The following is a 44,044-nucleotide window of genomic DNA, read 5'->3' as shown; positions in this document are numbered from 1 at the left end:
CGGCGTTGTCGTCGGGCGCGATACCGCCGGTATCCCTTCCTCCTCCGCCTTGCAGCTCACCGCACCGGCACCCGCGCGGGCGCCGGGACGGCGATCTGCGGCGTTGTCGTCGGGCGCGATACCGCCGGTATCCCTTCCTCCTCCGCCTTGCAGCTCACCGCACCGGCACCCGCGCTGACGCCGGCACGGCGATCTGTGGCGTTGTCGTCGGGCGCGATACCGCCGGTATCGCATCCTCCTCCGCCTTGCAGCTCACCGCACCGGCACCCGCGCTGACGCCGGGGGAGGGGCAGGGGGCGCCGCCTTCGGCGAGCGGCGGCGGAGAAACGCCGACTTCGGCGAGCTGACGGGCGGGCGAGCATGCTGATCGAGGAGGCCGCGCAGCGGGCGTACGAGATCTGCGTCAGCACATGCCGCGGACGACGGAGGGCTCGTGCCGGATCCAGGATCCGCACGAGCCCTTCTGCGGGCCGGGGTCAGACGTTCTTCATCCAGTCGACGTCCGCGTCCTCGTCGGTCAGCTCGGCGTCGCCCGCCTCGTCGAGCACGAGGTTCGGCAGCGTGATCGCCTCGGTCGGCGGTGCGATGACCGTCGCCTCGTCGCGGCGGTGCCGCAGGATGTCGTTCACGTACGCGGTGACCGCCTCGGCCAGCGGCACGTCGCGCGCCTGCTGCTGCGACATGAACCAGCGGTGCTCGAGCAGCTGGTGGAACATCTCCGCCGGCTCGAGGCGCCCCTTCAGATCGCGCGGGATCGACCGGATGACCGGCTCGAACACCTGCGCGAGCCACTCGTGCGCGACCATCTCCTCGTCCAGCCCCTGCTTGTCGTAGGTGGCGGTGTACGAGTCGAGGTCGTTCAGCAGCCGGCGCGCCTGGTTCTCCTGCGCGTCCAGTCCGGTGAGCCGCAGCAGCCGGCGCTGGTGGTGACCCGCGTCGACGACCTTCGGCTGGATCCGCACGGTCGAGCCCGACTCGTCGGTCTTGATCGCGAGCTCCTCGATGTCGAAGCCGAGGTCGTTGAGCCGGTTCACCCGGTCGTTGATCCGCCAGCGCTCCGAGGTCGAGAACGACTCCGCTCCGGTCAGCTCCTTCCAGAGGCTGCGGTAGGCGGCGACGATGCCGTCCGAGACCGTGATCGGATCGAGGTCGTCGTCGACGCGTCCGCCCGCCTCGAGGTCGAGCAGCTCGCCGGCGATGTTGACGCGGGCGATCTCGAGGTCGTTCTCGCGCTGGCCGTTGGAGAGGCCGCCCGAGTAGAGCTGCCCCGTCTCGGCGTCGACGAGGTACGCCGCGAACGCCCCGGCGTCGCGACGGAACAGCGTGTTCGAGAGCGAGACGTCGCCCCAGAAGAAGCCGATGACGTGCAGGCGCACGAGCAGCAGCGCCAGCGCGTCGACGAGGCGCGTGGCCGTGTCCGGCCGCAGCGTCTGCGAGAACAGGGCGCGGTAGGGGAGCGAGAACTTCAGGTGCCGAGTGACCAGCACGGCGGGCAGCTCGTCGCCCTCGTCGTCGCTGCGGTTCGTGATGACGGCGCCCGGCACGACGCACGGGACGTCGAGGCGCTGCAGCGTCTTGAGCATCTCGTACTCGCGGCGCGACATCTCCGCGGTCGTCTCCTTGACGGCGACGACGTGACCGGAGAGGTGCGCGAAGCGGACCGTGTGCCGCGAGATGCCCTTGGGCAGTGCGGCGATGTACTCGTCGGGCCAGTCGTTCAGCCGCAGGTTCCACGGCAGGTCGAGGAGGGCGGGGTCGACCGTGGCCGAGGTGATGTTCAGGGAGCCGGACATGGCACGCCGTTCGTGTCGTGAGTCGGACGGTGGAGGGGCCCGGACGAACGCTGCCGCCGCCTCGGAGGAGACGGCGGCAGCGTGTGCGCGGGGGCGGAGCCTAGGAGAGGCGCAGTCCCGACTCGCCGTCGAAGATGTGCACACGGTGGTTCGCGGTCACGTAGACGCGGTCGCCCGCGGTCGGGTGCACGCGGCCGTCGACGCGCGCGACGATGTCGGTGCGGCGTCCCTCGACCTCGGTGTGGCCGTAGAGGTAGCCGTCCGAGCCGAGCTCCTCGATCAGGTCGACCTCGATCGGCAGGCCGCCGGGCTGGGTCGAGACGGTGACGTCCTCGGGGCGCACGCCGAGCGTGACGACCTTCTGGGTGGTCTTCGCGAGCGCCTCGCGGGCGATCGGGAGGACGGTGTCGCCGAACTTGACGCCGCCGTCGGTGACGTCCGCGTGGAACAGGTTCATCGCGGGCGAGCCGATGAAGCCGGCCACGAAGACGTTGTTCGGGTTCTCGTAGAGGTCGCGGGGCGTTCCGACCTGCTGGAGCAGTCCGTCCTTGAGGACCGCGATGCGGTCGCCCATGGTGAGCGCCTCGGTCTGGTCGTGGGTGACGTAGACCGTGGTGATGCCCAGGCGGCGCTGGAGCGTGCCGATCTGCGTGCGGGTCTGGACGCGGAGCTTGGCGTCGAGGTTCGACAGCGGCTCGTCCATGAGGAACACCTGCGGCTTGCGGACGATGGCGCGACCCATCGCGACGCGCTGACGCTGACCACCCGAGAGGGCCTTCGGCTTGCGGTTGAGGTAGGGCTCGAGGTCGAGCATCTTCGCGGCCTCGAGGACCCGCGCGGCGCGCTCGTCCTTGTTGATGCCGGCGATCTTGAGCGCGAAGCCCATGTTCTCGGCCACCGACATGTGCGGGTAGAGCGCGTAGTTCTGGAACACCATCGCGATGTCGCGGTCCTTCGGCGGAACGTCCGTGACGTTGCGGTCGCCGATCAGGATGCGGCCCTCGTTGACCTCTTCGAGGCCGGCGAGCATGCGCAGGGAGGTGGACTTGCCGCAGCCGGAGGGACCGACGAGGACGAGGAACTCGCCGTCTCCGACCTCGAGGTTCAGCTTGTCGACCGAGGCACGCGTGGCCCCGGGGTAGACGCGGGACGCGTTGTCATAGGTTACGGACGCCATTGTTCTTGCTCCTTCACCGGCAGGTACGTGCCGGACGATCCGAGTGAATGGAAGTGACGGTCGTCGTCGCGTGGGCGACTCCGACCAACCGTCACAGTATGCCACGCGGTGCCGGGACGGGGAGTCGGTGCCCGATGCCGGCCGCCGGAAGCGGGCGGTATCCGTCGTTTGGAGGTTTCCCAGGGCTCGCGCGTAGGATTCCGGCGAGTCGCAGCCCGGCGGCACTTCCTCCTCTCTCATTCGGAGCGTTCTTGTCATGACCATCGGCGGAGCCAACGACCGTCTCTCGAAGAACCAGCGTCGAGAGGCCGCGCGCGAGAAGGCCCGCCGACTCCGCGAGCAGCAGAAGCGCCGCGATCGCGTCGGCCGCTTCGCCCTGCAGGGCGGTCTCGCGATCGTCGTGATCGCGATCGTGGCGGTCGTGGTCTTCGCCGTCACGTCGAGCATCCGCCCGGCCGGCCCCGGCCCCGCCAACATGGCGAGCGACGGCGTCCTCGTCACCGAGGGCCTGGTCGCCTCGACCACCCCGGCGATCCCGGCCGACGGCAGCCCCACCCCGAGCGTCCTCGACACCTCCACGGGCACCGTCGACATCCGGGTCTACCTCGACTACCTCTGCCCCTACTGCGGCCAGTTCGAGCAGACCAACGGCGATCAGATCAAGGAGTGGGTCACCAGCGGTGCCGCCACGGTCGAGATCCACCCGATCGCCATCCTGACCACCCGCTCCAACGGCACCAAGTACTCCGAGCGCGCGGCCAACGCCGCCGCCTGCGTCGCCGACGAGTCACCGGACTCCTTCTTCGACTTCAACGCCGCGCTCTTCGCCGAGCAGCCGGCCGAGGGCACCGACGGCCTCTCGGACGACGAGCTCAAGCAGGCCGCCGCGGACGCGGGCGTGGAGGACACCGCCGCCGTGAACACCTGCATCGACGAGCAGTCCTTCGTCAGCTGGGTGCGGGCGGCCACGGAGCGCGCGACGTCGGGCCCGCTGCCCGGCACCGAGGTCGCCTCCGTCTCGGGCACGCCGACGGTCCTCGTCAACGGCGAGGCCTACACCGGCTCGCTCACCGACGCCGACGCCTTCAGCTCGTTCGTGCTCTCGGCCGCCGCCGACACCTACTCGTCGGCCACGCCGACCCCGACGCCCGCCGCGGGCTGATCCGCGACCCCGCCGAGACGGGACGGAACACACGAGGGGCCCCGGGAGACCGGGGCCCCTCGTCGTGCACAGCCGGGCGCCGGACGTCGTCGCCGCAGGAGGACGCGCGGCGGGTCCGAGGTCCCGCGCGCGATCCACGACAGGTCGTTCCGCGCCTCAGCGCCGGCCGACCGCGGGCGTGGATAGGCTCACCCGATCTCACCGGAGGGCCCCCTATGACCACGACACCGATCGGCATGCGGACGACCGCCGACCGACCGCTCTTCGAGGGCGTCCAGGTCCTCCGCTTCGTCGCAGCCCTCCTCGTCGTGTTCACGCACAGCAGGTTCTACGCGAGCGAGCACCTGGACGCCTCCATCGGCGTCTGGGGCGGCGGTGCCGCGGGCGTCGACCTCTTCTTCGTCGTCTCCGGCTTCGTGATGGCGGTGACCGCCGCTCCCTTCGAGGTGGCGGGCGGCTGGCGGTTCTTCGCCGTCCGCCGTCTGATCCGCATCGTCCCGATGTACTGGATCGCCACCACGCTCACCGTCGTCGCGATCCTCGCGCAACCTGGCGCCGCCCAGCAGGCCGGCCTCACGCCGTGGTCCGCCGTCGCCTCCTACCTCTTCCTGCCGACCCGGGATCCGGACGGTCAGATCGCGCCGCTCCTCGGCGTCGGGTGGACCCTCACCTTCGAGGCGGCGTTCTACGCCGTCTTCGCCCTCGGGCTCCTTCTGCGGCGCGCCGTCCTGGTCTTCGCGTCGACGGTCATGATCCTCGTCGCGTCGGGTCAGCTCCTCCGCGGCGGCGGGGACGACTGGCCCGCCTGGGCGTTCTACTTCGACCAGATCGTGCTCTACTTCGTCATCGGCATGGTGATCGGCGGGATCGTCCTCCGGCCCGACGCGCGCCGACGGCTGCTCGTCGCGCTCGGAGTCGCCCTCGCCGTGGCCGTCCTCGGCACCGTCGCCTCGGACGGGCCCGCCTGGCAGCACGACGGGCTCACGCGCAAGGGGATCATCGCCGCCGTCTTCCTCGCCGTGCTCCTGGCCGAGCCGCTCCTCCGAGGGCTACGACGGAGGCCCGCGGTCCACCGCTTCCTTCTGCGTCCCCTCCTCTACCTGGGTGACGCCTCGTACAGCCTCTACCTCTTCCACCCGCTGGTGGGGCCCGCCGTGCCCGCTCTCCTCGCCGTCCTCGGTCTGCGCTCCGGCGCGGTCTCCGTCGTCGGCTCCGTGCTGCTGGCGGTCACCGCGGGCGCGCTGATCCACCGCTTCGTCGAGAAGCCGATCACCCGCCGGCTGCGGGGGATGCGCTACGCCGGACTGCCGTCGAGTCCGCGCCGCTAGGGGAGGAGCCCACCATGACGAGACCGCCGCTCTTCGAGGGCGTCCAGGTCCTGCGCTTCGTCGCGGCTCTGCTCGTCGTCGTCACGCACGCCACGTTCTACGCACGGGAGCGCCTCGACGGCTCGATCGCCGTCTGGGACGGGGGCACCGCGGGCGTCGACGTCTTCTTCGTCGTCTCCGGCTTCGTCATGGCGGTCACCGCGGGTCCCTTCGAGGTGAGGGGCGGATGGCGGTTCTTCGCCGTCCGCCGCGTGATCCGGATCGTCCCGCTGTACTGGATCGCCACCACCCTCAAGATCGCGTCGATCCTCGTCCTGCCCGGGGCCGTCCTGCACGCCGCCCTCACTCCGTGGTCGGGAGTCGCGTCCTACTTCTTCCTCCCCAGCCGCAACCCGGACGGCGCGGTGGAGCCGCTCCTCGGCGTCGGGTGGACCCTCACGTTCGAGGCGGCCTTCTACGCGGTCTTCGCCCTCGGACTGCTCCTGCGGCGGAACGTCCTCGTCTTCGCCTCGGCGATCGTGCTGCTCGTCGCGTCGGGCCACGCGTTCCGGCCCGCGGAGGACTGGCCCACCTGGGCGGTCTACTTCGATCCGATCGTGCTGTACTTCGCGATCGGCATGGCGATCGGGAGGATCGTCGCTCTGCCGAACGCGCGCCGAGCCCTGCTCGTCGCGCTGGGCCTCGCCGCAGCGATCGCCGTCGTCGCGAGCGTCACGCCGGGCGGCGTCTCCTGGCAGCGCGACGCGCTCTTCCGGAAGGGAGTCGTCACCGCCGCGTTCATCGCCGTGGTCCTCGCCGAACCGCTCCTGCGGCGGCTCGCGCGGCGGCCCGGCGCCGACCGCGTCGTCCGGAGACCGCTGCTCGCCCTGGGTGACGCGTCCTACAGCCTGTACCTCTTCCACCCCATGATCGGGCCGGCCGTGCCCGCCGTCCTCGCGCTGGTCGGACTGCGATCGGGAGTGCTCTCCGTGGCGGGCACGATCGCCGTCTCGCTCGTCGCCGCGACCCTGATCCACCGCCTCGTCGAGAGGCCGATCACGCGGAGGCTGCGCGGGCTGCCGTACGCGGGCCTGCCGCCGGACGGCTGGGAGCGCCGCAGTGCACCGGCGGAGGGAGCGGTCGATCGAGGGCGCGAGAGACCGAGACGGAGCCGACGACGGGACTTGAACCCGTAACCGCCCGATTACAAGTCGGGTGCGCTACCAATTGCGCCACGTCGGCAGGTGCGTCGCCGCACCGGGCCACCCTATCGCGGGGCCGAGAGCCGCTCCGGCCCCGGCCCGCGCCGCGGGATCACGGCTCGAGGATGCTCAGATGCCGCTCGGCCGGCGTCGGCCGCTTCGGGCCGCCGATCTTGCCGTCGGGCCGCCCGACGTAGAGCCAGCCGAGGAGCTCCTCGCCCTTCTCGAGGCGGTGCGCCTTCCGCACGGCCTTGGCGCGGGTGTAGGAGCCGGTGCGCCAGAAGACGCCCCAGCCCGCCTCGTCGAGCAGCAGGCTGAGCAGGTGCGCGACACCCGACGCGACGGCCTCCTGCTCCCAGGCCGGCACCTTGGACTTCTTGACGCTCACGACGACCGCGAGCAGGAGGGACGCGCGGTGGGTCTTCTCGACGTGCTTGCGCGCGTCCCTCTTCTCTCCGGACGCGGCGGCGAAGCTGCGGCCGATGCGGTCGCGGGCCGCCCCGCGGATCTCGATGACCCGCCAGGGCCGGAGCGAGCTGTGATCGGCGAGCCGCGAGGCGGCCGAGACGTACGCCGCGATCTCCTCGTGCCCCGGCGCCTCCGCGGTCACCTTCGAGCGGGAGCGCCGAGCCAGGACGGCCTCGAGCACGGGAGTCGCGGACACGGTCACTCGCCCTCGGTGGTGAAGTTCATCGCGATCGAGTTCATGCAGTACCGGTCTCCGGTCGGCGTGCCGAAGCCGTCGGGGAAGACGTGGCCCAGGTGCGAGCCGCAGTTGGCGCAGCGCACCTCGGTGCGGACCATGCCGAGGGTGCTGTCCTCGATCAGCTGCACCGCGTCCGGGCGGATGGACTCGTAGAAGCTCGGCCAGCCGCAGCCGGAGTCGAACTTGGTGCCGCTCTTGAACAGCTCGGCGTGGCACGCCGCACAGGTGTAGAGCCCCTCGCGGTGCTCGTCGAGCAGCTCGCCGGTCCACGGGCGCTCGGTGGCGGCCTGGCGCAGCACGGAGTACTGCTCGCGGTCGAGCTCCTCGCGCCACTCGGCGTCGGTCTTGTTGACGGAATACGACGACATGGGTCTCCCTAGGAATCCTGGTCAGTGTACGGGGGAGGATCCTCCCCTCTGCTCTCGTAAACTCTCCGCCGTGCAGCTGAATTCCGTGATCTCGAAGGTGTGGAGCGAACTCACGACCGAGGAGGTCTACGGCATCGCGCGGCTGCGGACCGACGTGTTCCTCCGCGAGCAGCGGGTCGACGACGAGGAGCTCGACGGCCGCGACCTCGAGCCCGCGACGCGGCACTGGTGGATCGCGGACGAGCGGGGCGTCGCCGCCTACCTCCGCACCCTCCTGGACGAGCGCGCCGAGCACCGCGACGCGCACCGCGTCATCGGACGCGTGGTGACGCGTGCCGACCGCCGCGGAGAGGGCCTCGCCGACCGCCTCGTGCGCGCGGTCGTGGAGCGGCACGGCGACGAGGCCCTCCTCCTGCACGCGCAGACCTACGTCGCCGGTCTGTACGCGCGCTCGGGCTTCGAGACGTTCGGCGACGAGTTCGAGGAGGCGGGCATCCCGCACATCGGGATGCACCGGAGCGCCTCACCGGCGCCCGGGGCGGCCCTGCCTACTCTGGAGGCATGAGCGGCACCACGGGCTTCGAGCGGACGACCGGCTCCGCCCTGTCCGAGCGGGACCGCCGCGTCCTCGAGTTCGAGGGCGAGTGGACGGCCCGCTCCGGAGACAAGGACGACGCGATCCGCGAGCGGTTCGGCCTCTCGGTCGCCCGCTACTATCAGGTGCTCAGCGCGGTTCTGGCCTCACCGGCCGCCCTCGCTCACGACCCGATGCTCGTCAAGCGGCTGCAGCGCATCCGCGACGGGCGCGCCGACGCCCGCGCCGCGCGCCGCCTCGGGCGTCCCGAGTAGACGAGCTGCTCGGGCCCACGAACGGAAGGCCGGCCGTACCGACGATGACCACCACCGCTCCGAAGGACCGCTTCGACGAGATCCCGGCCACCGAGGGGCGCGTGGGCGCCCATCGCCGGCCGCCGGCCCCGCACGCTCGAGCGATCGCTCTGGCCTGGGCGGCGCTCGCCACCGGAGTGATCGTGCTGCTCGGGTTCATCGGACTGCTCGTGATCGACAACCGGGTGCAGTTCAACGACGTCTTCACGGCGCCGACCGGCATCGTCGACACGGAGGCGACCCCCGCGGTCACCCCGACCGTCGACCCGACCCTCGCACTCGCGGTCCTGAACGGGACGGCGACGGAGGGCCTCGCCGCGAGCGCGGGGGACGCGCTCGCCGCAGCGGGCTGGAGCGTGCCCACGGTCGCCAACGCGAACACCGAGGACGAGGCGGCCACGACCGTCTACTACACCGACCCGCGGCTCGAGGGCGCGGCGCTCGGCGTCGTCCAGTCGCTCGGCGTCGGGACGATCGTGCTGACCGCCGACTTCGTCGAGACCGGCGCCGTGGTCGTCGTGCTCGGATCGGACTACCCGACGCAGTAGCTCGGGACCCCGGAGGGCCCTCGGAGCGCGGCAGTCGAGCCGCTCCCCGGGGGCGCTCTGTTTCCGGCACGTTTAATTCATGTTGAATCCCGGACAACTCTTTCCCACGGGCGCATTCCGCCCCATTCCGGGCCGAAACGCTGGCTTATGCTCCCTAATCAGGCACCTGCGCATCGCTCGTGTCGCAGGCAGCACAGCACTTTGGGAGTGAGAGATGGCGAACGGAACCGTCAAGTGGTTCAACTCTGAGAAGGGCTACGGCTTCATCACGGTCGACGGCGGCGGACAGGACGTGTTCGTCCACTACTCCGCCATCGACATGTCGGGATACAAGGTCCTCGAAGAGGGCCAGCACGTCGCGTTCGAGGTCGGCACCGGGTCCAAGGGCCCGCAGGCCGAATCGGTGCGCGTGGTCTGAGGCCCCCGCCCTGCACTGGAGCCGTCGTCCGCCTCGCGCGGGCGGCGGCTCCTCGCGTTGCGCCAGGCGCCGACGTCACTTGCACTCCTCCCGGGTGAGTGCCAGAATCGCTGTTGGCACTCGCTCCAGTCGAGTGCCAACGACGGAATTCCCCTGACGTCCGGGAGGGACGAAGAACACACATGGCCAAGATCATTGCTTTTGACGAAGAAGCCCGCCGCGGCCTCGAGCGTGGACTCAACACCCTGGCCGATGCGGTCAAGGTGACCCTCGGCCCGCGCGGTCGCAACGTCGTGCTCGAGAAGAAGTGGGGCGCCCCCACCATCACGAACGACGGCGTCTCCATCGCCAAGGAGATCGAGCTCGACGAGCCGTACGAGAAGATCGGCGCCGAGCTCGTCAAGGAGGTCGCCAAGAAGACCGACGACGTCGCCGGCGACGGAACCACCACCGCGACCGTCCTCGCCCAGGCGCTCGTCCGCGAGGGCCTGCGCAACGTCGCAGCCGGCGCCGACCCGATCAGCCTGAAGAAGGGCATCGAGAAGGCCGTCAAGGCCGTCACCGCCGAGCTCGTCGCCGGCGCGAAGGCGATCGAGACCAAGGAGGAGATCGCGGCCACGGCCTCCATCTCCGCCGCGGACACCGAGATCGGCGCGATCATCGCCGAGGCGATCGACAAGGTCGGCAAGGAGGGCGTCGTCACCGTCGAGGAGTCGAACACCTTCGGCACCGAGCTCGAGCTGACCGAGGGCATGCGCTTCGACAAGGGCTACCTGTCGCAGTACTTCGTCACGGACCCCGACCGCCAGGAGGCCGTGTTCGAGGACCCGTACATCCTGATCGTCAACTCCAAGGTCTCGAACATCAAGGACCTCCTCCCCGTCGTCGACAAGGTGATCCAGGCGGGCAAGCAGCTGCTGATCATCGCCGAGGACGTCGACGGCGAGGCGCTGGCGACCCTGGTCGTCAACAAGATCCGCGGCATCTTCAAGTCGGTCGCCGTCAAGGCCCCCGGCTTCGGCGACCGTCGCAAGGCGCAGCTCCAGGACATCGCGATCCTCACCGGCGGCCAGGTCATCTCCGAGGAGGTCGGCCTCAAGCTCGAGAACGTCACCCTCGACCTGCTCGGCTCGGCCCGCAAGGTCGTCATCACCAAGGACGAGACCACGATCGTCGAGGGTGCCGGCGACGCCGAGGCCATCGCCGGTCGCGTCGCGCAGATCCGCGGCGAGATCGAGAACACCGACAGCGACTACGACCGCGAGAAGCTCCAGGAGCGCCTCGCGAAGCTCGCCGGTGGTGTCGCGGTCATCAAGGCCGGAGCCGCGACCGAGGTCGAGCTCAAGGAGCGCAAGCACCGCATCGAGGACGCCGTCCGCAACGCGAAGGCCGCCGTCGAGGAGGGCATCGTCGCCGGTGGTGGCGTCGCCCTCATCCAGGCCGGCAAGCTGGCCTTCGAGAAGCTCGAGCTCGTCGGCGACGAGGCGACCGGAGCGAACATCGTCCGCGTCGCCATCGACGCCCCGCTCAAGCAGATCGCGCTGAACGCGGGCCTCGAGCCCGGCGTCGTCGCCGCCAAGGTCCGCGAGCTGCAGACCGGTTGGGGCCTCAACGCCGCGACCGGCGAGTACGTCGACCTGATCGCCGCCGGCATCATCGACCCGGTCAAGGTCACGCGCTCCGCTCTGCAGAACGCCGCCTCGATCGCCGGTCTGTTCCTCACCACGGAGGCCGTCGTCGCCGACAAGCCCGAGCGGAACCCCGTCGCCGCAGGCGGAGACCCCACGGGTGGCATGGACTTCTAGTCCGACCCGAACGACGCAGAAGGCGGTTCCCCTCCGGGGGAGCCGCCTTCGGCGTTCCACGGGTCGGCGTCGGCGTCGGACCGGCGGCACCGGGGGAGCCGTCGTAGGCCTGCCGGGCGTGATCCCGGCCGTCGGCGGAGGGCCGGCCGGGATCACCTCCGCCGGGTCAGAACGCGAACAGCCGCGCGTTGGCCTCCTCGGTCTCGGCGTACTGCTGGCCTGCCGTGGCGAGCGCGAGCGCGATCGACTCGAGGCCGTCGTCGACCTGCCCCTGCGTGGTCCGCCAGAGGCCGACCACCCCCTGGAACGCGGTCGAGGCCTGGCCCGTCCACGAGCTCTCGAGACTGGTCAGCAGGCCGAGGAGGCCGGCGACCTCGGCGCGGATGCGGTCCGCGTAGCCGTGCATGGATCCGCTCGCGGTGCTGATCGCGTCGATGTCGGTCTGGAAGTGGGTCACTGCAGGTCCTCTCGCTGAGTGCGCCGGTCGGCGCGTGCGAGAGAACCTACGGCGGACCGGGAGGGCCGCGGGGGCCGTCAGACCGAAGCTGGGGAGGACTCGCCGTTCTGGTCGACGGTGAGGAGAGGCAGCGCGACGCGGAAGGTGGCGCCGCCGCCCGGGGTCTCGACGACGTCGACGCGGCCCTTGTGCGCGGCGACGATGGACGACACGATCGCCAGCCCCAGACCGCTGCCGCCCGTCTCGCGCGTGCGCGAGGTGTCGGCGCGCCAGAAGCGCTGGAAGATCTTCTCGCGGATCTGCGGCGGGATCCCCTCGCCGTGGTCGATGACCTCGAGGAACGCGAGGCGCCGCGCGCGGTCGACGGCCACGCCGACCTCGATCGGCGTGTCCTCGGGGGTGTACCGGACGGCGTTGCCGATCAGGTTGGTCAGCACCTGGCGGATCTTGTTCTCCTCCGCCATGACGAGCGCGGGGACGCCGACCTGCTCGGGCTCGGGCGCGGTGCCGGCGGCGATGTCCTCGGCCATCACGCGGCGCGGGCGGCGGCGGAAGCGCGCCAGTCGCGCGCCGGCGGCCGCGATCGGTCCGGTGAGGCCGGCGGGAGCGATCTCCATCGTCTGGGTCGGCGTGCCCGTCGGGTCGTCCATCTCGAGGGCCGGGGTCTCGACCGGGGTGTCGTCGCGGGTCTCGACGCCGAAGTCTCGATCGGGCCAGGAGGCCATCGCGTCCATCGCGGCGTCGCGGGCGAGCGGCATCAGGTCGACGGGGGAGAGCGCGAGCGGCTTGGTCTCGTCGAGGCGGGCGAGCTCGAGGAGGTCCTCGACGAGGCCGCCCATCCGGATCGCCTCCTTCTCGATGCGCTCCATCGCTTGGCCGACGGCCTCGGGGGTCTGCAGCGCGCCCATCCGGTAGAGCTCGGCGTAGCCCCGGACGGAGACGAGGGGAGTGCGCAGCTCGTGGCTGGCGTCTCCGACGAAGCGGCGCATCTGGTCGATCGTGCGCGCGCGGTCGCGGAAGGCGCTGTCGATCCGCACGAGCATCGCGTTGAGCGAGCGGTTGAGCCGGCCGACCTCGGTGTTGGGGGTGGTGCCGTCGAGCCGCTGGCTGAAGTCGCCGTCGGCGATGGCGGCGGCGGTCTGCTCCACCTGGCGCAGCGGTGCGAAGGTGGTGGTGACCAGCAGCCGTGTCAGCATCGCGCCGATGACCACGATCGCGACGCCGAACCCGAGGAAGATCGTCAGGTAGATCGTCATGATGTTGTCGATGTCGCGCGTCGACGTGGCGAGCAGCAGCGTCGTGATCTTGTTGCCGTCGGAGTACGTCGTCGCCACGTAGTGGTACTCGATCTTGCCGCTCGCGCTGTAGAGCGTCGCGCTGTCGTCGCCCAGCTTCAAGGCCTCGTCGATGGAGAAGGTGCCGGGGAAGACGGGGTCGCTGGGATCGATCGCGGTCGAGGCGAACTGCCTTCCGACGGCGTTGTACAGGGCGCCGACGTACTCCTTGTCCGAGTCGTCCATCGCCGCCTCACCCTCGTTGACGAGGATGTTCGCGGTCTCCTGCGCCTTCGCGCGCAGATCCACGTCGAGCTGAGTGACCAGCTGCGGTTTCAGCAGCGTCATCGTGCCGATGCCGGAGACCAGCAGGCCGAGCGTCAGCAGGAGGACGGTGACGGCGGTGATCTTCGTGCGCAACGAGATGGAGTTCCACCGCTCAGCCAGACCCTGGTGCATGACGGTGGAACTCCCTCGAAGTCGTGCGGGCGCCCGCCCCCTCGCGGGGCCGGCACCGGGGCGGCGGAGGTCAGACCTTCGCGACCTTCAGCATGTATCCGAATCCTCGCTTGGTCTGGATGAGCGATTCCTCCGAATGCGTGTCGAGCTTACGTCGGAGGTACGAGATGTAGGACTCGACGATGCCCGCATCGCCGTTGAAGTCGTACTCCCAGACGTGATCGAGGATCTGCGCCTTGCTGAGCACCCGGTTGGGGTTGAGCATCAGGTAGCGCAGCAGCTTGAACTCGGTCGGGCTGAGCTCGACGGGCTCGTCGCCGACGAGGACCTCGTGGGTGTCCTGGTCCATCGTGAGCTCGCCGGCCCGGATGACCGCGTCCTCCTCGGCGTGCATCGTGCGGCGGAGGATCGCCTTGATGCGCGCGACGATCTCGTCCAGGCTGAACGGCTTGGTGACGTAGTCGTCGCCGCCGACGGTGAGGCCGGTGATCTTGTCCTCGGTGTCGTCCTTCGCCGTGAGGAAGAGGATGGGCGAGGTGTAACCGGCCGAGCGCAGGCGCTTGGTGACCCCGAAGCCGTTCATGTCCGGCAGCATCACGTCAAGGATGATGAGGTCCGGCTCCTCCTCGAGGACTGCGGAGATGGCCTGAGCGCCGTTGCCGACCGCGCGCACGGCGAAGCCGGCGAAGCGGAGGCTCGTGGTGAGCAGGTCGCGGATGTTGGGCTCGTCGTCGACGATGAGAATGCGGGGTCCGTCCATGCGGACAGTATCTGCGCGTGGCCTGGGTGGAGTCTGGGAGTCGCGTGACCGGCCGCTCGTCGCGGCCTCGGTGCCGCCGGAGAGGCCGGTGCGGGTCCGCGCTACGAGGCGCGGCGGCGGCGGACGCCGACCACGAGCATCGCGATCATCATCAGGAAGGCGATCGGCAGACCGACCAGCGGCAGGGCGATGACGAACTGCCAGAGGCCGCCGCTGTAGTCGCGGACGCCCATCATGGGCGCCACCAGGACGGCGATGAACGCGAGCACCGTCACGACGATGATCGCGACGAACATGTAGGCGAGCGTGCGCTCCGCGCGTCCGATGCCCGCAGGCTGCTGTGGCTTCACGGGTCAAGGATAGGGCGGGCGCCGTCCACTAAACTGATGGCTGCTTCATTTCCAGGAGGGGTTCCGCATGCCTACCGGCAAGGTCAAGTTCTACGACGAGGAGAAGGGCTTCGGCTTCATCAGCACTGATGACGGCCAGGAGGTCTTCCTGCACGCTTCCGCGCTGCCCTCCGGGACCGCGGTCAAGGCCGGCACCCGCCTCGAGTTCGGCATCGCCGACGGCAAGCGCGGTGCGCAGGCGCTCTCGGCCCGGATCATCGACACTCCTCCCAGCATGGTCAAGCTCAATCGCAAGTCCGCCGACGACATGTCGGTCATCGTCGAGGACACGGTGAAGCTGCTGGACGGGATCGGCACGGGCCTCAAGCGCGGCCGCTACCCCGACAAGGCGCACGGGCGCACGATCGCGACGCTGCTGCGCCGGGTTGCGGACGAGCTGGATGCCTGACGCCGACGAGACGACCGGCGACCCGTCGCCACGGAACGACGCTCCCGCTCCCGAGTCCGAGTGGACGGCACCCGCGAGGGGCGCTGCCGACGACGTCCTGTTCCAGGACGGCACCGCCGAGGAGCCCGCCGTTGAGGAGACCGCCGCCGCGGACGCGCCGGCCGCCGACGCTGCGGCGGAGCGCGACACCGAGCCGTCGAAGCCGGTCTCGTCGCCGGTCTGGAGCGACGAGATCGACGAGGACGACGAGTCGGACGACGACGAGGCCGCCGAGGCGGGCGTGGATCCGGAGGCGGGGCCCGCAGCGGACGCCGGAGAGCCGGAGCCCCAGCCGGTCTACGAGCTCGACCCCGTGCTCGCAGGCTCCGAGGACCGTGCGCGCGAGGCGCTCCTCGACATCACGACCGCCGACACGATCGGCACCCTGGTCGCGACGATCGCCCAGGGCGAGCACGTCGTCTCGCTGCAGTTCACGAATCTGATGCGCGGCTACCCCGGGTGGCTCTGGACGGCGACGCTGTCGAGGATCGACGAGTCCGAGGGCGTCAACGTGCTCGAGGTCGAGCTGCTGCCGGGCGAGGGCTCCGTGCTCGCGCCCGACTGGGTCCCGTGGTCGGTCCGGCTCGCGGACTACCGCGCGGCGCAGGACGCCAGCGGTGAGCGCGACGAGACCGAGGACGACGAGTACGACGACGACATCGTCGTCGACGGCGACGCGGTGGCGGACGAGGACGAGATCCTCGACGACGACGACGAGGCGGACGACGACGACGTCTCCGACGAGGACGCCGACGACGACTCGGACGAGGACGACACCGACTCCGACACCGACTCCGACGAGGACGACTCCGAGGACGACGACTCCGAGGGCGAGGACGCCGTCGCCGGCGCCTCGGACGACGGACGACGGGGCGGCAGCGGCCGCGGACGTCGGCGCCGCCGCCGCTGACGGCACTCGGCCGAGCGGGAACGCCCTCGCTCGGCCCGGGCGCTGAGGCGACGACGCTCCGCGCGGTGACGGATGTGGAGGCTCAGCGGCGGTTGCGGCTGTAGAAGAGGCCGATCGTCCCGAGGACGAGGCCGATCACGACGGTCGACAGGACGAGCGGCGCCACCGACGCGCCCGCCGCCGCGGCGATCAGCACGCCGATCAGGGCGAGCAGCCACACGACGCACCCCACGAGGAGCGCCGTCGCGTCGTCGGAGGCGTACGGCGGGGGAGCGGGGCGGCGCTCGTCCGGACGGAGCCAGAGCCTCACCGCGCGCCTCCCCGATCCGCCCGGTCGATCAGTCGGCCAGGCGCTCGACGACGTAGTCGATGCAGCGGAGCAGCGAGCGGACGTCGTCCGGGTCGATCGCGACGAAGGTCGCGACCCGCAGCTGGTTGCGGCCGAGCTTGCGGTACGGCTCCGTGTCGACGATGCCGTTGGCGCGCAGGATCTTCGCGATCAGCGCAGCGTCGACCGAAGCGTCGAAGTCGACGGTGGCGACGACCTGCGAGCGGTGCTCGGGCACCTCGACGAACGGGGTCGCGATCGGCGAGGCCTCGGCCCAGTCGTAGATCGCCGACGAGGACTCGAGCGTGCGCGCCGACGCCCAGGCCAGGCCGCCGCTCGTGTTCATCCACTCGAGCTGCGACTCCATCAGCAGCAGCGTCGAGAGGGCGGGGGTGTTCAGCGTCTGGTTCAGCCGGGAGTTGTCGACCGCGTTCTGCAGGCTGAGGAACTCGGGGATGTAGCGGCCGCTCGCCGCGATCCGCTCGATCCGCTCGATCGCGGCCGGCGAGAAGAGGCCGAACCAGAGGCCGCCGTCCGAGGCGAAGTTCTTCTGCGGGGCGAAGTAGTAGACGTCGGCCTCCGTGGCGTCGAAGTCGATCCCGCCCGCGGCGCTGGTCGCGTCGATCACCGTGAGGGCGCCCTGGTCGCCGTGCACGCGCCGCACCGGTGCCATGACCCCGGTGGAGGTCTCGTTGTGCGGCCAGGCGTAGACGTCGACGCCCTCGAGGATCTCGACCTCGCTGCGCGAGCCGGCCGGGGCCGACACGACGTGCGCGGGTTCGAGGAACGGCGCCGAGGCGGCCTTGGCGAACTTCTGGCCGAACTCGCCGAACGTCAGGTTTTCGGCGCGGCGGTCGATCAGCGAGAAGGCGGCGGCGTCCCAGAAGGCGGTCGAGCCGCCGTTGCCGAGCAGGACCTCGTAGCCCTCGGGGATGCGGAACAGCGTCGCGAGGTGCTCGCGCACGGAGCCGACCAGGTTCTTCACCGGGGCCTGCCGGTGCGAGGTGCCGAGGAGGTGCGCGCCCTGCGTCGCGAGGTGCGCGAGCTGGTCGTGCCGCACCTTGGACGGGCCGCAGCCGAACCGCCCGTCGTGGGGGAGGAGCTCGCGAGGAATGGTGACGTCCGGCATGCGTTAATACTAGGGTTCCCGGCCCGCCCCGCCTTCGACCATCGGAGGCCCTGCGCCCTGCCCCGTCGCCGATGACGGGACACGGTGCCCAGTAAGGTTGTGCGCGCTGAGACCGGAAGGCTGAGATGACGGATCTGATCGACACGACCGAGATGTACCTGCGCACCATCCTGGAGCTGGAGGAGGAGAACATCATCCCGCTCCGGGCCCGCATCTCCGAGCGGCTCAGCCACTCGGGCCCCACCGTCTCGCAGACCGTCGGCCGGATGGAGCGCGACGGCCTCGTCGTCGTCTCCGGCGACCGCCACCTCGAGCTCACCGGCGACGGGCGCCGCAAGGCGATCCACGTCATGCGCAAGCACCGCCTCGCCGAGCGCCTCCTCCACGACGTCATCAAGCTCGACTGGGAGTTCGTGCACGAGGAGGCCTGCCGCTGGGAGCACGTGATGAGCGAGCAGGTGGAGCGCCGCCTCCTCGAGATGCTCGACCACCCCACCGAGTCGCCCTACGGCAACCCGATCCCGGGGCTCGACGAGCTGGGGGACACCCCCGCCTCGCGCTTCGCGGACGGCGTCATCAGCATCCCCCGCTTCGTCGCCGGCTCGGCCGAGCCTCAGCGCGGCGTCGTGCGCCGACTGGGCGAGCCCGCGCAGGTGGACCCGGAGCTGCTGCTGCAGCTCAAGCAGGCGGGCGTCGTCCCCGGAGCCGAGGGCGAGTTCTCGGCGCTCAACGGCTACGTGCTCGTGCGCATCGACGGCGTGGAGGCGGGCATCGAGCTCCCCAACGAGGTCGCTGCGCACATCTTCCTCGTCAGCTGAACGTCCGCTCCACGCGTACTACTGCATCCGCGGGGTGGGTCGGGACACGATCCGGTCTCCGAATGGTGACAAATCGGTAACGGTCGCTTACGCTCTGTGGAGCCCTGCGGCCGAACCCCGGTCGTGAGGCGCGGAGTCCGACGTCCCTTCCCGTCTCGGGCCCCGTGAACACCGATGCTTCGCGCACGTGAGACGGGACAGCTGCCTGGGCTGACGGGACGTCGGAGGTCCTCCCCCTTGCCCCAGAACCCCGCCGGCCCCGCCGGTTCCCCCGATCGGTTCCGCTCCACCCACCCGGACAGCCCCCGCAACAGGTCCTCCTTCGAGAACCGCCCGCCGGTCGTCCGCGCCCGCTACACCGACGAGGCGCCCGTCGCCCGCCGGGCCGTGCCGACGGCGCCGTCGCGCCAGGCCGATGTCACCGACTTCGTCCCGACGCCCGCGGGCTCGCCCCGCCGACGCAGCCGCGGTCGCACGATCGGCAAGGTCGCCATCGTCGGATTCGCCGGTGCCCTCGTCGCCACCATGGCGCTCCCCGCCTACGCCTTCTCGCCCGGCACCGAGAGCGACGGGCTCTTCGCCGCCTCGCAGGCCGACCTCCTCCGGCAGGGCGACGCGCAGACCGTCGCCGTCGCCGGGGGAGTGGTCCAGGCCGCGATCGCGCGCGACGGCTTCACCGCCGAGGCCGCGCCGCCGCCCCCGCCGCCCGAGCCTGAGCCGGTGGTCGAGCCCGTCGTCGACACCACCGACGTCGCCGAGGCCCGCGCGGAGACCGCGGAGAGCTTCAACTCCTACGAGGGCGCCTCGGCCAGCGAGCTCGCGGCCACCGCGCCGAGCACGAGCTACAGCCTCTCGGCCGTCTTCAACACGGCGCTGCAGTACCAGGGCGTGCCTTACGTCTTCGGCGGCGCCGACCCGAGCGGCTTCGACTGCTCCGGCCTCGTCATGTACGTCTTCGCGCAGTACGGCATCTCGATGCCGCACTCGGCCGCGGGTCAGGCGGCCATGGGCACGCAGATCCCGCTGTCCGAGGCGCAGCCCGGCGACCTGGTGATCATGCCCGGCCACGACGGCTTCTACGCGGGCAACGGCAACATCCTGCACGCGCCGTACGAGGGCGCGAGCGTCCGCGTGCAGCCGATCTGGACGAGCAACTACACGATCGTCCGCATCTCCGGCTGACGCCTGCGCGTCCGCTCCGCGAGAGCCCGTCCCGAGCAGGGGGCGGGCTCTTCCGCGTCCCGCGTGCGTCGTTCCGCGGCTGCGCGTGTGAAATGGTGATGACGAATAGCCGCCATCCCCTGGTGTTCCGGGCGCGAAGGGTTAATCTGAACCTCAGTCCGCTCGCGTGGCGAGCGGAGGATTCGTCGAGGGACGGAGTGCCGGAATGGCCGAGCGGAACGGGCACCACTGCGTGGGGCTGCGTTCGCGCGTGCGGCGCACCGACGCGATCCGGGCGGGGATCCTCCTCGCCGCACTCCACTCCGCCGACACTCGGATACGGCACCACGTCACCGTGCGGCTCCACGCCGCGGCCTCGAAGGGCGCCGTCATGACGACGGCGCCCTTTCGCGTGGTCGCGGCGTCTCCGCACGGCGGCGTGCGACAGCACGGAGGTCACTGATGCGCACACTCGTCCTCAACGCCGGCTACGAGCCGCTCGCGGTGGTGTCCTTCAAGCGGGCGCTGGTGCTGCTGATGTCCGAGAAGGCGATGATCATCGTCGCCGACGAGGAGCACCCGGTGCACGGCGCGACCGGCGACTACGTCCGGCCCTCGGTGATCGTGCTCACGCGCTACGTCCGCATCCCGAGCTCGCGCAGCGTGCCGGTCTCGCGCCGCGGGGTGCTGCGGCGCGACAACCACCGCTGCGGCTACTGCGGTCAGCACGCCAACACGATCGACCACATCCAGCCGAAGTCGCGGGGCGGGCGGGACACCTGGGAGAACCTCGTCGCCTGCTGCCACCGCTGCAACAACCTCAAGAGCGACCGGACGCCGCTCGAGATGGGCTGGCAGCTGCGCTCGGTGCCGCGGATGCCGCGCGCCGGCTCCTGGCTCGTGCGCGGCGCCGAGCGCACCCAGCCCGAGTGGGACGACTACCTGACCGCTGCGGCGGCCTGACCCCTGCCGCGAGATGCCACTTGTGCACGCTCGACACGGCGTGTCGCGTGCACAAGTGGCATCTCGCGGGGTGCGGGGCTACTCGTTGTCGCCGCCCGTGGCCTCCGAGGCGTTGCCCGAGCGGGAGCCGGACCAGGTCCAGTTCGCGACCTCGGGGATGTCCTCGCCGTGCTCGCGGGTGTACGCGCGGGCACGGATCCGGGCGTCCTGCATCTCCTGGCGGAGGCCCGCCGCCTTCGCGCCGAGGCCGGGAGTGCGGTCGATGACGTCCATCACCAGCGAGTAGCGGTCGAGATCGTTCAGCATCACCATGTCGAACGGCGTGGTCGTCGTGCCGTTCTCCTTGTAGCCGCGGACGTGCAGGTTGCCGTGACCGGTGCGCTTGTAGGTCAGGCGGTGGATCAGCCACGGGTAGCCGTGGTACGCGAAGATCACCGGGCGGTCGGGCGTGAAGACCGCGTCGAACTCGCGGTCGGACAGGCCGTGCGGGTGCTCGGACTCCGACATCAGCCGCATCAGGTCGACGACGTTGACGGTGCGGATCGCGAGGTCGGGCAGCGCCTCGCGGAGGATGCTGACGGCCGCGAGGGTCTCGAGGGTCGGGACGTCGCCGGCGCAGGCCAGCACGACGTCCGGCGACTCGCCGCGGCGCTCGCTGCTCGCCCACTCCAGGATGCCGAGGCCGCGGGTGCAGTGCGCCACCGCCTCCGCCATGGTGAGCCAGGCGGGGGCGGGCTGCTTGCCGGCGACGACGACGTTGACGTAGTCGACGCTGCGGAGGCAGTGGTCGTAGACCGAGAGCAGCGTGTTGGCGTCGAACGGCAGGTAGACCCGCACCACCTCCGGTTTCTTGTTGACCACGTGGTCGATGAAGCCGGGGTCCTGGTGGCTGAAGCCGTTGTGGTCCTGGCGCCAGACGTGGCTGGAGAGCAGGTAGTTGAGGCTCGCGATCGGGCGGCGCCACTCGATGTCGCGGGTGCCGTCGAGCCACTTCGCGTGCTGGTTGAACATCGAGTCGATGATGTGGATGAACGCCTCGTAGCAGGTGAAGAGCCCGTGGCGGCCGGTGAGCAGGTAGCCCTCCAGCCAGCCCTGGCACTGGTGCTCGGAGAGCACCTCCATCACGCGGCCGGCGCGGGCGAGGTGGTCGTCGAGCGGGCTGAGCTCGGCGTTCCACTGCTTGTCGGTCGCGGCGTAGACGCTCTGCAGGCGGTTGCTCGCGACCTCGTCGGGGCCGAAGATCCGGAAGTTCGTCGGGTTCTCGCGGATGACGTCGGCGAGCCACTCGCCGAGCACCTTCGTCGCCTCGGCGATGGTGCCGCCCGGCTCGTGCACGACGACCTCGTAGCGGCGGAAGTCCGGCAGCCGGAGGGTCTGGCGGAGCAGGCCGCCGTTGGCGTGCGGGGTCGCGCTCATCCGCAGCTCGCCCTCGGGCGCGAGCGAGCGGACGCGGTCGGCGATGCCGCCCTCCTCGGTGAAGAGCTCCTCGGGGCGGTAGGACCGGAGCCACTCCTCGAGCAGGCGGGTGTGCGCCTCGGTGTCGCGCGCGTTCGCGAGCGGCACCTGGTGGGCGCGGTAGGTGCCCTCGACCTGCACGCCGTCGATCTCCGCGGGGCAGGTCCAGCCCTTCGGGGTCTTCAGGATGATCATCGGCCAGGCGGGGCGGGAGAGGTCGCCCTCCGCGGCGCGCGCCTTGATCGCGGCGATGCGGTCGAGCACGGTGTCGAGCACCGCGGCGAAGCGCTCGTGCACCCGCATCGGGTCCTCGCCGTCGAAGCCGCCCTCGACGGTGAACGGCTCGTGGCCGTAGCCGCGCATCAGGCTCTCGAGCTCCGCGTGCGGGATGCGGGCGAGGACGGTCGGGTTGGCGATCTTGAAGCCGTTGAGGTGCAGGATCGGCAGGACGACGCCGTCGGTCGCGGGGTTCACGAACTTGTTCGAGTGCCAACTGGTGGCGAGCGGGCCCGTCTCGGCCTCGCCGTCGCCGACCACGGCGGCGACCAGGAGGTCCGGGTTGTCGAAGGCGGCGCCGTAGGCGTGGCTGAGCGAGTAGCCGAGCTCGCCGCCCTCGTGGATGCTGCCGGGGGTCTCGGGGGCGGCGTGGCTCGGGATGCCGCCGGGGAAGCTGAACTGGCGGAAGAGGCGGCGCAGGCCGTCCTCGGTCTCGTCGATGTGCGAGTAGATCTCGCTGTAAATGCCGTCGAGGTAGGCGTTGGCGACCATGCCCGGTCCGCCGTGGCCGGGGCCGGTGATGTAGAGGGTCGGCTGCGCGCGCTCGGCGATGGCGCGGTTGAGGTGCGCGTAGATCAGGTTGAGGCCGGGGGTCGTGCCCCAGTGGCCGAGCAGGCGCGGCTTGATGTGCTCCTTCGCGAGGGGCTCGCGCAGCAGCGGATTGGCGAGCAGGTAGATCTGACCGACCGCGAGGTAGTTCGCGGCGCGCCACCAGGCGTCGATGGTGTCGAGGGTGGCGGTGTCGAGCGGACTGTCGTCCCTGGCGGCCCAGACGTGCTGAGCGGCGGGGGAGGTGAGGGATGCGACCATGCTGCAACGCTTCCAGGCGAGCGCGCGGGGCGGAAGGGCCTTGCGGGCGGCGGGGCGTCGTCCGGACGGGGCTCCTCGCCGCAGAACATCAGCTGAGAAGGGTGGGCATCGCTCCTCAGCGGATGCCCCCCTCTCTCAGCTGATGGTGCGCGGCCGGATCAGCCGCGCGGGGTGGCTCGGCGGAGGATCAGGGCGCCGAGGACCGCGGACAGGGCTGTCGGGACGAGCAGCAGGGCGAAGGCGCCCGTGAAGCCGATCGCCTCGAAGGCGAGCCAGACGGAGTCCCAGCTCTCGGTGAGGGTGAACAGGGCGATCAGGCCGACGATCAGCGCGCCGAGGGCGAGGAAGAAGACGGTCATCCCCGTGGCCCGCCAGCGGACGTAGACCGCGGCGACGGCCGAGCCGGCGAAGAAGAAGAAGAGGAAGAGGCTGAAGACCGCGAAGGTCTGGGCGAGCCAGGAGACGTCGCTGTAGGCGGCGGCGCGGAACATGTAGCCGCCGAGCCCCCAGCCGTTCGTCGCCTGCTCGAGCGCGGACATCGTGGAGTAGAGGACGGTCCAGGCGGCGGACAGGCCGACGAAGGTCATCGCCGTGCCGAGGGAGTAGTCGCGGCGGGTCGAGCCGTAGCCCAGCGCGAGGGCGAAGGTGACATTGGTGGCCTGGACGGCGACGACCAGCATGTAGATGAAGATGAAGGTCGTGCCGCCGGTGATCTGCACGCCGGAGTCGCCGCCGGCGGCCGGGACGCCGACCATCCGCAGCACGAGCAGCCAGATGATCAGGCTGCCGACGAAGATCGCGCCGAGGATCGCGAGCGGAGTGACGAGCAGCGTCGCCGGGTTCGCGAGGTGCAGGCGGACGATGATGAGCAGGCGGTGGCGCGCGACGGAGCGCTGCGGGGCGAGGGCGGTCATGAGGCGGCCTTTCCGGTGGTCAGCTGGACGACGAGCTGCTGGAGCGAGACGGGCTCGAGCTCGAGGCCGCGGTGGCGGGCCTCGTCGCGGTCGGCGGTGCCGAGGTGGGGGAGCGTCGCGGTGGCGAGGCCGCCGACTCCGCTGCGGGAGAGGACCTCACGGCCCTCGGTGAAGGAGTCGACCGCGGCACGGCTGCCGGTGACGGTCGCGGCGGCTCCGCGGAGCTCCTCGGTGTCGCTGTCGACGAGGAGGCGGCCGTCGTCGATGACGAGGACGTGCTCGAGGAGGCTGCTGACCTCGTCGATCAGGTGGGTGGAGAGGACGACGGTGCGCGGGTGCTCGCCGAAGTCGGCGAGCAGGCGGTCGTAGAAGAGCTGCCGGGCGACGGCGTCGAGGCCGAGGTACGGCTCGTCGAAGAAGGTCAGCGGGGCGCGGGAGGCGAGGCCGACGATGACGCCGATCGCGGAGAGCTGGCCGCGGCTGAGCTTCTTGACGCGGCGATCGAGCGGGAGTCGGAAGTCGACGACGAGCTCCTGGGCGAACTCCTCGTCCCAGCCCTCGAAGAACCAGCGGGCGCTGCGGAGCACGTGCTTCACCTTGAAGTCCTCCGGGTACTTCTGGCTCTCCTTGATGAAGCAGGTGCGGGAGAGGACGGCGGCGTTCTCGACGGGCGTCTCGCCGAAGACGCGGATGCTGCCTGTGCTGGCGAACTCCTGGCCGGTGAGCAGCGACATCAGGGTGGTCTTGCCGGCGCCGTTGCGGCCGAGGAGGCCGTGGATCCGGTTCTCCTCGAGGGTGAAGCTGACGTCGGAGACGGCGTGCATGCTGCCGTAGTGCTTGCTGAGGTCGGCGACCTCGATGACCGCGCTCATCGCGATCCTCCTTCGATGTCGGTGATCATGGCGGTGAGCTGCTCGCGGGTGAGGCCGAGCTTGGCGGCCTCCGCGAGGAGCGGTGCGACGAACTGGTCGCGGAACTGCGTGCGGCGCTTCTCGACCAGGCGGTCGCGCGCTCCCTCGGCGACGAACATGCCGATCCCCCTCTTCTTGTACAGGACGCCCTCGTCGACGAGCAGGTTCACGCCCTTGCCCGCCGTGGCCGGGTTGATGCGGTGGAACGCGGCGAACTCGTTCGTGGACGGGACCTGGTCCTCCTCGGGCAGCGCGCCCGCGATGATGTCGTTCTCGATCTGCTCGGCGATCTGCAGGAAGATCGGGCGGGAGTCGTCCATGGGGCTCCTTCCCTCGGTGTCGGGGTTCGTGGTGTGTTGGTTCGTTGGTGCAGTAACTAACCAATCATGCAGCTCGTGCCGTGTCAAGAGCGACGGCTCCGGGCGATCGGTACACTGGACGGCACCGGCCTCTGTAGCTCAATGGAAGAGCGACTCCGTCCTAAGGAGCAGGTTGGGGGTTCGAGTCCCTCCAGGGGCACCACTGCTAAATGCGTTTCGATCAGGAAAAACCACTGATTGACGCGTCTCCCAATCTGGGCGGTGTGCCTAAGCGCCCGCCATGATGGCCGGAAGCCGGTCGACGGCGTCTCTCTGCATTGTCTCGGTGACGTGAGAGTAGACGGACATCGTGATCGAGTTGTCGCTGTGGCCGAGGCGCTCCTGCACCACCTTCGGGTGGATACCCGCGCCGAGGAGCGGCGTTGCGTGAGTGTGCCGCAGCCCGTGAAGCCCCATCACGGGAAGCGCGTCAACGCCCAAGCGGCGTCGAGCTGCGGCCACCCTCACCGACCACCGCATCGTTGCGCGATTCGGGTTGATTACCTCTCCCCAATCGTTGCCGAAAATGAAGGCGTCTCCTTTGGCCAGATCTAGAGAGATGGACCCGCGCAGTCCCTTCCAGGCGCGAAGGGCATCGGTGACGGACGAGTCGACGTCGACGACCCTCGCGCTGCCGCTCTTCGTGCTCTAGACCGTGCCGATGTTGACCGTGTCCGCGGCTCGACAGATCGAGATGCGGTTGCGTGCCTGGTCGACGTCTGCCCACTTGAGAGCGAGCGCCTCGCTGCGCCTCATCCCTGTCTGAGCGAGCATGAGCCAGTAGGTGAAGTGCTCATCGCCGTAGACGTCGCGGTCCCTCTCGAGGAACCGCTTGAGCTGCTCGGCTGACCAGGTCACCATCTCGGGTGCCTGCTCGCGGACTTGCTTCCCGGTGGGCGCCTTCACCAATCGGGTTCTCCGCGCCGGGTTCGACGCGAGCAGGCCGTCGTCGCGGACGAAGCTGCGACTCAGTTCTGGGCGATCGCTGACGCCGCGGAAGCGAAGGGCATTCCCACTCAGAAGCTGATGGAAGAGCTGCTTCCCGGTTGCGCGGAGGCTCTGCAGGGCGCCACCGTCGCATCGGAGGGCAGCGCGGCCGTCACTGAGGAGAACGCAGCGAAGCTTGAGGAGCTGTCGGGTAAGGCGCAGTCGGCCGAGACGGACATCGACGCACTCGCCGAGACCATCCGCGGCTTCGGGTCCGCACAGCTCGACGTCAACTCTGCGACGCGTGAGTTCGAGGCATCCATCGATGAGCTGTCCGCGGCGGTGGAGAAGAACGGGACATCGCTCGATGTCACCACCGAGCAGGGGCGGGCCAACCAGGCCAGCCTGGATGCGCTTGCTCAGGCGTCGATCGGCGTCGCTTCAGCCACCGCAGTCCGCACTGGCAGCGAGGGCGAAGCCCGGGCGGCCCTTCAGCGGGGCCGCGAGGAGCTGATTCGTCAGCTCGGACAGTTCGGGATCACTGGGGCGGCTACGGAGTCCTACGCGGACGACCTGGGGCTCATCCCCGACAACATCACCACCGCGGTCGGCCTCACCGGGGATGCGGCAGTCGCAGCCCGCCTCGACTACCTCACGCGAAATCGGACGATCTCGATCACCACCGTGGTCGACTCGCCCAACGGTGCCGCGTTCTCGGACGCGCGCTCGTCGGTCGGCTCCGCCAACGGGAACCTGTTCGACTATCCCTCGACGAGGGTCGCCGCCGCATCCAATGCGCTCGCCTTCGCCAACGGAGGATTCGCACCGGGCATCTACGCTGGCCGGACTGAATCGATCCACAAGTTCGCAGAGCCGGAGACGCGGTGGGAGGCATACATCTTTGGCAAGCCTGGGCAGGAAGCACGGAACCTCGCCATCTGGGAAGAGGCGGGAGAGCGTCTCGGAGCGTTCGACAGCACGCGGTACAGCAGCGACTACATCGATCCCCGCAGCCTCGCGCCGATGCCGGCGAACTACTCGACGTCGAACGTCAACAACAGCAAGACGATCACGCCGACCGTCTCGCTCGGGTCGGGCAACACGTTCTACAGCTACGACCCGACCGAGATCGCGAAGCAGCAGAGGCGCGAGCTGAACCGCGCGATGGCGCTGGTCGGTCCGTTCCGCTGACGGGTGGGGCGGGTCCCCCTCGTGAGGACCCGTCCCGACCTCCGGGTATTGCCCGTTTTCACATACGGAGAAGCGCGGGAGTGCGACCCGAGTTGGGAGGGCCGAGGGCGACAGTTTCGTGGTTGTATTTGCAGATGACCAGCGCAGCGACGACGAGCACCACGCTGGCCGTCTCGCACATAGTTCCGGATGGGTCGATGCCGGAGTCCGGCATGAAAGAGGAGTTGAGCAAGGCGTTCGTGCACATGCTTGCGAGCGCGGCGGGCCTCGACGTGGGCACTTGGGGCCAGGACTTTGACGTTCGCGACGTCACGCTGAAGTCGCGCGTGCCCTACGACGAGCTCGAGGACGCCGGAATCGACGTGCAGTTGAAGTGCACGGGCCAGGAGTCAGTCGTCCACGAGGAATTCATTTCTTGGAAGCTGACGCCAACTCACGTTGAGAAGCTACGACGAACCCACCGGGCGACGCCATATCTTCTCTGTGTACTCGTCACTGAGCATGAGGTTGGCCATTGGCTGCACCACAGTGTCGAGGGTTTGTTAGCTCGAAGCCACATGTATTACATCTGGGGACGTAACCTTCCCGAGCCCGTATCCGGCCAAGACAAGCAAACGATCAGGCTCCCTAAGGCCAATGTTCTAACGCCGGCAAGCTTGCTAGAATTGATGGAGGAGGCGAGCAAATGGCGACCGGTTCAAAGAACCTAGGCAAGATATACGGCGAATACGCGCCGGTCCTCGATGGTCGCCGCATAGCTCAATTTCTGGCTACCCAAAGCTGGACTATTCAGTCAGACCGCGGATATGCGGAGGTTTGGACTGCACCAGGTCGGGCTGGCAGCGAGATCGCGCGAGTATTGCTGCCGATAGACAAGACCCTGGATGATTACTCGCTCCGTCTTGAGCAGGCCGTCGATCGCATAGCGCGGTCCTTCTCCTGGGATCTCACTGATCTAGTGGAGCAAATTGCTGCCGCGCGCGCCGACCTTTTCTTCATTCGAGTTGACCAAGAGATGAGTGACGGCACGATTCCTCTGCGGCAGGCCACCGCCCTGCTGGAGAACATCGACGACATGATTCGTTCTGCGGCGCTCACAGCGAATAACCCACACGCGTCTGGCCGGGGGCGTGTACCCAAGGCTGTGAATGAATTTCTAAACGAAGACGTCCGGATGGGACACACCAAGCAGGGCAGCTTCATCATCACCGTCGCGGCTCGGCTCGACGACGCCATCGATGTTGCTGGGCAAGCTGTGCCGAGCTTTACAAGGCAGGTCATGACGACCCTTGCCCGCGGCCTCGAAGTGACAAAGCAGGTTGCGGAGAATGATCCGCAAGCGCCCAACTTCGATTCCGCCATGGATCAGGGTATGCGATTACCAATGGTGCGGGCTCTCCAAGCGATGGGGGCTGGTGAAGGCACTCGGTCTCTTGACCTCTCGTTCGAGTGGGCGCCTATCGAGCCTATGCGCTCAGCTGTACCGAAGAAAATTGAGCTCTCCCGGGACACGATTGAACTACTACCCGACGTAGCGAGCCGCTTGACGATCAAGGAGTCTCCTCAGAAGGTCACCCTCACTGGCCCCGTTGTCGAACTCAAGCGTTCGGATGACGGCGACCCAGACGGCGATTCCGGTGAAATCGTCGTTCGGGCTGACGTCGAAGGGTCGTGGAGACGCGTATCAGTCGCTCTTCTCGGCTCAGACCATGATGTGGCAATTGTTGCGTATAGGCAGAAGCTGCCCTTCACCGTCAGCGGCGTCCTTGACAAAGTCGGACGAAGTTGGAGACTTACCGATCAAATCGAAGTCGATCGATCCTTTATCGATTTCCAGCAAGCGAGACTTGTCGACCAAGCGCTCGTGCCGGTAGTAGACGGGCCGAAACCGCGAGCTAGCGAGCCTCACGCGATCACCGACGGCTCCGCCTGAGGTGTCCACCGACGGGCATGCCAGCCAAGCGCCGAGCTGGAACACCGGCGCCGCGCGTGAGCACGCGGCCAGCTAGCCTCGCCCTATGGCGTCACTCAACGAAGCTGCCGACCCGGCCCCGCTCCTAGGAGCACCCTCTTTCGTCTGCCCCCGGTGCAACGTTCTCGCCGCGCAATCGTGGTACGGGCTGTCCTACGATGGCGAAGACGGCGACTTCTACTCCGCGACTGACCAACCTGGAACGAATCACGGTACGACCTTCGTGCCAGCACCAAGTTGGATGATGAGCGATTGCTTTGCGTGTCAACGCAAGTCTGTATGGAGGGGCTCAACGCTCGTCTTTCCACGATCGTCTTCGCTTCCGACCCCTCACCCCGCAATGCCGCCGGCAGCTCTCGAGTTGTACGACGAGGCTCGGGCCGTCGCTGACATCTCGCGGCGGGCCGCCGCGGCACTGGCACGCGCCTCCTTGGAGAGGCTCCTCAGAACAGTCCGACCCGACTTCCGGGGTCAGCTAGACGACAGGATTGCGGACGTCGCACCACTACTGAGCACAGCCACCGGGCGGCTCCTGACGGCGCTCAGACACGTAGGCAACAAATCACTGCATGTCGAGGACGAGGCAGACGAGATCGTCTCCTTGTACCTCGGTGACGTTGCAGCCGGCGTAATCGAGCTCTTTTTTGCTGCCATCAACGACGTGACCGAGGAACTCGTCGCCAAGCCCGCTGAAGCGGACCGTATCTGGAGCATGCTCCCGGAAGGTGTGCGCGCAGAGGCCGAGAGGAAGGCGGCGGCGGAGTCGAAGTGAGGTGTCGCTCGTCGACGCTCGCCGCCCGGACCCCCGCCCTGCTGCCCGTAGCGGGCGTTGGCCGACGGCGCGCATGTCAGAGCTCGGCTGCGTGAACCCACATGGTGCCGGGACCTGAGTGCCCAGCAAAGAGCGAAACGTGAGTCCCGCCTACCCCACGCTCATCCGGGTTGACGACGCGCCCCAGAAGACGGCTACGAAGGCCAATCACGGCGAGCGTTACCTCCTCGATTTCGGCTGTAATTGCTCGAATTTCGCCGGGGTCGAGAGTTGTCATCACAGGGCTGAGCAAGTTGCCGAGGTTCTCGTAGGCACCAGACGCCGTTGAGGCGGGAACGAGATGAGTGAACGCGTTTCGTCGCTTGGCTACCGCTGCTGCTGTTGTCGTCCAGGCGGATAGCTCGGTGGCGACATCGCCGTGGAGCTCGAGAACGAATGGGAGATTGCTGATCGCCTTCAACTTCTTCAGCACCTCGCCAAATGGAATCCGCGCCAGTGCAATTTGAACGACCGCTCGGTCGGAATCTCGCAAGAACACAACCAGCGCGGTCAATGCATTCGCCTCAAGCTCCGCAAAATTGAGCAGCATGCGGCCGAGTTCGCTGGTGATCTCGTCCAAAGACGAGGGCTGTTCGACGGTAGGCACGGCTTGCACCCTACCGCGCGTGTCGGACGTCTCGGCGATCCTCGCCCCATGTCGCACCACTGGACGCCGCTCTCGAATGCCTCGAGGTCCGTCGTCCCATACGAGTGGCGGATGGCAGACAAGCGCGAGGATCTCGGCTGGATCAGACTCGTGCAGTACCAGGGCCGTCCGACTTACGTCTGCGTCACGCGCAGCAGTGGGTCGTCGGCGGCGGGGACACGCTCCGTGAGGCGGCTGAAGCGTTCCTCGCGTGGTCTCGTGCGCGCTAACCCTACTGGCCTCCGGATCGACCTTCGCCGAGGTCGATGTGGCTGGTCGCTCTGTCACTGAGCAGGCCCAAACCGATGACGAACAGGATGCCGGCGCCGTACCCATCGACAGGGTACTGCGTGACGATCGAACGCACCAGGAGCACGATGGCGACCGAGACGATGAGGTCGCCGGCCGCGAGGGTCAGCGCGTCGATACGCCCGCTCGTCTTGCTCACCGAACGATGGTAGTTCGACCTTCGAGGCCTCCGGTTGGTGACCCCTCGCCGTGTAGCAAGCTGTCCACTTACCGGCGGTAAGTCTGCTCGGCCGGTCCGCAGCAAGCTGTCGACTTAGGTCTCCTAAGTCTGGATCGTCTGCGCGGAGCAAGCTATAGACATACCCGGGGTAAGTCAGCTCGGTCCCCTTCGACGTCCGTCGTCGGGTTCGGTTGCACCTGGGCTAAGGGGCCTCGGGGCGGCGGCGTCGGCGGTGATGCGTTGACGGTCATCGAGGTGGTTCGATTGCGTCATGCTTCCCCAGCAGCGCGCAGGACAACGTTGGGTCTACCGCGAGGCCGCGGGCAGGCCAACCACCGAGGTCGAAGTCCTCGCCACGGGTGTCGATCCGCAGAAACCGCGAGTCAAGGTCGCGTTTCAGAATGACGCCCACGAGGGGCGCGTCGAGTGGGTGCCCGCGGGACGCCTCAAGGTCCCGTGGAGCGATCGGGAGCGGTTCATCGAAGAGGAGCGCCGGTGGGATGACGTGCAGGCAGACGGTCGCCCGATCTACGAAGAGCGCGAAGCGGCGTGGACCGTCTTCTTCACCGTCTGCCCCCAATCTGATGGACCTCTACTACAACGGTGCGATGGGTATCGGCGTCATCACCGACGTTGACAGGCTCGCAGCCATAGCCGGCATCAGTGCCGACGAGATCCGGACCAGCGAGGGCAGCTTCGTCGAAGGTGGGCGCACGCACATCCGATGGTTCCTTACCCGCGACATCGCCCGACGCCTCGCGCACCGCCACCCGACAGCCGTTCTCGATCTCGTGCAGCGGGATGACCGGGGCGACGAGTCCAAGTACCTCAAGTGGGCGGAGGACGCTGAGGCGTACTGGCAGCCACTGGAGGAGACAGTCCAGATCTATCGGGACCGCGTTGCTGACCTGAAGAAGGACCGCGAGATCCTGAAACTCTGGACTGGGGAGAGTGAAAACTACGAGCACCAGGCCCACGCGCAGCTCGAAGCGGACTTCCTCCACCTGGCCCAGCTCGCACAGCAGGCCGCCACCTCGCTCCGTTACCAGCGGACCAAGAAGGCAGCCAAGCTCGCTGACGACATCGAACGAGCGATCCGCCGCGAGCGCACTGACTGAGTGGCAGCGATCCCAGAAGGCGCATCTCATGATGTGCTGAACCGTGTGCTGCCGACAGAGCTCGTAGGGGTAGCGGGACGTTGCTCGAGGTTAGATCGACCGAGCGATCAGCCCTAGATCACGCTCCTCCGGGTATCGCGGCGCGTGGTGGTGTCAATGGGAACGAGAGAGTTCGAGTCCCTCCAGGGGCACCAAAGCTTTTTCTTTTCGCGGGTAGCGTCCGGTCCTTCGTCGGGACCTCTCAATCGGCACTTCGGCTGAGTCCGCAGTGCTCGGGCAGCCACGTTCCATCCGGCATGATGAGGCGGCGTCGTGCGCCGGTCGCCCATTGCTGAGGGAAGCTCGTCTATCATCCTTCGCAGAGACAGCGGGTTCCTCGGTCAGTGGTGCGCCGTCCGCCGTCGGCGGAGGTGCGGATGCGCTGGACAGGGCGCGGCGGGAGTCGGCCGGTGTGCGGTGGGCGTCTCGCGTGGCTGCGCTCGCTGATCGTCCCGCTCGCGCTCCTGACATTCGCGGTCTACTCGGTCTACTCGATCTCCCGGGCCGACCAGCTGCTCACGGCGGGGTACGACCTCGGCATCTTCGACCAGGCGGTGCGGGCGTACTCGCAGTTCCGACCGCCGCTCTCGCCGTTGAAAGGCGACGACTTCGACCTGCTCGGTGATCACTTCCATCCGATCCTCGTCGTCCTCGCTCCGCTGTACTGGATCTGGGACGACGCGCGGGTGCTGCTCGTGGCGCAGGCCGCGCTGGTCGCCGGCTCCTCCGTCTTCGTCTGGCGCGTCGCGCGCCGGCGCGTGGGAGTGGGAGCGAGCTGCCTGCTGGCCGTCGGGTATCTCCTCGGCCGGCCGCTGCAATCGCTGGCCGACTTCGACTTCCACGAGGTCGCGTTCGCGGTGCCGGTCCTCGCCTGGGCGGTCGACGCCTTCGACATCAGGAGCGATCGCCAGCTCGTCGCAGCGTCGGCGGTCCTCCTCCTGATCCGGGAGGACATGGGGGCGGTGGTGCTGATCCTCGGACTGCTGCGAGCGGCCAGGAGACCGAGGATCGTCGGGGTGCTGCTGGCGTGCTCGGGGGCAGCGGCGTTCGCGGTCGTCGTCGGGGTGGTGATCCCCTCGATCGGCGGACGCGGGTACGCCTACTGGGACTACGGAGCGCTCGGAGCCGACGGGGGCGAGGTGGCCCGGACGATGCTCGAGCGGCCGTGGATCGCGATCGGGCTCTTCTTCACGCCGATCGTGAAGACGATGACGCTTCTGGGGCTGCTCTCACCCCTCCTCCTGCTTCCGCTGCTCTCGCCGGTGTCGCTGCTCGCGCTGCCGGTCCTGGCCGAGAGATTCCTCTCCGACCGGCCGGCCCTCTGGACGAGCGGATTCCACTACGACGCGCCTGTCTGGGTCGTGCTGGTCCTGGGCGCTGTCGACGGCGGAGGGCGGCTCCTGCGGCGTCTTCCGTCCTCCGTGGGGAGAGCTCGGGTGGCGCTGGTCGTCGGCGCGGTCGTCTGCGCCGTGCCGGTGATCGGGACGATCGTGTGCCACGACGACGAGGCCTTCCCGTTGGCGCGGATGGCGACCGGCGAGGCGTGGACGCGGTCGCCGCATCGGAGAGATCAGGTCGCTGCGGTCGAGAGGGTGCCGGCGAGCGCGTGCGTCGCGGCCGACGACCGGCTCGTGCCGCTGCTGACGCGGAGCAACCGGGTGTCGCTGCCTGGCGTCCTCAGCCGGCCGCCCGACTTCGTCCTCCTGGACCTGACTCAGGAGAATGCGGGGTCGGTGCGCGGACTGGACCTGCGGACGACCGCGATCCGCGACCACGCGCTGGCGGACGGGTATCGCGTCGTCGCGAGGTTCGGCGACGTGGAAGTCCTCGAATCGGCCGAGTACCGCGGGCCGTCCGTCGAGTGCGCACGCTGACCGGACCGGCTCGGTGGCCGGGCTCAGCGCAGCGCCTCGCCGTGGAACTCGGCGCGGTACTCCGAGGGGCTCGTGCCGTTGATGGCGCGGAACTGGCGGGAGAAGTAGAAGGCGTCGGAGTAGCCGACGGCTCGGGCGATGTCGGCGATCGGGGCGTCGGTGGTGATCAGGAGCTCGCGGGCGCGGGCGCTGCGCAGGCGCTTGACGTACTCGACGGCGCTCATGCCGGCGGCCTTCTTGAAGAGGGCGGAGAAGTGCGAGGTGCTCATGCCGGCCAGCGTCGCCAGCTCGGTGATGCTGGTGGGGGAGTCCAGGTGCTCGCGGAGGTGGTCCTGGGCCATGCGGATCCGGTCGCCCGACTCGAGGGTGCCGCGGGCGCGGTCGGAGGCGAGCTGGGCCAGGAGGTTCCAAGCGGCGCCGCTCGCGGCGTAGAGGCTCGAATCGGTCTCGTCGCGCTCGAGGGCGGCGACGGCGTGCTCGATCAGGGCCTTCGCCGAGAAGGCGTCCCGCGCGGTGACGACGGGGGACGTCCGCTCCTCGATGACGGCCGACACCAGGGCAGCGGCGTCGGCTCCAGCGACGTGCAGCCACCAGATCGTCCACGGGTCGTCGAAGTCGGCCCAGTACCGGTGCGGGACGCCCGGGGCGATGATCGCGACCTCGCCGGTGCCGACCGGGGCCGTCGAATCGCCCGTGTCCACCCAGCCCCGGCCGGCGGTGCAGAGGATCACCACGGCCTCCCGCGTGCCCTCGGGGCGGCTGCGGCCGTGAGCGGCAGCGTGCGGGAAGTGTCCAGCATCCGTCACCAGCAGGCGCTCGGTGATCGGGGCCGCGAGCGCCTCGGCGACCCGCGGTTTCGGGAGGACATGCAGGCGCTGGCCGAGGAAGCCGTCGGGGATCAGCATGCCGACGAGTGTAGGTCAGAGCAGAGAATCGTCCAGCTAATGGCGTCCAACGCTTCATTGGTCGGCGCTGGGTGCGTGCCTAGGCTGGCGCCATGCTCACAGCGGAGTACCCCTCGTCCCCCTACCAGCCGGTGCCGCTCGCGGACCACCTCCCCGAGCGCCTCACCATCACCCTCTGGGACTTCTCCTGGTACGTCCGCACCGGACCGGGCGAGCCCTTCGAGGATCTCGACGCGGCCTTCGCCGGCGCCGTCGAACGGGGGTACAACACCATCCGGATCTGCGCGATGCCGTTCCTGCTGTTCGAGTCCGGTCTCGATACCCGGGAGCTCCGGCTCGGACCGCTCGGCAGCTCCTACGCGCAGCGGGTGCGCTGGTACGACGTGGCCGAGCCGACCGTCATCGACGGCCGCGCCCACCTGCTCGCGCTGTTCGCGGCGGCGAAGCGGCACGGGGTGTTCGTCATCGTCTCGTCCTGGGAGTACCAGCAGTCCTCCTCCTTCGCGCTCGAGCGGGACTGGTTCGACGCGCTGATGGCGGTACCGCCGGAGGACCGCGCCGAGCGCCTCGCGGACGCCCAGGCCGCTCTCGTCGACTTCCTCGCCGAGCACGACCTCGACGACCGGATCGCGTTCGTCGAGCTGCACAACGAGGTGCAGGCGGGGCACCTCACCGAGGGGCTCGACTACGACCGCGCCGACCTCGATGCGGCGACGCTCGCTCTCACGCCGCGGCTCACCCGCGGCATCGACCGGTTCCACGAGCTGACCGACGGCGTCCCGTGCTCCGTCAACTACGCGCACGTGCCCGTCGGCGGGATGCGCGGGATTCCGTGGAACTCGGACGTGCTCGTCCTGCACCCCTACATCTACGGGGTGCTCAACGAGTTCATCGCCGAGTTCGCGCTCCGCAGCCCGGTCGAGGAGTTCGAGCAGGACCTCGCCGCCGAGGCCTTTCTGCTCGAGGGCGCGCCGCCCATCGCGGAGTGGACGCTCCCGGCGGAGGACCAGTGGAAGCTGACCGCGACGATCGTCGGCAAGGGCGAGATCTACGCGCACGACTGGGGCGACGCCGAGCAGATCGACCGCTGGCTGTACGAGCGCTACGGCGCTCACCACCTCGAGATGCGCTCGACGCTGAAGATCTGGATCGCCGTCGCCGCCGACCACGCCGCCCTGCGCGGGGTGCCGCTCGTCTTCGGCGAGGGTTGGGTCGGCTACACGCCACTCGAGGGCCGCTTCGAGGAGGGGCCGATCGGCGCCGAGTACTGCCGGCTCGCGATGCGCGAGTCGCGGCGGGTCGGCGCCCGGGGATCGATCGTCTGCTCGAACGGCGCACCCCAGCACCCGATGTGGGACGACATCGCCCTGCAGCGCGAGTGCAACGCGATCTTCGCCGCGCCCGCCTAGGCGGACCCGGCGACGGCACCACCGGCACGATCCACGACCAGCACGATTCACGACCAGCACGACGGCACGACCAGCACCGCAGCACGACCGGCCCCGCAGCACAGCACGGCCCCCCGGTTTCACGGAGTCAAGGAGGACACCATGACCACTGATCAGCGATTCCCGAACCTCACCCGACGAGGCTTCCTGTACGGCGCGACCGCGCTCGGCAGCACTGCGCTCCTCACCGGCTGCATGGGCGGCGGCGGGGGCGGCGGCGGAGCGGGCGGCGGCGGCGGGATCGTCCTGCAGTCCTCCCTCTCCGACCCGGCCCCGAAAGCGGCGCTGGAGGCGCTGGTGAAGAACTACTCGAGCGGCTCCGTCACCCTCAACACCGTGGCGATCGAGCAGTTCCGCGCGCAGCTCTCCACCTACCTCACCTCGGGCAACCCGCCGGACGTGCTCACCTGGTACGCCGGCTCGGTGGCCCGCGACTACGCCGCGCAGGACCTGCTGCTCGACCTCTCCGACCTCTGGACCGGCGACGGTGCCGCGGCCGGCTACTCCCCGGCGCTCAAGGACCTCTCGACGGATGCGAGCGGCAAGCAGATCTTCCTGCCGACGAACTACTACTGGTGGGGCGTCTTCTACCGCAAGTCGGCCTTCGAGGAGTGGGGCGTCGAGGTGCCGACCACCTGGGACGAGTTCATGGCCCTCTGCGAGACGCTGCAGGGCCAGGGGCTCGTGCCGCTCTCCAACGGCATCGGCTCGACGCCGTGGATGGCGTCCGGCTGGTTCGACATCCTCAACCTCCGCGTGAACGGCGCGGACTACCACAAGGAGCTCCTGGCCGGGAAGTCGTCGTTCGACTCGACCGAGGTGAAGAACGTGATGAAGTACTACGCCGACATCGTGCCGTTCATGGATCCGAACGCCCCCTCCTACGCCTGGCAGGACGCCGTCACGCCGCTGGTGCAGAAGAAGAACGCGATGTACCTCGTCGGCGCCTTCATCAGCCAGAACATGCCGGAGGGCGAGGGCGACGACCTCGACTTCTTCTCCGTCCCGGTCATCGACGCGAGCATCCCGACCGCGGAGGAGGCGCCGACCGACGGCTACTTCGCCAGCGCGAAGACCAAGGACGCGGACGCGACCAAGGCATTCCTCGCCTACCTCGCGGGGGCCGAGAGCCAGTCCGCCTACATCGAGGCCTCGCAGTCGTCGAACCTGCCGACCTCGCCCGACGTCGACACCTCGGTGTTCTCGCCGCTGGTGCAGAGGGGCGTCGCGCTGCTGGCCGGCACCGAGCAGATCACGCAGTTCTTCAACCGCGACTCCTCCGACGACCTGCAGACCACGGCCGATGCGGCGCTCACCAAGTTCATCGCCCAGCCGGGCGAGGTCGACAGCATCCTGAAGGAGTGGCAGACGGCGGCCGACAAGGTCTTCAACCCGTGACCGGGACGACCAGGGCGGCCGCTGTGGAGCGGCCGCCCGCTCCGGCGCCGGGGACTCCACCGGTGCCGCCGGCCCGCCCGCTGGTCCGCTCGGGGAAGGGGCGCCGGATCACCCGGGTGCCCGCGGTGGTCTGGCTCTTCCTGCTCGTCCCGCTCGCGGTCGAGCTGGCCTGGGTCTTCTGGCCCGCGATCAACTCCTTCTACCTCTCGCTCACCCGGTGGAACGGGATCGGCGAGCCGGAGTTCATCGGCCTCGACAACTTCGTCGACCTCGGCTCCGACCCGATCTTCGCGACCGCGCTGGTCAACAACGTCATCTGGGTGATCGGCTTCGGCGGTCTCTCCGTGGCGATCGGGCTGGCGCTCGCCGTCGCGCTGAACAAGCCGCGGCGCGGCGTCGGGATCTACCGCAGTGCGATCTACCTGCCGATGGTCTTCTCGCTCGCGGTGACCGGCCTCTTCTGGCGGGTGATCTACCAGCCGGACGGCGTGGTCAACAGCTTCCTCGGCGGGATCGGCCTGGGCGACCTCGAGCGGCAGTGGCTCGCGGATCCGACGCTCGCGCTCTACGCGGTGCTGGTCGCCGCGGTCTGGCGGCAGTGCGGCTACATCATGGTGCTCTACCTGGCCGGTCTGAAGGGCGCGGACCCGAGTCTCGAAGAGGCCGCCCAGGTCGACGGCGCCTCGCGGACGCAGCGCTTCTGGCGGATCGTGATGCCGCAGCTGAAGGGCGTGAACGGCGTCGTCTTCGCGGTCACCGTGATCGACTCGCTGCGCACCTTCGACATCGTCTGGGCGATGACCCGCGGCGGGCCGTACAACTCGACGCAGCTGCTCTCGACCTACATGTTCCAGGAGAGCTTCACCGTGCTGAACCTCGGCTACGGCTCGGCGATCGCGGTCGTCATCTTCCTGCTCGCGATCGTCTTCATCATCAGCTACCTCGTGCGCGCCACGAAGGAGGAGGACTGACATGGCCGTCATCGCTCCGGTCGCGCCCGGTCTCGCCGCGCCGACCCTCCCGCGCCGCCGGGTGAAGGGCTCGTGGATCTTCCACGCGATCATGGCGCCGGTCGCGCTGCTCTGGGTGCTGCCGATGCTGTTCGTGCTCTTCGTGGCCGTCCGCAGCTTCGACGACATCACCGGCAACGGGCTCGGCGCCCTGCCGGCGAGCTTCAGCCTCGACGGCTTCGTCACGGTGTTCACGGCCGGGCTGGTCGGCGAGGCGCTGGTGAACAGCCTGATCGTCACGGTCTTCACCGTGTTCCTCTCGCTGCTGCTCGCCTCGTGGGCGGCGTTCGCGCTCAGCCGGTTCCACATCCCGTTCCGCCGGGGGATCCTGCTGCTGATGCTGGCGGGAAACCTGCTGCCGCCGCAGATCCTTCTGATCCCGGTCTCGCGGATCACCGAGAGCCTCGGCATCTACGACACGCTCTTCGCGCTGATCGTGGTGCAGGTCGGCTTCGGGCTGGGCTTCTACACCTTCGTGCTGCACGGCTTCATGCGGTCGATCCCGGCCGAGATCTTCGAGGCGGCGCAGGTCGACGGCGCGGGGGTCCTCCGCACCTACTGGCGGATCCTCCTGCCGCTGTGCCGGCCGTCGCTCGCGGCGCTCGGCGCTCTGGCGACGACCTGGATCTGGAACGACCTGATCTGGGCGGTGACGGTGCTGCGGACCGAGACGAACTTCCCGATCACGGCCGCGCTGCTCAACATCCAGGGCGGCTACGTGAGCCAGTGGAACGTGGTCGCCTCGGGGGCCGTGGTGGCGGCGATCCCGACCGCGATCGTGTTCTTCGCGTTTCAGAAGCAGTTCGTCTCGGGGCTGATGGTGGGCTCGAGCAAGTAGGGGGACGCACGAGGAGAGGGCCGGCTGTTCGCAGCCGGCCCTCGTTCGTGTGCGCGGGGTGCGCGCTGCCCGCCGTCAGTCGCGGTGGAAGAGCAGCAGCGCGGGCAGGCTCGTGGCGAAGTAGTCGGTGGAGCCGTCGTCGAGCGTCGCCTGCGGGGCGTCGAAGCGGGGACGCGCCTCGCCGAGCGTCGACGGCGGCGTCGCCGACTCGAGGCCGAGCGCGGCACGGGCCGCGTCCCAGGCGGCGAGGGTGCGGCCCTCGCCGCCCTCCCAGGGCTGGAAGCGGCGCGACTCGAGGAGCGACAGCGCCTCCTGCGCGCGTCCCGCCTCGATCAGCAGACCGGCGTACTCGACGGTCAGGTCGTCGCGGCAGAGCAGGAGCTCGCGGTCGCCCTCGAGGCGGGCGAGGCGGTCGGCGGCCGAGTGGCCGAGGCGCGCGGCGAGCTGGTCGAGCTCGTACAGCAAACGGGCGTCGCGCGGGGCGAGCTCGCGGGCGCGGAGGTAGTGCGCCCAGGCGGCGTCGTCGTCCGCTTCGTCGTTGTAGGCGGCGAGGCCGGCGTTGCGGTGCGTCACCGCGTCGGCGCCGCCGTCCGCGATCGCGCGGCGCCAGTGCTCGGCGGCCTCATCGCGTCGGCCGGCGTCGTAGAGGAGCAGGCCGAGAAGCGACCGGGCGGTGCTGTCGGCCGGGTCGGCGGCGACCGCGGCGGTCAGCGCGTCGTGTGCGTCGAGGCCGGCGGGGAAGGCGCGGGTGAGATCGAGCGCGCGGGTGTCGACGGGCTCGCCGAGCCGGGCCAGGAGGTAGGCGGCGATCGGCGCGGCGTTGCCCGCTCCGGCGGCGCCGCCGTCACCGTGCGCGACGGCGCCGAGCAGCCGACGGGCCTCGCCGGTCTCGCCGAACGAGGCGAGGTCGAGCGCGACGTCGATGCTCTCGTGCGCGTCGGCCGGATCGGTGCCGGTGAGCGTGCGGGCCAGCTGGTCGAGCGGATCGAGGCGCAGGGTCTCGTGGAGGACCCGCTCGGCCTCGCCGGTGTGGCCGAGCGCGCGCAGGCAGACCGCCTGCAGGGCGCGGGCGCGGAGGTCGTCGGTGTCGAGGCGGAGCGAGGTGGCGAGATCCTCCAGGGCCGCGGCGTGGTCGCCGGCGGCGGCCGAGAGGCGTGCGCTCTCGAAGAGCGCGGCGTGCGCCCACTTCCCGTCCCAGGCGGCCTTGCCGAAGGCGGCGGCGGCCTCGGTCGCGCGGCCGAGGCGGCGCAGGATCAGCCCGCGCAGGTAGAAGGCCTCGGTGTCGGCCGGGTTGCCGTTGCGGGCGGTGAGGCGCCGGATCGCGGCGTCGGCGTGCGCGAGGGCATCGGCGTACTCGCCGCGGCGATAGGCGTGGTCGGCGAGGGCGAGGTGCACGCGGGCGTCGCTGGGATCGCGGCGCAGCGCCTCCTCCCAGTAGGGCAGCGGCGAGCGGGTGGGGTGCCGGTACTGCGCGAGGTGGACACCGACGAGGTAGAGCTCGTCGACCGACGCGGTCTCGGCGGGCGGGAGCGGCTCCGTCGCGACCTCGGGCTCGGTGTCGTCGAACTCCGTCGGCACCTCGTAGGCGAGGACGGTCGAGCCCTGGGCGACGACGGTGACGCCGAGTCCCTCCGGGCCGGTGCGGGTGGTCGGCAGGTCGACGAGCAGCGGCTGCCCGGGCTCGAGGTCGGCGATCCACTCGTGCAGGACGGTGCCGTCGACGCGCAGCGTCACGGTCGCCCCCGGGAAACGGCGCGTCGTCGCGACGCCCAAGCGGATGCTGCCGGCCTCGACGTCGAGGTGGAGGGCCGCGTCGCGGGTCGCCTGGTGCGCCACTCCGATGCCGCTGATCGGGTACCAGTACTGCGAGAAGGTCTTGGTCTCGCCGGGCATCAGCCAGGAGAAGTCGGGCTGGTTGTCGGTGTAGACGCCTGCCATCAGCTCGACGTAGGGGCCGTCGGCGTCGGTCAGCTGCGCGTCCCAAGCGTGGCCGAACGGGGCGTCGCCCCAGGTCCACTGCTTCTTGCCGGGAGCGAAGCGGCGGTCGGCCCAGTGCACGAAGCCGGCGCCGGCGCGGTGGTCGTAGCCGCCGAAGAAGGAGTCGTCGGTGCGGACGACCATGTACGAGGTGGGGACCGGGATGTTGCGGTACCAGTCGATCCGGTCGGCGGGCGGGCCGTCCTGCGTCGATCCGGCGCCGTGCTCGGCCGCGAGGGCCGGGTAGTCGACGCCGTAGTAGGGTCGGTCGGCCGCCGGGAAGGCGGTGATCGCGCGGCGCGCGTGGTCGGCGACGTAGCGGACGTCGCGCGGGAAGAAGGACTGGTAGTCGTCGTGCACTCGCGCCGCGACGTTCGCCCACCACAGGAAGGTGTGCCGCTCGCTGGTGCGGTTGTGCAGGCGCACGTCGAGCTCGACGAGGCTCGAGCCCGGGCGCAGGCGCACGCCGTGCAGGCCCTTCATCCGGCAGAACGGGTCGTGGTCGCTGCACCAGACGACGACCGAGCCGTCATCGGCGCGCTCGAGGCTCCAGGCGGTGGGCAGGTAGGTGCCGGGGCGGTGGTGCTGCGGCCAGTTGAACTCGACGCCGCCGCTGATCCACGGGCCGGCCAGGCCGACGAGCGCCGGCTTGATGACGGTGTTGCGGTAGAAGAAGTCGTAGCCGGTGGTCTTGTCGTAGCCGGAGTAGATCCGGCCGCCGAGCTCGGGCAGGACGACGACCTGGACGAACTCGTTCTCGAGCACGACGACGCGCCACTCCTGGTCGACGGCGTCGGAGGCGATCCGGTCGATGAAGGGCAGCGGATACACCCGCCCGCTCGAGCCCTGGTAGACCCGGCGGTCGAGGAACATCGGCAGCTGCACCGGCTCCTCGGGGGTGTAGGTCGGGAGGGTGATCGTCGTCTCCCACACGGCCGCCGCGCCCCGCGCGAGGAGGTCGGCCGCCGCCGGCGGGGGCGCGATGAGCTGCGAGGCTTCTGCGATGACTGCCATGGGTCGAGGGTAGAGAGCGAGGCGAGGGCGGAGGAATGGGCGATCGGCCGGGTCCCCTGGACGATTCGCGGGCGACACCTCTTCTCGCTGACCGCTCCACCGGGTGTTGCGCGCGCAGGCCTGAACGAACCTGCTCAGCCGGAGTCGATACCCCAGCGGAACTCGGCGCGCTCGCCCGGCTCCATCCAGCGGAGCCCCTCGCCCGAGTTCAGGGCGTCGGGCGGGGCGGTCATCGGCTCGATCGCGATCGCCGGCGGGCGCCGGTCGCGGTCGATGTAGAGCTGCAGGGCGGTGAAGGACGCGTCGGCCCAGAGCGTGGTGCGGCCGTGGCCCGGAGCGCTGAGGTCGGCGCGGACGGTGCCGTCGGGGTCGCGCTCGAGGGCGGTGTAGCTCGCGTGCCAAGGGGCGCTGCGCTGCGGGACTCGCGCGCGGAGGTCGAAGGGCGTGCCCGCGACCGAGCGGCGCTCGCCGGTGGGCAGGTGGCGCTCGTCGAGGACGAGGCGCTCGCGGGCGGGGAGACGGATGCGCGGCTCGTCCGCGTCGCCGGCGCGGAGGTAGGGGTGCACGCCGAGCGCGACCGGGGCGCGGCGGTCCGACTCGTTGACGAGGACGTGCAGGGCGTCGAGCCCGGCCGGGTGCAGCCGGTAGCGGACGCTGGTGGCGAGCACGAACGGGTAGCCGGGCGGGGAGTCGAGGCGGGCGTGCACCGTGACGCTGTCGGCGGTGCGCTCGCCGATGCGGTACCGGGTGGTCGCGAGGAGGCCGTGGTTGGCCGAGTTCGTGGCGGGGTCGGTGATCGCGAGCTGCTGCACGGCGCCGCCGAGGAGCCAGCGGCCGTCGCGGACGCGGTTCGGCCAGGGGACGAGCACCGCCCCGGCTGCTCCGGGCGGCTGGTCGCCCTCGTAGGGCTCGACGAGGGCGCGGCCGCCGACGTCGAGGACGCGGATGCTCGCGGCGACGGGGTTGATCGAGGCGCGGACGCAGCCGTCGGCGCTGACGAGCTCGATGTCGGGCATTCAGACGGCTCCGATCACGGACTCGCCGGTGAGCGCGGGAGGCATGCTCGCGAGTGTACGGGCGGCTTGTTCAGCGGGGTGGCTCCCGGTACGCCGAGCGCCTACGCCTTTCGAGGGTCCGGGACGTGCCCTCCGGTCGGCTCGGTGCGGAGAACCTCCGTCACGCGCACGATCTCGCGCCAGAGCGGCGCAATCA

At 69.7% G+C, this 44,044-nt stretch carries 44 protein-coding genes, 2 tRNA genes and 1 pseudogene; 25 read left to right on the top strand and 22 right to left on the bottom strand.

What is annotated here, in order from left to right:
• Nucleotides 1-476: 476 nt before the first annotated feature.
• The gene (locus HRK28_RS04400) at nt 477-1,793 is read right to left on the bottom strand and encodes a DUF4032 domain-containing protein (protein WP_160087804.1); all 1,317 of its coding nucleotides are present in this window, start codon (nt 1,791-1,793) and stop codon (nt 477-479) included.
• A gap of 100 nt (nt 1,794-1,893) precedes the next feature.
• Nucleotides 1,894-2,970: an ABC transporter ATP-binding protein gene (locus HRK28_RS04395; RefSeq protein ID WP_123702257.1), complete on the bottom strand. Its 1,077-nt coding sequence runs from the start codon at nt 2,968-2,970 to the stop codon at nt 1,894-1,896.
• Between the two features lie 256 nt (nt 2,971-3,226).
• Between HRK28_RS04395 and HRK28_RS04390 the strand changes: the two genes are divergently transcribed.
• The 3 genes from HRK28_RS04390 to HRK28_RS04380 all read left to right on the top strand — a co-directional run bounded on the left by HRK28_RS04390 (nt 3,227) and on the right by HRK28_RS04380 (nt 6,635).
• Nucleotides 3,227-4,132, top strand: a complete 906-nt coding sequence (locus tag HRK28_RS04390) for a thioredoxin domain-containing protein (protein ID WP_160087806.1) — start codon at nt 3,227-3,229, stop codon at nt 4,130-4,132.
• 215 nt (nt 4,133-4,347) lie between these two features.
• The gene (locus HRK28_RS04385) at nt 4,348-5,460 is read left to right on the top strand and encodes an acyltransferase (protein WP_173250528.1); all 1,113 of its coding nucleotides are present in this window, start codon (nt 4,348-4,350) and stop codon (nt 5,458-5,460) included.
• Nucleotides 5,461-5,474: 14 nt separating this feature from the next.
• Nucleotides 5,475-6,635 carry an acyltransferase gene (locus HRK28_RS04380; RefSeq protein ID WP_173250527.1) on the top strand — a complete coding sequence of 387 codons (1,161 nt, stop codon included), beginning with the start codon at nt 5,475-5,477 and terminating at the stop codon, nt 6,633-6,635.
• Here HRK28_RS04380 and HRK28_RS04375 read toward each other — a convergent pair.
• The 3 genes from HRK28_RS04375 to msrB all read right to left on the bottom strand — a co-directional run bounded on the left by HRK28_RS04375 (nt 6,609) and on the right by msrB (nt 7,715).
• Nucleotides 6,609-6,681 (bottom strand) — tRNA-Thr (locus HRK28_RS04375). The genes HRK28_RS04380 and HRK28_RS04375 overlap by 27 nt on opposite strands.
• Before the next feature lie 72 nt (nt 6,682-6,753).
• A complete protein-coding gene (locus HRK28_RS04370) occupies nt 6,754-7,311 on the bottom strand; it encodes a nitroreductase family protein (protein WP_173250526.1) in 558 nt (185 codons plus the stop codon).
• Nucleotides 7,308-7,715: a peptide-methionine (R)-S-oxide reductase MsrB gene (gene msrB, locus HRK28_RS04365; protein WP_123445164.1), complete on the bottom strand. Its 408-nt coding sequence runs from the start codon at nt 7,713-7,715 to the stop codon at nt 7,308-7,310. The genes HRK28_RS04370 and msrB overlap by 4 nt, the downstream gene beginning before the upstream one ends.
• A gap of 70 nt (nt 7,716-7,785) precedes the next feature.
• On the opposite strand from msrB, the gene HRK28_RS04360 reads away from it, so the two are divergent.
• The 5 genes from HRK28_RS04360 (at nt 7,786) to groL (ending at nt 11,374) form a co-directional block, all read left to right on the top strand.
• Nucleotides 7,786-8,280, top strand: coding sequence for a GNAT family N-acetyltransferase (locus HRK28_RS04360; protein ID WP_244231789.1), 495 nt, complete (start codon nt 7,786-7,788; stop codon nt 8,278-8,280).
• Nucleotides 8,277-8,564, top strand: a complete 288-nt coding sequence (locus HRK28_RS04355) for a DUF3263 domain-containing protein (RefSeq protein WP_160087814.1) — start codon at nt 8,277-8,279, stop codon at nt 8,562-8,564. Before HRK28_RS04360 ends, HRK28_RS04355 begins: the two co-directional genes overlap by 4 nt.
• A 44-nt stretch (nt 8,565-8,608) precedes the next feature.
• The gene (locus HRK28_RS04350) at nt 8,609-9,151 is read left to right on the top strand and encodes a LytR C-terminal domain-containing protein (RefSeq protein ID WP_160087816.1); all 543 of its coding nucleotides are present in this window, start codon (nt 8,609-8,611) and stop codon (nt 9,149-9,151) included.
• Nucleotides 9,152-9,365: 214 nt separating this feature from the next.
• Nucleotides 9,366-9,569, top strand: coding sequence for a cold-shock protein (locus HRK28_RS04345; RefSeq protein ID WP_123445168.1), 204 nt, complete (start codon nt 9,366-9,368; stop codon nt 9,567-9,569).
• Between the two features lie 182 nt (nt 9,570-9,751).
• Nucleotides 9,752-11,374: a chaperonin GroEL gene (gene groL / locus HRK28_RS04340; protein WP_173250525.1), complete on the top strand. Its 1,623-nt coding sequence runs from the start codon at nt 9,752-9,754 to the stop codon at nt 11,372-11,374.
• Between the two features lie 166 nt (nt 11,375-11,540).
• On the opposite strand, the gene HRK28_RS04335 is transcribed toward groL, so the two are convergent.
• From HRK28_RS04335 to HRK28_RS04320, 4 genes are all read right to left on the bottom strand, one after another.
• Nucleotides 11,541-11,831 (bottom strand): WXG100 family type VII secretion target, encoded by a 291-nt coding sequence (locus HRK28_RS04335; RefSeq protein WP_160087818.1) that lies wholly within the window; start codon nt 11,829-11,831, stop codon nt 11,541-11,543.
• A gap of 77 nt (nt 11,832-11,908) precedes the next feature.
• A complete protein-coding gene (locus tag HRK28_RS04330; RefSeq protein ID WP_367948338.1) occupies nt 11,909-13,525 on the bottom strand; it encodes an ATP-binding protein in 1,617 nt (538 codons plus the stop codon).
• 109 nt (nt 13,526-13,634) lie between these two features.
• Complete coding sequence (locus HRK28_RS04325; protein WP_085475163.1) at nt 13,635-14,324, bottom strand: response regulator transcription factor; 690 nt, start codon at nt 14,322-14,324, stop codon at nt 13,635-13,637.
• Nucleotides 14,325-14,425: 101 nt separating this feature from the next.
• Nucleotides 14,426-14,674 carry a hypothetical protein gene (locus HRK28_RS04320; protein ID WP_244231790.1) on the bottom strand — a complete coding sequence of 83 codons (249 nt, stop codon included), beginning with the start codon at nt 14,672-14,674 and terminating at the stop codon, nt 14,426-14,428.
• Nucleotides 14,675-14,741: 67 nt separating this feature from the next.
• On the opposite strand from HRK28_RS04320, the gene HRK28_RS04315 reads away from it, so the two are divergent.
• Nucleotides 14,742-15,122 (top strand): cold-shock protein, encoded by a 381-nt coding sequence (locus HRK28_RS04315; protein ID WP_160087822.1) that lies wholly within the window; start codon nt 14,742-14,744, stop codon nt 15,120-15,122.
• Entirely contained in the window at nt 15,115-16,071 is a 957-nt protein-coding gene (locus HRK28_RS04310) for a DUF3027 domain-containing protein (RefSeq protein WP_173250524.1), read from the top strand. The genes HRK28_RS04315 and HRK28_RS04310 overlap by 8 nt, the downstream gene beginning before the upstream one ends.
• 82 nt (nt 16,072-16,153) lie before the next feature.
• On the opposite strand, the gene HRK28_RS04305 is transcribed toward HRK28_RS04310, so the two are convergent.
• Nucleotides 16,154-16,381 (bottom strand): DUF2530 domain-containing protein, encoded by a 228-nt coding sequence (locus tag HRK28_RS04305; protein ID WP_173250523.1) that lies wholly within the window; start codon nt 16,379-16,381, stop codon nt 16,154-16,156.
• Between the two features lie 28 nt (nt 16,382-16,409).
• Nucleotides 16,410-17,528 carry a phosphoserine transaminase gene (gene serC, locus HRK28_RS04300; RefSeq protein WP_173250522.1) on the bottom strand — a complete coding sequence of 373 codons (1,119 nt, stop codon included), beginning with the start codon at nt 17,526-17,528 and terminating at the stop codon, nt 16,410-16,412.
• A 125-nt stretch (nt 17,529-17,653) separates the two neighbouring features.
• Between serC and HRK28_RS04295 the strand changes: the two genes are divergently transcribed.
• From HRK28_RS04295 to HRK28_RS04285, 3 genes are all read left to right on the top strand, one after another.
• Nucleotides 17,654-18,346, top strand: coding sequence for a metal-dependent transcriptional regulator (locus HRK28_RS04295; RefSeq protein ID WP_160087830.1), 693 nt, complete (start codon nt 17,654-17,656; stop codon nt 18,344-18,346).
• 237 nt (nt 18,347-18,583) lie between these two features.
• Nucleotides 18,584-19,528, top strand: a complete 945-nt coding sequence (locus HRK28_RS04290; RefSeq protein WP_254304495.1) for a C40 family peptidase — start codon at nt 18,584-18,586, stop codon at nt 19,526-19,528.
• A gap of 441 nt (nt 19,529-19,969) precedes the next feature.
• Nucleotides 19,970-20,470, top strand: a complete 501-nt coding sequence (locus tag HRK28_RS04285; RefSeq protein WP_160087832.1) for an HNH endonuclease — start codon at nt 19,970-19,972, stop codon at nt 20,468-20,470.
• Between the two features lie 78 nt (nt 20,471-20,548).
• On the opposite strand, the gene HRK28_RS04280 is transcribed toward HRK28_RS04285, so the two are convergent.
• The 4 genes from HRK28_RS04280 to HRK28_RS04265 form a co-directional block, all read right to left on the bottom strand.
• Nucleotides 20,549-23,011 carry a phosphoketolase gene (locus HRK28_RS04280; RefSeq protein ID WP_173250521.1) on the bottom strand — a complete coding sequence of 821 codons (2,463 nt, stop codon included), beginning with the start codon at nt 23,009-23,011 and terminating at the stop codon, nt 20,549-20,551.
• Between the two features lie 158 nt (nt 23,012-23,169).
• The gene (locus tag HRK28_RS04275) at nt 23,170-23,925 is read right to left on the bottom strand and encodes an ABC transporter permease (protein ID WP_173250520.1); all 756 of its coding nucleotides are present in this window, start codon (nt 23,923-23,925) and stop codon (nt 23,170-23,172) included.
• Entirely contained in the window at nt 23,922-24,797 is an 876-nt protein-coding gene (locus tag HRK28_RS04270) for an ABC transporter ATP-binding protein (protein ID WP_173250519.1), read from the bottom strand. The genes HRK28_RS04275 and HRK28_RS04270 overlap by 4 nt, the downstream gene beginning before the upstream one ends.
• On the bottom strand, nt 24,794-25,156 hold the full coding sequence (locus tag HRK28_RS04265) for a GntR family transcriptional regulator (RefSeq protein ID WP_123445182.1): 363 nt from the start codon (nt 25,154-25,156) through the stop codon (nt 24,794-24,796). The genes HRK28_RS04270 and HRK28_RS04265 overlap by 4 nt, the downstream gene beginning before the upstream one ends.
• Before the next feature lie 127 nt (nt 25,157-25,283).
• On the opposite strand from HRK28_RS04265, the gene HRK28_RS04260 reads away from it, so the two are divergent.
• A tRNA-Arg gene (locus HRK28_RS04260) sits at nt 25,284-25,358 on the top strand.
• A gap of 65 nt (nt 25,359-25,423) precedes the next feature.
• Here the strand turns inward: HRK28_RS04260 and HRK28_RS04255 are convergent.
• Together HRK28_RS04255 and HRK28_RS04250 are read right to left on the bottom strand one after the other, a co-directional pair.
• A pseudogene (locus HRK28_RS04255) lies at nt 25,424-25,828 on the bottom strand (tyrosine-type recombinase/integrase); the annotation flags it as partial.
• A 15-nt stretch (nt 25,829-25,843) separates the two neighbouring features.
• Nucleotides 25,844-26,056 (bottom strand): hypothetical protein, encoded by a 213-nt coding sequence (locus HRK28_RS04250; protein ID WP_173250518.1) that lies wholly within the window; start codon nt 26,054-26,056, stop codon nt 25,844-25,846.
• 165 nt (nt 26,057-26,221) lie between these two features.
• Between HRK28_RS04250 and HRK28_RS04245 the strand changes: the two genes are divergently transcribed.
• The 4 genes from HRK28_RS04245 (at nt 26,222) to HRK28_RS04230 (ending at nt 30,057) form a co-directional block, all read left to right on the top strand.
• Nucleotides 26,222-27,313: a hypothetical protein gene (locus tag HRK28_RS04245; protein WP_173250517.1), complete on the top strand. Its 1,092-nt coding sequence runs from the start codon at nt 26,222-26,224 to the stop codon at nt 27,311-27,313.
• Nucleotides 27,314-27,447: 134 nt separating this feature from the next.
• Nucleotides 27,448-28,023, top strand: coding sequence for a DUF4365 domain-containing protein (locus HRK28_RS04240; RefSeq protein ID WP_173250516.1), 576 nt, complete (start codon nt 27,448-27,450; stop codon nt 28,021-28,023).
• On the top strand, nt 27,999-29,246 hold the full coding sequence (locus HRK28_RS04235) for a hypothetical protein (protein WP_173250515.1): 1,248 nt from the start codon (nt 27,999-28,001) through the stop codon (nt 29,244-29,246). Before HRK28_RS04240 ends, HRK28_RS04235 begins: the two co-directional genes overlap by 25 nt.
• 379 nt (nt 29,247-29,625) lie before the next feature.
• Nucleotides 29,626-30,057, top strand: a complete 432-nt coding sequence (locus HRK28_RS04230) for a DUF4145 domain-containing protein (protein WP_217274393.1) — start codon at nt 29,626-29,628, stop codon at nt 30,055-30,057.
• Between the two features lie 76 nt (nt 30,058-30,133).
• Here HRK28_RS04230 and HRK28_RS04225 read toward each other — a convergent pair whose 3' ends face one another.
• A complete protein-coding gene (locus HRK28_RS04225) occupies nt 30,134-30,703 on the bottom strand; it encodes a hypothetical protein (RefSeq protein ID WP_173250513.1) in 570 nt (189 codons plus the stop codon).
• Between the two features lie 271 nt (nt 30,704-30,974).
• Entirely contained in the window at nt 30,975-31,190 is a 216-nt protein-coding gene (locus HRK28_RS04220) for a hypothetical protein (protein WP_173250512.1), read from the bottom strand.
• 292 nt (nt 31,191-31,482) lie between these two features.
• Here HRK28_RS04220 and HRK28_RS04215 point away from each other — a divergent pair, with 292 nt between their 5' ends.
• From HRK28_RS04215 to HRK28_RS04205, 3 genes are all read left to right on the top strand, one after another.
• The gene (locus HRK28_RS04215; protein WP_173250511.1) at nt 31,483-31,848 is read left to right on the top strand and encodes a hypothetical protein; all 366 of its coding nucleotides are present in this window, start codon (nt 31,483-31,485) and stop codon (nt 31,846-31,848) included.
• Nucleotides 31,796-32,329, top strand: a complete 534-nt coding sequence (locus HRK28_RS04210; RefSeq protein ID WP_173250510.1) for a hypothetical protein — start codon at nt 31,796-31,798, stop codon at nt 32,327-32,329. The genes HRK28_RS04215 and HRK28_RS04210 overlap by 53 nt, the downstream gene beginning before the upstream one ends.
• Before the next feature lie 449 nt (nt 32,330-32,778).
• Complete coding sequence (locus HRK28_RS04205; protein WP_173250509.1) at nt 32,779-34,242, top strand: DUF2079 domain-containing protein; 1,464 nt, start codon at nt 32,779-32,781, stop codon at nt 34,240-34,242.
• A gap of 23 nt (nt 34,243-34,265) precedes the next feature.
• Here the strand turns inward: HRK28_RS04205 and HRK28_RS04200 are convergent, their stop codons facing one another.
• On the bottom strand, nt 34,266-35,147 hold the full coding sequence (locus tag HRK28_RS04200) for an AraC family transcriptional regulator (RefSeq protein ID WP_254304493.1): 882 nt from the start codon (nt 35,145-35,147) through the stop codon (nt 34,266-34,268).
• Nucleotides 35,148-35,239: 92 nt separating this feature from the next.
• Here HRK28_RS04200 and HRK28_RS04195 point away from each other — a divergent pair, with 92 nt between their 5' ends.
• From HRK28_RS04195 to HRK28_RS04180, 4 genes are all read left to right on the top strand, one after another.
• Complete coding sequence (locus HRK28_RS04195; protein WP_173250508.1) at nt 35,240-36,556, top strand: cellulase-like family protein; 1,317 nt, start codon at nt 35,240-35,242, stop codon at nt 36,554-36,556.
• A 141-nt stretch (nt 36,557-36,697) separates the two neighbouring features.
• On the top strand, nt 36,698-37,993 hold the full coding sequence (locus tag HRK28_RS04190; protein WP_173250507.1) for an ABC transporter substrate-binding protein: 1,296 nt from the start codon (nt 36,698-36,700) through the stop codon (nt 37,991-37,993).
• Complete coding sequence (locus HRK28_RS04185; protein WP_367948337.1) at nt 37,990-38,964, top strand: carbohydrate ABC transporter permease; 975 nt, start codon at nt 37,990-37,992, stop codon at nt 38,962-38,964. The genes HRK28_RS04190 and HRK28_RS04185 overlap by 4 nt, the downstream gene beginning before the upstream one ends.
• A gap of 1 nt (nt 38,965) precedes the next feature.
• A complete protein-coding gene (locus tag HRK28_RS04180; RefSeq protein ID WP_173250506.1) occupies nt 38,966-39,841 on the top strand; it encodes a carbohydrate ABC transporter permease in 876 nt (291 codons plus the stop codon).
• 75 nt (nt 39,842-39,916) lie between these two features.
• Here the strand turns inward: HRK28_RS04180 and HRK28_RS04175 are convergent, their stop codons facing one another.
• Complete coding sequence (locus HRK28_RS04175; protein ID WP_173250505.1) at nt 39,917-42,832, bottom strand: DUF5107 domain-containing protein; 2,916 nt, start codon at nt 42,830-42,832, stop codon at nt 39,917-39,919.
• Between the two features lie 134 nt (nt 42,833-42,966).
• Nucleotides 42,967-43,848, bottom strand: a complete 882-nt coding sequence (locus HRK28_RS04170) for a galactose mutarotase (protein WP_173250504.1) — start codon at nt 43,846-43,848, stop codon at nt 42,967-42,969.
• Nucleotides 43,849-44,044: the final 196 nt, after the last annotated feature.

This window comes from Rathayibacter sp. VKM Ac-2835 (assembly GCF_013266705.1).
Classification (GTDB): domain Bacteria; phylum Actinomycetota; class Actinomycetes; order Actinomycetales; family Microbacteriaceae; genus Rathayibacter.
Note: the sequence above shows the minus strand (reverse complement) of the source record. Positions and strands in the feature narration are given on the sequence as shown.

Bases quoted from the DNA above. Each gene is read 5' to 3' on its own strand.
- HRK28_RS04400 (WP_160087804.1), bottom strand. From the start codon at position 1,793: ATGTCCGGCTCCCTGAACATCACCTCGGCCACGGTCGACCCCGCCCTC.
- HRK28_RS04395 (WP_123702257.1), bottom strand. From the start codon at position 2,970: ATGGCGTCCGTAACCTATGACAACGCGTCCCGCGTCTACCCCGGGGCC.
- HRK28_RS04390 (WP_160087806.1), top strand. From the start codon at position 3,227: ATGACCATCGGCGGAGCCAACGACCGTCTCTCGAAGAACCAGCGTCGA.
- HRK28_RS04385 (WP_173250528.1), top strand. From the start codon at position 4,348: ATGACCACGACACCGATCGGCATGCGGACGACCGCCGACCGACCGCTC.
- HRK28_RS04380 (WP_173250527.1), top strand. From the start codon at position 5,475: ATGACGAGACCGCCGCTCTTCGAGGGCGTCCAGGTCCTGCGCTTCGTC.
- msrB (WP_123445164.1), bottom strand. From the start codon at position 7,715: ATGTCGTCGTATTCCGTCAACAAGACCGACGCCGAGTGGCGCGAGGAG.
- HRK28_RS04355 (WP_160087814.1), top strand. From the start codon at position 8,277: ATGAGCGGCACCACGGGCTTCGAGCGGACGACCGGCTCCGCCCTGTCC.
- HRK28_RS04350 (WP_160087816.1), top strand. From the start codon at position 8,609: ATGACCACCACCGCTCCGAAGGACCGCTTCGACGAGATCCCGGCCACC.
- HRK28_RS04345 (WP_123445168.1), top strand. From the start codon at position 9,366: ATGGCGAACGGAACCGTCAAGTGGTTCAACTCTGAGAAGGGCTACGGC.
- groL (WP_173250525.1), top strand. From the start codon at position 9,752: ATGGCCAAGATCATTGCTTTTGACGAAGAAGCCCGCCGCGGCCTCGAG.
- HRK28_RS04325 (WP_085475163.1), bottom strand. From the start codon at position 14,324: ATGGACGGACCCCGCATTCTCATCGTCGACGACGAGCCCAACATCCGC.
- HRK28_RS04315 (WP_160087822.1), top strand. From the start codon at position 14,742: ATGCCTACCGGCAAGGTCAAGTTCTACGACGAGGAGAAGGGCTTCGGC.
- HRK28_RS04310 (WP_173250524.1), top strand. From the start codon at position 15,115: ATGCCTGACGCCGACGAGACGACCGGCGACCCGTCGCCACGGAACGAC.
- serC (WP_173250522.1), bottom strand. From the start codon at position 17,528: ATGCCGGACGTCACCATTCCTCGCGAGCTCCTCCCCCACGACGGGCGG.
- HRK28_RS04295 (WP_160087830.1), top strand. From the start codon at position 17,654: ATGACGGATCTGATCGACACGACCGAGATGTACCTGCGCACCATCCTG.
- HRK28_RS04285 (WP_160087832.1), top strand. From the start codon at position 19,970: ATGCGCACACTCGTCCTCAACGCCGGCTACGAGCCGCTCGCGGTGGTG.
- HRK28_RS04280 (WP_173250521.1), bottom strand. From the start codon at position 23,011: ATGGTCGCATCCCTCACCTCCCCCGCCGCTCAGCACGTCTGGGCCGCC.
- HRK28_RS04275 (WP_173250520.1), bottom strand. From the start codon at position 23,925: ATGACCGCCCTCGCCCCGCAGCGCTCCGTCGCGCGCCACCGCCTGCTC.
- HRK28_RS04270 (WP_173250519.1), bottom strand. From the start codon at position 24,797: ATGAGCGCGGTCATCGAGGTCGCCGACCTCAGCAAGCACTACGGCAGC.
- HRK28_RS04265 (WP_123445182.1), bottom strand. From the start codon at position 25,156: ATGGACGACTCCCGCCCGATCTTCCTGCAGATCGCCGAGCAGATCGAG.
- HRK28_RS04250 (WP_173250518.1), bottom strand. From the start codon at position 26,056: ATGGTGACCTGGTCAGCCGAGCAGCTCAAGCGGTTCCTCGAGAGGGAC.
- HRK28_RS04245 (WP_173250517.1), top strand. From the start codon at position 26,222: ATGGAAGAGCTGCTTCCCGGTTGCGCGGAGGCTCTGCAGGGCGCCACC.
- HRK28_RS04240 (WP_173250516.1), top strand. From the start codon at position 27,448: ATGACCAGCGCAGCGACGACGAGCACCACGCTGGCCGTCTCGCACATA.
- HRK28_RS04235 (WP_173250515.1), top strand. From the start codon at position 27,999: ATGGCGACCGGTTCAAAGAACCTAGGCAAGATATACGGCGAATACGCG.
- HRK28_RS04230 (WP_217274393.1), top strand. From the start codon at position 29,626: ATGCCGCCGGCAGCTCTCGAGTTGTACGACGAGGCTCGGGCCGTCGCT.
- HRK28_RS04215 (WP_173250511.1), top strand. From the start codon at position 31,483: ATGCTTCCCCAGCAGCGCGCAGGACAACGTTGGGTCTACCGCGAGGCC.
- HRK28_RS04210 (WP_173250510.1), top strand. From the start codon at position 31,796: ATGGACCTCTACTACAACGGTGCGATGGGTATCGGCGTCATCACCGAC.
- HRK28_RS04200 (WP_254304493.1), bottom strand. From the start codon at position 35,147: ATGCTGATCCCCGACGGCTTCCTCGGCCAGCGCCTGCATGTCCTCCCG.
- HRK28_RS04195 (WP_173250508.1), top strand. From the start codon at position 35,240: ATGCTCACAGCGGAGTACCCCTCGTCCCCCTACCAGCCGGTGCCGCTC.
- HRK28_RS04190 (WP_173250507.1), top strand. From the start codon at position 36,698: ATGACCACTGATCAGCGATTCCCGAACCTCACCCGACGAGGCTTCCTG.
- HRK28_RS04180 (WP_173250506.1), top strand. From the start codon at position 38,966: ATGGCCGTCATCGCTCCGGTCGCGCCCGGTCTCGCCGCGCCGACCCTC.
- HRK28_RS04175 (WP_173250505.1), bottom strand. From the start codon at position 42,832: ATGGCAGTCATCGCAGAAGCCTCGCAGCTCATCGCGCCCCCGCCGGCG.
- HRK28_RS04170 (WP_173250504.1), bottom strand. From the start codon at position 43,848: ATGCCCGACATCGAGCTCGTCAGCGCCGACGGCTGCGTCCGCGCCTCG.